At 39.1% G+C, this 53972-nt stretch carries 45 protein-coding genes, 20 tRNA genes, 3 rRNA genes, 1 pseudogene and 1 other annotated feature; of the genes and pseudogenes, 61 read left to right on the top strand and 8 right to left on the bottom strand.

Going from position 1 to position 53972, the window contains the following annotated elements; all coding sequences use genetic code 11:
• From BTR25_RS22745 to BTR25_RS22625, 25 genes and pseudogenes are all read left to right on the top strand, one after another.
• Positions 1–287, top strand: a 23S ribosomal RNA gene (locus tag BTR25_RS22745); the annotation flags it as partial.
• A 257-nt stretch (positions 288–544) separates the two neighbouring features.
• A 5S ribosomal RNA gene (rrf, locus tag BTR25_RS22740) occupies positions 545–661 on the top strand.
• 11 nt (positions 662–672) lie between these two features.
• A tRNA-Asn gene (locus tag BTR25_RS22735) sits at positions 673–747 on the top strand.
• A gap of 28 nt (positions 748–775) precedes the next feature.
• Positions 776–848 (top strand) — tRNA-Thr (locus tag BTR25_RS22730).
• Positions 849–865: 17 nt separating this feature from the next.
• Positions 866–940: transfer RNA gene (locus tag BTR25_RS22725), tRNA-Glu, on the top strand.
• A gap of 10 nt (positions 941–950) precedes the next feature.
• Positions 951–1026: transfer RNA gene (locus BTR25_RS22720), tRNA-Val, on the top strand.
• Between the two features lie 162 nt (positions 1027–1188).
• Positions 1189–1264: transfer RNA gene (locus BTR25_RS22715), tRNA-Thr, on the top strand.
• Between the two features lie 18 nt (positions 1265–1282).
• Positions 1283–1367: transfer RNA gene (locus tag BTR25_RS22710), tRNA-Tyr, on the top strand.
• Positions 1368–1414: 47 nt separating this feature from the next.
• Positions 1415–1489 (top strand) — tRNA-Gln (locus BTR25_RS22705).
• Position 1490: 1 nt separating this feature from the next.
• A tRNA-Lys gene (locus tag BTR25_RS22700) sits at positions 1491–1563 on the top strand.
• Between the two features lie 60 nt (positions 1564–1623).
• Positions 1624–1698 (top strand) — tRNA-Gly (locus BTR25_RS22695).
• A 40-nt stretch (positions 1699–1738) separates the two neighbouring features.
• A tRNA-Ala gene (locus BTR25_RS22690) sits at positions 1739–1814 on the top strand.
• Between the two features lie 152 nt (positions 1815–1966).
• Positions 1967–2863 (top strand): arginase, encoded by an 897-nt coding sequence (rocF, locus tag BTR25_RS22685; protein WP_075690283.1) that lies wholly within the window; start codon positions 1967–1969, stop codon positions 2861–2863.
• Positions 2864–3054: 191 nt separating this feature from the next.
• Positions 3055–3618, top strand: a complete 564-nt coding sequence (gene sigW / locus BTR25_RS22680; RefSeq protein WP_075690282.1) for an RNA polymerase sigma factor SigW — start codon at positions 3055–3057, stop codon at positions 3616–3618.
• A 16-nt stretch (positions 3619–3634) separates the two neighbouring features.
• The gene (locus BTR25_RS22675; protein WP_075690281.1) at positions 3635–4264 is read left to right on the top strand and encodes an anti-sigma factor family protein; all 630 of its coding nucleotides are present in this window, start codon (positions 3635–3637) and stop codon (positions 4262–4264) included.
• 205 nt (positions 4265–4469) lie between these two features.
• Entirely contained in the window at positions 4470–5297 is an 828-nt protein-coding gene (gene cdaA, locus BTR25_RS22670) for a diadenylate cyclase CdaA (protein ID WP_075690280.1), read from the top strand.
• Complete coding sequence (locus BTR25_RS22665) at positions 5290–6522, top strand: CdaR family protein (RefSeq protein WP_075690279.1); 1233 nt, start codon at positions 5290–5292, stop codon at positions 6520–6522. The genes cdaA and BTR25_RS22665 overlap by 8 nt, the downstream gene beginning before the upstream one ends.
• 37 nt (positions 6523–6559) lie before the next feature.
• Entirely contained in the window at positions 6560–7912 is a 1353-nt protein-coding gene (glmM, locus tag BTR25_RS22660) for a phosphoglucosamine mutase (RefSeq protein WP_075690278.1), read from the top strand.
• Between the two features lie 458 nt (positions 7913–8370).
• Positions 8371–10173 (top strand): glutamine--fructose-6-phosphate transaminase (isomerizing), encoded by a 1803-nt coding sequence (gene glmS / locus BTR25_RS22655; protein WP_075690277.1) that lies wholly within the window; start codon positions 8371–8373, stop codon positions 10171–10173.
• A gap of 519 nt (positions 10174–10692) precedes the next feature.
• Positions 10693–11013, top strand: a complete 321-nt coding sequence (locus BTR25_RS22650; protein ID WP_075690276.1) for a metal-sensitive transcriptional regulator — start codon at positions 10693–10695, stop codon at positions 11011–11013.
• Between the two features lie 15 nt (positions 11014–11028).
• Positions 11029–11235, top strand: a complete 207-nt coding sequence (gene copZ / locus BTR25_RS22645; protein WP_075690275.1) for a copper chaperone CopZ — start codon at positions 11029–11031, stop codon at positions 11233–11235.
• Between the two features lie 82 nt (positions 11236–11317).
• The gene (locus BTR25_RS22640) at positions 11318–13741 is read left to right on the top strand and encodes a heavy metal translocating P-type ATPase (protein ID WP_075690274.1); all 2424 of its coding nucleotides are present in this window, start codon (positions 11318–11320) and stop codon (positions 13739–13741) included.
• 22 nt (positions 13742–13763) lie between these two features.
• Complete coding sequence (locus BTR25_RS22635) at positions 13764–14594, top strand: hypothetical protein (protein ID WP_075690273.1); 831 nt, start codon at positions 13764–13766, stop codon at positions 14592–14594.
• A gap of 81 nt (positions 14595–14675) precedes the next feature.
• A pseudogene (locus BTR25_RS22630) lies at positions 14676–14900 on the top strand (glutaredoxin family protein); the annotation flags it as partial.
• A 94-nt stretch (positions 14901–14994) separates the two neighbouring features.
• Positions 14995–15240 carry a hypothetical protein gene (locus BTR25_RS22625; protein WP_139311315.1) on the top strand — a complete coding sequence of 82 codons (246 nt, stop codon included), beginning with the start codon at positions 14995–14997 and terminating at the stop codon, positions 15238–15240.
• 487 nt (positions 15241–15727) lie between these two features.
• On the opposite strand, the gene BTR25_RS22620 is transcribed toward BTR25_RS22625, so the two are convergent.
• Positions 15728–16558 carry a TetR/AcrR family transcriptional regulator gene (locus BTR25_RS22620; protein WP_075690272.1) on the bottom strand — a complete coding sequence of 277 codons (831 nt, stop codon included), beginning with the start codon at positions 16556–16558 and terminating at the stop codon, positions 15728–15730.
• A 101-nt stretch (positions 16559–16659) separates the two neighbouring features.
• Here BTR25_RS22620 and BTR25_RS22615 point away from each other — a divergent pair, with 101 nt between their 5' ends.
• The 5 genes from BTR25_RS22615 to BTR25_RS22595 all read left to right on the top strand — a co-directional run bounded on the left by BTR25_RS22615 (position 16660) and on the right by BTR25_RS22595 (position 25258).
• A complete protein-coding gene (locus tag BTR25_RS22615) occupies positions 16660–19740 on the top strand; it encodes an efflux RND transporter permease subunit (protein ID WP_075690271.1) in 3081 nt (1026 codons plus the stop codon).
• Positions 19741–19936: 196 nt separating this feature from the next.
• The gene (locus BTR25_RS22610) at positions 19937–21340 is read left to right on the top strand and encodes a PTS mannitol transporter subunit IIBC (RefSeq protein WP_075690270.1); all 1404 of its coding nucleotides are present in this window, start codon (positions 19937–19939) and stop codon (positions 21338–21340) included.
• Between the two features lie 202 nt (positions 21341–21542).
• Complete coding sequence (locus BTR25_RS22605; RefSeq protein ID WP_075690269.1) at positions 21543–23663, top strand: BglG family transcription antiterminator; 2121 nt, start codon at positions 21543–21545, stop codon at positions 23661–23663.
• Position 23664: 1 nt separating this feature from the next.
• The gene (locus BTR25_RS22600; RefSeq protein ID WP_075690268.1) at positions 23665–24102 is read left to right on the top strand and encodes a PTS mannitol transporter subunit IIA; all 438 of its coding nucleotides are present in this window, start codon (positions 23665–23667) and stop codon (positions 24100–24102) included.
• 1 nt (position 24103) lies between these two features.
• Positions 24104–25258 carry a mannitol-1-phosphate 5-dehydrogenase gene (locus BTR25_RS22595; protein WP_075690267.1) on the top strand — a complete coding sequence of 385 codons (1155 nt, stop codon included), beginning with the start codon at positions 24104–24106 and terminating at the stop codon, positions 25256–25258.
• A gap of 16 nt (positions 25259–25274) precedes the next feature.
• Here BTR25_RS22595 and BTR25_RS22590 read toward each other — a convergent pair whose 3' ends face one another.
• The gene (locus BTR25_RS22590; RefSeq protein WP_075690266.1) at positions 25275–25922 is read right to left on the bottom strand and encodes a nuclease-related domain-containing protein; all 648 of its coding nucleotides are present in this window, start codon (positions 25920–25922) and stop codon (positions 25275–25277) included.
• 426 nt (positions 25923–26348) lie between these two features.
• Complete coding sequence (locus tag BTR25_RS22585; protein WP_075690265.1) at positions 26349–26600, bottom strand: alpha/beta-type small acid-soluble spore protein; 252 nt, start codon at positions 26598–26600, stop codon at positions 26349–26351.
• Positions 26601–26705: 105 nt separating this feature from the next.
• Positions 26706–26911 (top strand) — a binding site (T-box leader).
• 55 nt (positions 26912–26966) lie between these two features.
• On the opposite strand from BTR25_RS22585, the gene argS reads away from it, so the two are divergent.
• The 5 genes from argS to BTR25_RS22560 all read left to right on the top strand — a co-directional run bounded on the left by argS (position 26967) and on the right by BTR25_RS22560 (position 31335).
• The gene (gene argS, locus BTR25_RS22580; protein WP_075690284.1) at positions 26967–28661 is read left to right on the top strand and encodes an arginine--tRNA ligase; all 1695 of its coding nucleotides are present in this window, start codon (positions 26967–26969) and stop codon (positions 28659–28661) included.
• Between the two features lie 71 nt (positions 28662–28732).
• Entirely contained in the window at positions 28733–29200 is a 468-nt protein-coding gene (locus BTR25_RS22575; protein ID WP_075690264.1) for a DinB family protein, read from the top strand.
• A 102-nt stretch (positions 29201–29302) separates the two neighbouring features.
• Entirely contained in the window at positions 29303–30484 is a 1182-nt protein-coding gene (locus tag BTR25_RS22570) for an MFS transporter (RefSeq protein WP_075690263.1), read from the top strand.
• Between the two features lie 195 nt (positions 30485–30679).
• Positions 30680–31021 carry a DMT family transporter gene (locus BTR25_RS22565; protein WP_075690262.1) on the top strand — a complete coding sequence of 114 codons (342 nt, stop codon included), beginning with the start codon at positions 30680–30682 and terminating at the stop codon, positions 31019–31021.
• Positions 31021–31335 (top strand): DMT family transporter, encoded by a 315-nt coding sequence (locus BTR25_RS22560; RefSeq protein WP_075690261.1) that lies wholly within the window; start codon positions 31021–31023, stop codon positions 31333–31335. The genes BTR25_RS22565 and BTR25_RS22560 overlap by 1 nt, the downstream gene beginning before the upstream one ends.
• A gap of 19 nt (positions 31336–31354) precedes the next feature.
• Here the strand turns inward: BTR25_RS22560 and uptA are convergent, their stop codons facing one another.
• From uptA to mgtE, 3 genes are all read right to left on the bottom strand, one after another.
• Positions 31355–31951, bottom strand: a complete 597-nt coding sequence (uptA, locus tag BTR25_RS22555; protein WP_483295283.1) for an undecaprenyl phosphate transporter UptA — start codon at positions 31949–31951, stop codon at positions 31355–31357.
• Between the two features lie 85 nt (positions 31952–32036).
• Positions 32037–33215, bottom strand: a complete 1179-nt coding sequence (locus tag BTR25_RS22550) for an FtsW/RodA/SpoVE family cell cycle protein (RefSeq protein ID WP_075690259.1) — start codon at positions 33213–33215, stop codon at positions 32037–32039.
• Between the two features lie 154 nt (positions 33216–33369).
• Positions 33370–34728, bottom strand: a complete 1359-nt coding sequence (gene mgtE / locus BTR25_RS22545; protein ID WP_075690258.1) for a magnesium transporter — start codon at positions 34726–34728, stop codon at positions 33370–33372.
• A gap of 277 nt (positions 34729–35005) precedes the next feature.
• Here mgtE and BTR25_RS22540 point away from each other — a divergent pair, with 277 nt between their 5' ends.
• From BTR25_RS22540 to BTR25_RS22505, 8 genes are all read left to right on the top strand, one after another.
• Complete coding sequence (locus BTR25_RS22540) at positions 35006–35782, top strand: hypothetical protein (protein ID WP_075690257.1); 777 nt, start codon at positions 35006–35008, stop codon at positions 35780–35782.
• A gap of 195 nt (positions 35783–35977) precedes the next feature.
• On the top strand, positions 35978–37057 hold the full coding sequence (locus BTR25_RS22535; protein ID WP_075690256.1) for a D-alanine--D-alanine ligase: 1080 nt from the start codon (positions 35978–35980) through the stop codon (positions 37055–37057).
• Positions 37058–37119: 62 nt separating this feature from the next.
• Positions 37120–38493 carry a UDP-N-acetylmuramoyl-tripeptide--D-alanyl-D-alanine ligase gene (locus BTR25_RS22530; protein ID WP_075690255.1) on the top strand — a complete coding sequence of 458 codons (1374 nt, stop codon included), beginning with the start codon at positions 37120–37122 and terminating at the stop codon, positions 38491–38493.
• A gap of 89 nt (positions 38494–38582) precedes the next feature.
• Positions 38583–39278, top strand: coding sequence for an alpha/beta hydrolase (locus tag BTR25_RS22525; protein ID WP_075690254.1), 696 nt, complete (start codon positions 38583–38585; stop codon positions 39276–39278).
• 254 nt (positions 39279–39532) lie between these two features.
• Positions 39533–41029 carry a degradosome RNA helicase CshA gene (gene cshA, locus BTR25_RS22520; protein WP_075690253.1) on the top strand — a complete coding sequence of 499 codons (1497 nt, stop codon included), beginning with the start codon at positions 39533–39535 and terminating at the stop codon, positions 41027–41029.
• A 726-nt stretch (positions 41030–41755) separates the two neighbouring features.
• On the top strand, positions 41756–42718 hold the full coding sequence (gene uvsE, locus BTR25_RS22515) for a UV DNA damage repair endonuclease UvsE (RefSeq protein WP_075690252.1): 963 nt from the start codon (positions 41756–41758) through the stop codon (positions 42716–42718).
• 60 nt (positions 42719–42778) lie between these two features.
• Positions 42779–43258: a PH domain-containing protein gene (locus tag BTR25_RS22510; protein ID WP_075690251.1), complete on the top strand. Its 480-nt coding sequence runs from the start codon at positions 42779–42781 to the stop codon at positions 43256–43258.
• On the top strand, positions 43251–44693 hold the full coding sequence (locus BTR25_RS22505) for a PH domain-containing protein (protein ID WP_075690250.1): 1443 nt from the start codon (positions 43251–43253) through the stop codon (positions 44691–44693). Before BTR25_RS22510 ends, BTR25_RS22505 begins: the two co-directional genes overlap by 8 nt.
• Before the next feature lie 26 nt (positions 44694–44719).
• Here BTR25_RS22505 and BTR25_RS22500 read toward each other — a convergent pair whose 3' ends face one another.
• A complete protein-coding gene (locus tag BTR25_RS22500; RefSeq protein ID WP_075690249.1) occupies positions 44720–45307 on the bottom strand; it encodes a rhomboid family intramembrane serine protease in 588 nt (195 codons plus the stop codon).
• Positions 45308–45404: 97 nt separating this feature from the next.
• Here BTR25_RS22500 and acpS point away from each other — a divergent pair, with 97 nt between their 5' ends.
• The 6 genes from acpS (at position 45405) to BTR25_RS22470 (ending at position 51557) form a co-directional block, all read left to right on the top strand.
• Positions 45405–45755: a holo-ACP synthase gene (gene acpS, locus BTR25_RS22495; RefSeq protein ID WP_075690248.1), complete on the top strand. Its 351-nt coding sequence runs from the start codon at positions 45405–45407 to the stop codon at positions 45753–45755.
• 207 nt (positions 45756–45962) lie between these two features.
• The gene (locus BTR25_RS22490; RefSeq protein WP_075690247.1) at positions 45963–46976 is read left to right on the top strand and encodes a LolA family protein; all 1014 of its coding nucleotides are present in this window, start codon (positions 45963–45965) and stop codon (positions 46974–46976) included.
• 121 nt (positions 46977–47097) lie between these two features.
• Complete coding sequence (gene alr, locus BTR25_RS22485; RefSeq protein WP_075690246.1) at positions 47098–48261, top strand: alanine racemase; 1164 nt, start codon at positions 47098–47100, stop codon at positions 48259–48261.
• Positions 48262–48450: 189 nt separating this feature from the next.
• Complete coding sequence (locus BTR25_RS22480; RefSeq protein ID WP_075690245.1) at positions 48451–48732, top strand: CopG family ribbon-helix-helix protein; 282 nt, start codon at positions 48451–48453, stop codon at positions 48730–48732.
• A gap of 4 nt (positions 48733–48736) precedes the next feature.
• The gene (locus BTR25_RS22475; protein ID WP_026574157.1) at positions 48737–49087 is read left to right on the top strand and encodes a type II toxin-antitoxin system PemK/MazF family toxin; all 351 of its coding nucleotides are present in this window, start codon (positions 48737–48739) and stop codon (positions 49085–49087) included.
• A 280-nt stretch (positions 49088–49367) separates the two neighbouring features.
• Positions 49368–51557 (top strand): Tex family protein, encoded by a 2190-nt coding sequence (locus BTR25_RS22470; RefSeq protein ID WP_075690244.1) that lies wholly within the window; start codon positions 49368–49370, stop codon positions 51555–51557.
• Between the two features lie 21 nt (positions 51558–51578).
• Here the strand turns inward: BTR25_RS22470 and cmpA are convergent, their stop codons facing one another.
• Positions 51579–51692 (bottom strand): cortex morphogenetic protein CmpA, encoded by a 114-nt coding sequence (gene cmpA, locus BTR25_RS27255; protein ID WP_139311313.1) that lies wholly within the window; start codon positions 51690–51692, stop codon positions 51579–51581.
• Between the two features lie 93 nt (positions 51693–51785).
• Here cmpA and BTR25_RS22465 point away from each other — a divergent pair, with 93 nt between their 5' ends.
• The 12 genes from BTR25_RS22465 to BTR25_RS22410 form a co-directional block, all read left to right on the top strand.
• Positions 51786–52256 carry a SprT family protein gene (locus BTR25_RS22465; RefSeq protein ID WP_075690243.1) on the top strand — a complete coding sequence of 157 codons (471 nt, stop codon included), beginning with the start codon at positions 51786–51788 and terminating at the stop codon, positions 52254–52256.
• Between the two features lie 123 nt (positions 52257–52379).
• A tRNA-Asn gene (locus tag BTR25_RS22460) sits at positions 52380–52454 on the top strand.
• A 7-nt stretch (positions 52455–52461) separates the two neighbouring features.
• Positions 52462–52552, top strand: a tRNA-Ser gene (locus tag BTR25_RS22455).
• Positions 52553–52563: 11 nt separating this feature from the next.
• Positions 52564–52635 (top strand) — tRNA-Glu (locus BTR25_RS22450).
• A gap of 56 nt (positions 52636–52691) precedes the next feature.
• Positions 52692–52768: transfer RNA gene (locus BTR25_RS22445), tRNA-Asp, on the top strand.
• Between the two features lie 32 nt (positions 52769–52800).
• A tRNA-Gln gene (locus BTR25_RS22440) sits at positions 52801–52875 on the top strand.
• A 19-nt stretch (positions 52876–52894) separates the two neighbouring features.
• A tRNA-Leu gene (locus tag BTR25_RS22435) sits at positions 52895–52979 on the top strand.
• A gap of 61 nt (positions 52980–53040) precedes the next feature.
• A tRNA-Leu gene (locus BTR25_RS22430) sits at positions 53041–53127 on the top strand.
• A 58-nt stretch (positions 53128–53185) separates the two neighbouring features.
• A tRNA-Arg gene (locus BTR25_RS22425) sits at positions 53186–53262 on the top strand.
• 7 nt (positions 53263–53269) lie between these two features.
• Positions 53270–53346: transfer RNA gene (locus tag BTR25_RS22420), tRNA-Pro, on the top strand.
• 16 nt (positions 53347–53362) lie between these two features.
• Positions 53363–53436, top strand: a tRNA-Gly gene (locus BTR25_RS22415).
• A 132-nt stretch (positions 53437–53568) separates the two neighbouring features.
• Positions 53569–53972: ribosomal RNA gene (locus BTR25_RS22410) — 16S ribosomal RNA — on the top strand; the annotation flags it as partial.

Genomic DNA, 53972 nt, shown 5'->3' with positions numbered 1-53972 from the left:
TATCCGTCGTGGGCGCAGGAAATTTGAGAGGAGCTGTCCTTAGTACGAGAGGACCGGGATGGACGCACCGCTGGTGTACCAGTTGTCTTGCCAAAGGCATCGCTGGGTAGCTATGTGCGGACGGGATAAGTGCTGAAAGCATCTAAGCATGAAGCCCCCCTCRAGATGAGATTTCCCATAGCGCAAGCTAGTAAGAACCCTGAAAGATGATCAGGTTGATAGGTCAGAGGTGGAAGCGCGGTGACGTGTGGAGCTGACTGATACTAATCGTTCGAGGACTTAACCAAATAGAAAAGCGTAGGCGACTGTTCAACTCTGAGAGGCGTTGGAGGGCCGGCACTACAAATCCTTCACTTTGGATTTGTAGAGACGGTCCGAAGAGTTAGAAGCCGAAGCTGGACAAAACATAGCAATATGAGTAAGGTGAACTCGGTTTAACAAAACTTCTTCTACATTATCTAGTTTTGAGGGAATGAAATTTTAAAAAATTTCCTCTTGAAAAATACAAAAAAGACATTATAATAAAATAGTGTCAACAAATCAGTCTGGTAATTAAGGCGAGAAGGTCACACCCGTTCCCATACCGAACACGGAAGTTAAGCTTCTCAGCGCCGATGGTAGTTGGGACAAGCGTCCCTGTGAGAGTAGGACGTTGCCAGGCTGTTATATTATTCCGCAGTAGCTCAGTGGTAGAGCTATCGGCTGTTAACCGATCGGTCGTAGGTTCGAGTCCTACCTGCGGAGCCATTTTTAACTTAAAAGTTAAATTAGCTATGCTTCCATAGCTCAGTAGGTAGAGCACTTCCATGGTAAGGAAGAGGTCAGCGGTTCGAGCCCGCTTGGAAGCTTACCTATATTATATATCGGCCCCTTGGTCAAGTGGTTAAGACACCTCCCTTTCACGGAGGTAACACGGGTTCGAATCCCGTAGGGGTCACCATTTATTCTGTGGAGGATTAGCTCAGCTGGGAGAGCATCTGCCTTACAAGCAGAGGGTCGGCGGTTCGAGCCCGTCATCCTCCACCATATAATTTAGTGCCGGGGTAGCTCAATTGGTAGAGCACGCCCGAATAAGCTTCCTGAATATACTTCAGCAAACCGAACGAGTTGCATCTTGAATAAGCTTTCTGAGTTCGGGTTGACGATAACATTTCTGGGGATAACAATTTATATTTATTTTAAACCTATGCCGGGGTAGCTCAATTGGTAGAGCAACTGACTTGTAATCAGTAGGTTGGGGGTTCAAGTCCTCTCGCCGGCACCATCTTTTTTTATTTAATGTGGAGGGGTAGCGAAGTGGCTAAACGCGGCGGACTGTAAATCCGCTCCCTCCGGGTTCGGCGGTTCGAATCCGTCCCCCTCCACCATGTATATTTACCGAATATCTGGACAAACTAAAAGTTGTCTATAACATTGGGCTATAGCCAAGCGGTAAGGCATCGCACTTTGACTGCGACATGCGTTGGTTCAAATCCAGCTAGCCCAGCCAAGAGCCATTAGCTCAGTTGGTAGAGCATCTGACTTTTAATCAGAGGGTCGAAGGTTCGAATCCTTCATGGCTCATCATTTTCTATAATATTGACCCACAGAATCTTTTATTCTTCGGGTCTTTGTTTATGAAATGCGGAAGTAGTTCAGTGGTAGAACACCACCTTGCCAAGGTGGGGGTCGCGGGTTCAAATCCCGTCTTCCGCTCCATTATGCTACTTGTTATATTTCAATCTTGTTATACTATAATGGGGCCTTAGCTCAGCTGGGAGAGCGCCTGCTTTGCACGCAGGAGGTCAGCGGTTCGATCCCGCTAGGCTCCACCATACACTACATAATTTATTTGCCTTAAATCATTTTCGATTTAAGGCTTTTTTTATTTTATCTCGTATATATATACAGGATTTTGTCGAGTTGAGTCATTTGTCTGAAAGCGGTTAAAATATATATATAAAGGGATTAGGGGGATGAGATAAAGATGAAGAAGCTATCGATTATTGGTATGCCGATGGATTTGGGTCAAATGAGACGTGGTGTTGATATGGGACCAAGTGCGATTCGCTATGCTGGGATTAATGAAAGGTTAAAACCATTATTTGATGAGATTCATGACTTAGGGGATATTCCGATTGGCAGACCTGAGGTAGCAGTTGATAAGGAGTCAAATTTGCGTAATTTGGACCTCGTCGCTGAAAAAAGTACCCTTCTTGCAGAAAAAGTAGATGAAGTAATACAATCTGGTTCCTTTCCGCTAGTATTAGGCGGCGACCATAGTATTGCAATAGGCACCTTAGCAGGTGTCTCAAATCATTATCAAAATCTTGGCGTCATATGGTATGATGCACATGGTGATTTGAATACAGCTGAAACCTCTCCTTCCGGGAATATACATGGTATGCCTTTAGCTGCTAGTCTTGGATTAGGACATCCTATGTTAACTGAGATTGGCGGATATACACCTAAAGTGAAACCAGAAAATATTGTTATAATTGGAGCCAGGTCGTTAGATGAAGGTGAGAAGAACTTAATTAAGGAAATCGGACTTAAGGTGTATACGATGCATGAGATTGATCGCTTAGGCATGGCTAAAGTGATGGAGGAAACGATTTCATATTTAAAGGAACGAACGGATGGTGTACATTTATCTTTAGATTTGGATGGCCTGGATCCAAATGATGCTCCTGGTGTTGGTACACCTGTAATTGGTGGAATCAGTTATCGGGAAAGTCATCTAGCAATGGAAATGCTTGAGGAAGCTCAAATTATTACTTCTGCTGAATTTGTCGAGGTTAACCCAATTTTAGATGATAAGAATAAGACTGCGACTATAGCAGTTGGCCTAATGGGTTCTTTATTTGGAGAAAAACTATTATAGTGTTGGGGTAACAGCAGCTGGATAAACGGCTGCTGTTTTTATTTCTTATTAAAACTTTAAGCTGGTTTTATAACAAATTGCCTAATTTTTGTTAATATAAAAAGTGATGATAAGTTTTTAATGTTAAAATGAAACTTTTACTATAATTTAATCGTAGGATTGTATAGCTATATTGGAGCTGAGGAAATTAAATGGAAGCGATTATCAAGAAAAGAATAAAACAGGTAATTAAAGGCGATCAGGATGCATTTGCTGATATTGTTGAAATATATAAAAACAGTATTTTTCAACTTGCTTTCAGGATGCTAGGAAATCGTCATGAGGCAGAAGATATCGCACAAGAGGCTTTTATCCGTGCATACACAAATATTAATTCTTTCAATCAAGATTTAAAATTTTCTACCTGGCTTTTTCGAATTGCAACCAACTTATGTATCGATAGAATTAGAAAGAAAAAACCTGACTACTATCTAGATGCTGAAGTCTCAGGTACAGAGGGACTAACGATGTATTCTCAACTGCCCTCTAAGACTCCATTACCCGAAAAAGAATTAGAAAGCTTGGAGCTAAAGGACACAGTTCATAAGGAAATAATGAAACTGCCTGAAAAATACCGATCTGTTATTGTTTTGAAATATATTGAAGAGCTATCTTTAAATGAAATAAGTGAGATACTCGAAATGCCCCTTGGAACAGTTAAAACAAGGATTCATCGAGGGCGAGAAGCTTTACGACAACAATTACGCTATGTTTGATAAAGAGGTGAAAACGTTGAAGTGTTCAGTAGAAATCGTTGAGTTAATGCATACGTATTTAGACGAAGAAATTGATCCAAAAAGTGAGATGGTTTTAAGAGAGCATCTTCATAGTTGTAAGGAATGTGAAGAGTTATTTAATGAATTAAAACGGACGATTGCCCTTGTTAAAGGGACAACAAGTATTCAGGCTCCTGAAAACTTTACAGCAAATGTAATGGCGCTTCTTCCGAAAGAAAAGAAAAAGGTTGGATTCCAGAGATGGATGAGAAATCACCCGCTTATTGCGGCTGCATCACTTTTCCTAGTATTGATGATTGGAAGTGTTTTTTCTACTTGGAATCAAGAAAATGATTTTTCTGTTTCAAAACAAGAAAATCTAATCGTCCAAAACAATATTGTCATCGTCCCTGAAGGAGAAGTAGTGAAGGGAGACGTTATTGTACGAAATGGCACGCTGAAAATTGAAGGAGAAGTTCAGGGGAATGTTACTGTTATTAATGGTGAACAATACACAGCTTCAGCTGGTAAGGTAACTGGGAAAATTGAAGAGGTGAACGAAGTCTTTGATTGGATTTGGTTTCATATAAAAAAGACAGCCTATGATGTTTTCAATGTTTTTGAAAAGCATGAAGAGAATAATTGAAGTCACTCTCAAAACGAGTGATTTCTTTTTTGCTGTGAAGGGCTTGAAAGCAGTTTCTTTAATGGCTTTTATTGAAGACATTTGATAAATGATATCTAAAAAGGGAACATATACTAAGTACTAATTCAATTTATGATATAATAAATAAGTTATCATCTATTAATCATTTTTATTTACTTATATGCGAAACTACGGAGGAATAACAATGCCGTTTGAAGATTTCACGTTATGGAAGTACTTAGCTAGTATTGTTGATATTCTCCTTGTATGGTATGTCATATATAAACTGATTAATCTTATAAAAGGTACAAAGGCTGTCCAATTATTAAAGGGGATCTTTGTTATCCTTTTAGTGCGGGTTATCAGTGCATTGCTCGGTCTAAATACATTAGGCTGGATTATGCAGCAGACCATAAATTGGGGATTTCTTGCGATTATTATTATCTTCCAGCCTGAGCTGAGAAGAGCACTTGAGCAATTAGGAAGAGGCCGTTTCTTTTCGAGAAGCAGCAGTCCAGATGATGAGGACCAGGAGAAAACGGTTGAAGCAATCGTAAAAGCTACTGATTATATGGCAAAGCGGAGAATAGGTGCCTTGATCTCGATTGAGCGAGAAACAGGAATGAGTGATTATATTGAAACTGGAATTGGTTTAGACGCCAAGGTTTCTTCAGAACTGCTCATCAATATCTTTATTCCAAATACACCGCTGCATGATGGTGCCGTTATTCTTCAGAAAAATAGCGTGGCGGCTGCTGCATGTTATTTACCTCTATCTGAGAGTCCTTTTATTTCAAAGGAACTCGGAACAAGACACCGTGCAGCATTGGGTATTAGTGAAGTAACGGATAGCATTACCGTAGTAGTTTCAGAAGAGACGGGAAATATATCCTTAACTAAAAATGGCGAGCTCCATCGGGACCTAACATTAAATGCCTATAAAGAGCTATTGACCGATGAGTTAGTGACAACCAACAAAGTAAAACCAGCTTCTTCAGCTCGTTGGAACTGGAGGGGAAAGAATAATGGATAAACTTATGGATAATCCGTGGTTCATCAAAATGCTTGCTTTACTATTGGCGGTACTCCTATATACATCTGTTTTAAATTCCGATGATAAAGCAACAAGCATTAATATACCAGGAGAGACTTCAACAGCAACTATAGAAGAGGTTCCAGTAAAAGCATATTATGACATCGATAATCTAGTCGTAACTGGAATTCCTGAAACAGTTGAGGTGACCATTAAAGGACCAATGCCACATGTCCAATCTGCAAAGACATTAAGAAATTTTGAAGTTTTTGTTGATTTAACAGATGCAGAAATAGGAAATAAAAAGGTGAAGTTTGAGATTAGGGACTTATCTGATAAGGTAAAGGCAACGATTAATCCTGAGTCAGTAAGTGTTTCCATTCAAGAAAAAGTAACCAAGGAATTTAAAGTAGAAGCTGAATTTAACACGAGTATGATTGAAGAAGGCTATGCTGCTGGGCAGGCTACAGTAGAACCTAATAAGGTAAAGATTACCGGAGCAAAAAATGTAGTTGACCAAATTACATACGTGAAAGCGACAATTGACAACAAAGATTCTATTAATCAAACCATAACACAAGAAGCCCAAGTTCAAGTATTGGACAAAGAGTTAAATAAACTAGCGGTTCTGATTGAACCTGAAACGGTAAAAGTCACAATCCCAATTAAGGCAACTAACAAAACGGTTCCCATCAATGTAGTAGAAAAAGGTACAACGCCTGATGGAATCATGATTGATTCGATTAATCTTGATATTAGGGAAGCGATCATTACAGGGACTGAAGAGGTTTTAAAGGAAACAGATAATGTACGAGTTGAAGTTGATTTAAGTAAAATTACGGAGAATACCACACTTGAGTTGCCTGTTATTATTCCGAATGGAATTACTAAGGTAAATCCGCAAACCGTCAAGGCAACGGTTACTATAAAGAAACAAGAAGAAGAAAAAACGGTCTCAGGTATCCCCATTAACATACGTGGGTTAGACGAACCATATGATGCTGTGGTTAATGACCCTGTAAATCGTACAATTAGTCTAGTTATTAATGGACCGAGTGGTACAGTAACGGGATTAAGCCCTGAGGACTTTAGGATTTTTATTGATTTATCTGGACTAGCAGAAGGTAGTCATGATGTAAATATTCAAGTAGAAGGGCCTCCAGATGTGACATGGAAACCCGATAAATCGTCAGCGAAAATTACAATTTCAAGAGACAACGTATAAGACACAGCAATTCACTTGATAAGGAGCGATTTTGATAATGGGAAAATATTTTGGAACAGACGGCGTCCGCGGTGTTGCAAATAGTGAACTAACACCTGAACTGGCATTTAAATTAGGGCGTTTTGGAGGCTTCGTTTTAACAAAGGATAAAGATCGGCCTAAGGTATTAATCGGCCGAGATACACGTGTCTCTGGGCATATGCTTGAAGGAGCTCTTGTGGCGGGTTTACTATCGATTGGAGCGGAGGTTATGCGCCTTGGTGTTATTTCAACTCCAGGTGTTTCTTATCTTACTAAAGCAATGGGGGCACAAGCAGGCGTTATGATCTCAGCCTCACATAATCCTGTTGCAGATAATGGAATTAAGTTCTTTGGGCCGGATGGATTCAAGCTCTCCGATGAGCAAGAGAATGAAATCGAAACGCTTATTGATCAAGAAAAAGACCAGTTACCACGTCCTGTAGGAGAATCGCTTGGACAGGTCATGGATTATTTTGAAGGCGGTCAGAAGTACCTTCAATATTTGAAGAATACAGTGGACGAAGATTTTTCTGGGATTCACATTGCATTAGATTGTGCACATGGTGCAACCTCTTCTCTTGCTACTCATTTGTTTGCTGATTTAGATGCTGATATTTCAGTTATGGGTGCGTCACCTAATGGCATTAATATTAATGCAGGAGTAGGCTCTACCCATCCTGAAGCGCTTGCGGCAATGGTAAAAGACAAAGGTGCGGATGTAGGTTTATCCTTTGATGGTGACGGTGACCGTTTGATTGCCATAGATGAAAAAGGAAATATCATTGATGGTGATCAAATCATGTACATATGTGGAAAGTACATGAAGGAACACGGCAGGCTAAAGCATAGCACTGTTGTTTCTACCGTTATGAGTAACCTTGGTTTTTATAAAGGCCTAGAAGCTCATGGAATTCATAGTGTACCAACAGCGGTGGGTGACCGTTATGTGGTGGAAGAAATGAAGAAGAGCGGGTACAATCTTGGTGGAGAACAGTCTGGCCATATTATCTTCTTAGATTATAATACGACTGGTGATGGATTATTAACAGGCTTGCAGTTAGTGAATATTATGAAGATAACACAAAAGACATTGTCTGAACTGGCTGGAGAAATGAAAAAATTTCCACAGAAACTAGTCAATGTTAGAGTGATAGATAAACATCATGTAACGGATAATGAAAAGGTCAGCGAAGTAATCGCTCAGGTTGAGGCAGAAATGAATGGGAATGGAAGAATCCTTGTCCGTCCATCAGGGACAGAGCCACTTGTCCGCGTCATGGCTGAAGCTCCTACTGAGGAACTATGTGCGGCATATGTTGACCGCATTGTTAGTGTGGTAAAAGCAGAAATGGAATTAAAAGAAGAATAGTCTATTGGTGTGCATAAGGGAACTATTTCTTTCTCTTATGCATATTTTATTATGTGTGAATTGTAAATCAGATGGAAATTTTCTACGTTTATTACACAATTGGTTGACGAATTCCAGTTCATCATGTAATATTAATTTGCTTTACTCTTCATATAGAAAGCCTGAAAGGAGGATAGAAAAAAAGTATCTAAAAGCGCCTGAACTAACCAGTGTGGGTTAGTTGACGAGGAGGAGGGTTATCGAATGTTCGGCGGATACCTCCCGGTTGAACGCACAACCGTAAGTTTCTTCTTTAAAACATTGAGGCAACTCACTGCACAAAGAGAGGAAAATGCGCATACTAACTAATGTAAGACGAAGGTATAGACAGATACCTAAATTACACCAAAACAGAGATAAGGGGGCAAGTACGCCTCCAAAGCCTTCTGGCCCCCTGATTGTAGGGAGGAAAAAGAAAAATGTGTGGAATTGTTGGATATATTGGAAATAACGACACGAAAGAAATTTTATTAAAAGGCTTAGAAAAGCTTGAATATAGAGGCTATGATTCAGCTGGTATCGCTGTGAAAAACGAGAACGGCGTTCATGTGTTTAAAGAAAAAGGCCGTATTGCAGATCTACGTGCCATTGTGGATGAGGATGTTATGGCTAACATCGGAATTGGCCATACACGCTGGGCAACTCACGGAGTACCAAGTAAGATTAATTCGCATCCGCACCAAAGTGCATCTGGCCGTTTTACACTCGTTCATAACGGTGTAATAGAGAACTATGATTTATTAAAACGCGAATATTTAGCGGATGTAAATTTCGTTAGTGAAACAGATACAGAAGTTATTGTTCAAATGATCGAGCTATTTGTTAACGAGGGCATGGAAGTGGTTGAAGCGTTCAAAAAAACACTTACACTTTTACACGGTTCTTATGCTCTTGCATTATTAGATGAACAAAATAACGAAACTATTTTGGTTGCAAAAAATAAGAGCCCATTACTTGTTGGTTTAGGCGATGACTTTAATGTAGTGGCTAGTGATGCAATGGCCATGCTTCAAGTGACTAATCAGTATGTAGAGCTTATGGATAAAGAAATCGTTCTTGTTACAAAGAATGAAGTAACAATCCAAAACTTAAAGGGTGAAACCATTCAACGTTCCCCTTATACTGCTGAATTGGATGCTAGTGACATTGAAAAGGGAACATATCCTCATTACATGTTAAAAGAGATTGATGAGCAGCCAGCTGTCATTCGCAAAATTATCCAAGCTTATCAAAATGATCAAGGCGACTTAACCATAGATCATGAAATCATTAATGCATTAAATGATTCTGATCGTGTGTACATTGTAGCTGCTGGAACTTCCTACCACGCAGGATTAGTTGGCAAGCAATTCATTGAAACCATTGCACATATCCCTGTAGAGGTTCATATTGCTAGTGAATTTGTATATAATACACCACTGTTAACAAAGAAACCGTTGTTTATCTTTATTTCTCAAAGTGGTGAAACAGCTGATAGCCGTGCCGTTTTAGTAAAGGTTAAGGAGATGGGTTACCCAACTTTAACGATTACAAATGTTCCAGGTTCAACACTTTCTCGTGAAGCTGACTTTACTTTGCTGCTTCATGCGGGTCCTGAAATTGCTGTTGCTTCCTCAAAAGCTTATACAGCTCAGCTTGCTGTTTTAGCTATTTTAGCGGAGGTTTCTGCAAAGAAGCAAAACATCGCGGTTGATTTTGACCTTGCACATGAGCTTGGAATTATCGCAAATGCGATGGATGTTCTATGCGACTCAAAAGAGATTATTGAACAGATTTCAAGAGAGTTCTTATCAGTAACTCGCAATGCCTTCTTTATTGGCCGTGGAGTCGATTATTATGTGGTCTTAGAAGGTGCATTAAAGCTAAAAGAAATCTCTTATATTCAAGCAGAAGGTTTTGCTGGCGGAGAATTAAAGCATGGTACCATTGCTTTAATTGAAGAAGGTACACCTGTAATTGCTCTTGCTACTCAAGAGAGTGTAAACCTAAGCATCCGCGGAAATGTTAAAGAAGTTGCAGCCCGTGGTGCAAACACTTGCATTATTTCAATGAACGGCTTGAATATGGATGAAGACAGCTTTGTCATTCCTGAAGTACATGAATTGTTAACACCACTTATCTCTGTCATACCAATGCAATTAATTGCTTATTACGCAGCATTACACCGCGATTGCGACGTTGATAAACCACGTAACCTTGCAAAATCGGTGACTGTTGAGTAAAGGTTTTTAGACCCGATCAGATAATGTTGAAAGACAAAAAAGTCGGGAACTGATTTTTGTAATTGTTTTTCAACCTTGAACTTGTAACAGTTAGTTAATTGTAAGACTCAATCCATTTTAGGATTGGGTCTTTTTTTTCGAATTCTTTTTGATTAAGTTTTTTTGCTCCCCGGATGTTGAATGACAAAAGTTGTGAACTGGTTTTTGTGATTTGTTGAATGACAACAAAGACGGGTAATAGCTTCAAAATTGTCAATCAACAATTATTCTCATTTTGTCTCGATCCTATTAAAAATTTTTTATCTGCATATTGAACAACGAGTGTAGCGTTGCGAATTAATTGTATGTTCATATTTATTAACTCCTTTATCTTTTGAAATTTCCTTTGAACAATGTGTAGTCTATACTATGGACCTATAACGAATACATAGATTAAATACAGTCTATTGGTGGTTTGACTTTATTCCTTGACATACTATAGGGGGGTATAGTAAAGTGTAAGTGCGGAGGTGAGGTTGGATGAATGAAAACATGAATCATGATTGTCATCTTTCTGAAGAAAGAAAGAGTCATCATTCCGAAAAAGTAAAGAAAAATTTGGTTACTCGTTTAAATCGAATTGAGGGTCAAATTCGTGGGATAAAAGGATTGATTGAAAAAGATACTTATTGTGATGATGTCATTACCCAAATTTCAGCTACACAGTCTGCTTTAAACAGTGTGGCAAAGATACTTCTAGAAGGACATTTAAAAACTTGTGTATTGGAACGGATTAATGAAGGGGATACAGAAGTATTAGATGAAGTTCTTATAACAATAGAAAGATTAATGAAAAAATAAAAGGGAGTGATAAAAATGGAAAAAGTAATATTAAAAGTGAATGGAATGTCATGTGGTCATTGTGTGAAGTCAATAGAAGGAAACGTCGGAGAATTACAAGGTGTTAATTCTGTTAAAGTTAATTTAGCTGAAGGGACAGTCGATGTAGAATTTAACTCTGCTGAAGTTTCCTTAAGCAAGATTAAAGAAACAATCGATGAACATGGCTATGAAGTTAAATAGAATAAACAGGTAACGTGCTGAAAAGCACGTTATCTTTAACAACAAAATATACCCCCTATCCGTATGAAAGAGGTGAATATCGATGAGTAATGAAATAAAAGAAACAAATTTTCAAATTACAGGAATGACCTGTGCGGCATGTGCCACAAGAATTGAAAAAGGACTCAAAAAAATGGAGGGCGTGAAAGAGGCGAATGTTAATTTAGCACTTGAAAAGTCCACCATAAAATATGATCCTGAAGTTGTATCTGAACACGATTTCCAAAAGAAAATTCAATCTTTAGGATATGATGTTGTAAAGGAAAAAGTGGAATTTGATATAACAGGAATGACCTGTGCCGCATGTGCAAATAAAATTGAAAAAAGACTAAACAAATTCAATGGCGTTAAAAAAGCGACTGTCAACTTCGCAATAGAAACAGTCCTTGTCGAGTATAATCCAGAACAGGTCTCTGTCTCTGAAATGAAAGAGGCAATCAAAAAATTAGGCTATGCCCTTGAACAAAAGAAAGAAAATGCAGGAGAACAAGTTGACCATCGTCAAAAGGAAATTGAAAAGCAACAAGGAAAGTTTCTTTTCTCTGCCATTTTATCATTCCCGTTATTGTGGGCAATGGTAAGTCACTTTGAATTTACGTCATTTATTTGGCTACCTGACATGTTAATGAACCCATGGGTACAACTAGCTCTCGCAACACCTGTTCAATTTATTGTTGGAAGGCAGTTTTATGTAGGTGCTTTTAAGGCGTTAAGAAATAAGAGTGCCAATATGGATGTACTTGTTGCTCTTGGTACATCGGCTGCTTATTTCTATAGTCTATATTTAAGTTTTAGCTCAATAGGGTCCGGCGCTCATATGGTAGAGCTTTATTATGAAACAAGTGCAGTGCTTATTACCTTAATTCTATTAGGGAAATTATTTGAAGCAAAGGCAAAAGGGCGTTCATCTGAGGCAATTAAGAAATTAATGGGATTACAGGCGAAAAACGCAACAATTGTTCGCGATGGTATCGAGATTATGATCCCTATCGAAGAAGTTTTAGAAGGAGATATTGTTTTTGTAAAGCCGGGTGAGAAAGTACCGGTTGATGGTGAAATTGTGGAAGGTCAATCAGCGGTTGATGAATCAATGTTAACGGGTGAAAGCATTCCAATTGATAAAACGACTGGAGATATGGTAATTGGTTCAACGATTAATAAAAATGGTTTCTTGAAAATTAAAGCAAAAAAGGTTGGAAAAGATACAGCTTTAGCTCAAATTATTAAGGTGGTTGAAGAAGCACAAGGTTCTAAAGCACCTATTCAGCGATTAGCTGATGTGATTTCAGGTATTTTTGTGCCGATCGTTGTAGGAATCGCAATTATGACTTTCTTTGTATGGTATTTTGTTGTAAACCCTGGCGATTTTGCGGATGCTCTTGAGAAATTTATTGCGGTACTAGTGATCGCTTGTCCTTGTGCACTTGGACTTGCGACACCAACATCGATCATGGCTGGCTCTGGTCGGGCTGCCGAATTTGGAATTTTATTTAAAGGCGGGGAACATCTAGAAACAACCCATCGATTAGATACGATTATTCTTGATAAAACAGGTACAGTTACAAACGGAAAACCATCTTTAACCGATGTTATTCTAGCAGAAGGCATGGATGAAAAGGAATTTCTAACGCAGGTTGGTACGGCTGAGAGAAACTCCGAACATCCACTTGCCGAAGCGATTGTGGAAGGTATAAAGGATAAAGGAATTGAGTTAGGGGCATGTGATACATTCGAAGCTATTCCTGGTTTCGGTATCCAATCGGTGGTGAATGGTAAACAGTTATTCATCGGCACACGCAAGCTTATGGAAAAATATAACATCGATGTACAAGATGAATTAGTAAAAATGGAGAATTTGGAGAAGCAAGGAAAAACAGCTATGTTAGTAGCTATCGACGGTCGCTATGCCGGGATTGTTGCCGTAGCTGATACAATCAAGGACACATCTAAAGAAGCTATAGCGCGTTTACACAAAATGGGCTTAGAAGTAGTAATGATTACAGGGGATAATACACAAACAGCCAAAGTCATTGCAGAGCAAGTTGGAATTAAGAAAGTCATAGCAGAAGTATTACCAGAAGGCAAAGCTGAAGAAGTGAAAAAGCTCCAACAAGCAGGTAAAAAAGTAGCAATGGTAGGAGATGGAATTAATGACGCTCCGGCACTTGCAACAGCTGATATTGGGATGGCGATTGGTACAGGTACCGATGTGGCAATGGAAGCAGCTGACATTACCCTCATCAGAGGCGATTTAACTAGTATTGCAGATGCGATTTTCATGAGTAAAAAGACGATCACAAATATTAAGCAAAATCTCTTCTGGGCACTTGCATATAACGTCATAGGAATTCCTATCGCAGCAGTAGGTTTCTTGGCACCATGGTTAGCCGGTGGAGCGATGGCATTTAGTTCTGTATCGGTTGTGCTCAACGCCCTAAGACTTCAGAGAATTAAATTAAAAGCCTAAATGTAGAAAGGAAGATGCTTATATGAAAAAAAGTATAATGGTCTGGGCTACTTCGGCTATCGTATATCTTGGAGTAGTCATTGCAGGTTACAGTGTGTATGCAAGTATGAACGCAAAAACGGATGAACAAACAAATCATACAGTTCGTGAACAGGAAGAAGAAAACATTAATAATGAGAATGGTCATAACGACCATGAGGACCATAGCACAAACACAACTAGCGAGGTTACAACAAAAGTATCCTATGCAAATGGTGAAATCACAATTGAGTTAAAAGATATAAATAATCATGTTCCGGAACTGGAAGTTTCCCATGAAAAATACATGCATTTTATTGTCGTCAGTTCAGACTTAAAAGAGTACCATCATTTACATCCAGAGAAAAAGGGCGATGGAATCTACCAACAGAAGGTAAGTTTAGTTGGTAATTCTTATAAAGCGTTCGTTGACATAAAACCAAAAGGTCTTCAATATTCAGTAATGCCTATTGAATTCCATGTTGGTGAAACGCATCATGAACTCGGTGATAACGAACTCGTTGCCGATTCGGCTTTTACAAAGACCATCAATGGTCAAACAGTTGAATTAACCACCCAATCATTTGAAGCGAATAAGGAAATCATCCTAAATTTTGATGTGAAAGGTGTTATACCTGAACCATATTTAGGAGCATTAGGTCATGTAGTCATCTTAGATGAAGATGGTGAGAAATATATCCATGTTCACCCAGTTTCGAATGATCAAACTGTATTTGAAACACAATTTGATAAACCAGGTATTTATAAGCTTTGGGCTGAATTCAAATTTGGAGGACAGGTTAATGTCTACCCATTTGTTATAGAAGTTAAATAATAAAAATGTAAAGGGTGATTGTCTTTGAAAAAAATTCAACTTGAGCTTTATACGAGACCTACCTGAACAGATTGTCAGGCAGGGAAAGAGTTTCTTTCCAAGAATAAGGTATCTTATATTGAATACGATTTAACGAAACAACCTTCTAAAGAGAAAGATTTAATCAAAATAACGGGTACAAGGATTGTTCCAACGTTTGTATTTAAAAATAAATCCTTGTTAGGTTTCATGAACAAACCAAAAGTCCTGATTGGATTTGAGCAAAATATAGATGAAATAAGAATGATATTAAACATAAATAGCTGATATTACCTGTTGCTATATTTAGTTACAGGTATAAAATTGGCTAGTTATATACCTTACCATAGTATAGTAATTATTAAAAAGAGAGGGATATAATATGGAGAATGATGTTAAAAAAATTAAGATTGCCATAAATGGAGGAATAGGTTTTGGGGCTAAATTAAATTCAAAAGCAAAAGGAAAAGACGCTGAGATTGGTTCCATGCTAATGGATAAGCTTACCCCAGAAGAATTGTACGATACGGTAGAAAAGATAATTAGTGTATATTCACAAATGGGTAAAAAACGGGCGACATTCTATAATTTTTTAAAGCGAATAGGTAGAGAACAATTAATAAGTTAACATAAATTTTTACAACTTTGAACGAAGCTTTCAATGTTTAAATAACACATAATAATTTTAAATTTCGAGGAGGTTTTATTATGTCAACAAATTCACAAAATATTGCACAAGCCGACCCGAAGCGATAGCAGTAACTCTTAATGAAGGCTATCAACAAGCATTCTTCTGGTGTGGTATGGTGGCTTTTGTAGTTGCAATATTAGCGCTACTGTTCGTTCATCAAAGTCATAAGAATCTAATGCTCCAATAAGATGTATTCGTAACTCCCATTTACTACAATGAATACGGTCAAAAATCATACTGTATATAAGGGTGCTTTAATTGAAACAGAATCTAAAGAATACGGTAAAGCGTGTGGTAGTAACCAGACGCTTTTTTCGTTATTCAAAAATGACTTTTAGTTCCCTTTTTTACTTCTTTACCACTTCTGTTAGCTAAATCTGCAACTTCGTCAAATTCAGTAAGATCAATACTTTGTCGTTCTAGCTTAAAAAACGAAATGTTTACGAAGCAAATAAGAAATCCATTTGCAATCCGGATGACTTTTTATGTTTTCGAGTAATCCCTTTACGATAGCAGGACTTAAGCTAGGGGTAACGATTTGTTCCTTTAACAGGGACAATGATTCTTTTTCAATCGGTTCCTCAATTGCCTCGATTTTTTGCTCTAATAGAGAAATAAGTTTTTCTTTCGTTATTTCTTCTTTTATTGGCTGCTCAAGCATTTGAAGTAAATCATCGGTGATAAATGGAAGAGTGGTATGCTTTGCCAGCAGATTCGTCTTTTCAACAAGTGATTGAGATAATAAATCCAAGTCTATAGGTACGTTGAAAAATAAAAATAAATGGGAATAAGTGGTCATAAAACCTTTTATGCAATAAATTAAATCATATTTTATTTCCTTGACTGCTTCCCCATACAAGCGTTCCACCATTACTAAAATGTCCTTTTCAATCAAGCTGTTATAATAATGTGTTTTTTCCACAAGTTCACTATTAACGGTTTGTGTTTGTTCCTTTATTAACACTTTGGCAAAATCAGAATGCTTTTGAAAAGACTGAAAAATAGTAAAATAAAATTGATATAAAAGCTGCTCGTCGGCGGTATTTCTGACCACGTAGTCAATATCTGCGGTAAATTGCATCATAAAATGATCAACTAGAGCTAATATTAATTCGTCTTTTGATTTAAAGGATAAGTAAAAGGCACCCTTTGAAATACCACAATGTTCTGTTATTTGTTGAATAGAAGTAGCTTCGAACCCTTGTTTTGCAAAGAGCTCTAATGCCTTCTCCATGATTAATTGTTTTTTTGCCATTTTGTATGATCGCTCCTAAGGGTCTTCTAATTGACAAATGACCGGTTAGTCAGTATTATAGGGAAATGAGCTTGATAAGTCAATAAAGGGTAGGTGTAATCGTGAAAGGTTTAGTAAACTTTGTCCTGAAAAATAAACTAGCTGTATGGCTTCTGACCATCATCATTACTGTATCTGGTATATACTCCGGTACAAGAATGAATATGGAGACAATCCCCAATATATCAATACCTTACCTAATGGTAATGGACGTATATCCAGGAGCCACTCCTGAACAAGTAATGGAAGAAGTGTCAATGCCTTTAGAGAAGGCGTTAGAAAACCTTGAGGGTGTAAAATCTGTCTATTCGAACTCATATTCTAATATGGCTAGTTTACAAGTGGAATATGAGTACGGTGAAGATATGGATGAGGCAAACCGTGCTCTCAAATCTGCGTTAGACGCAGTAAAGCTGCCGGAAGGGGCACAAGAACCGATTGTAACAGCCATTAGTATGAACATGATGCCCGTTGTGGCGCTAAGTGTAAGCAGTACTTCAGACGATATTGTTGACTTAACATCAACCGTCGAGGAAATCTTACTTCCGAAAATTGAAAAAATTGAAGGTGTTGCTTCGGCAACCATCACAGGCCAGCATATTGAAGAAGTCCAGTTAACGTATAACGAAGCAAAAATGGCGGAACTAGCTCTTGAAGAAGCTACAGTAAGGCAAATGATTCAAGCTAGCAATTTAGCTGTATCGCTAGGTCTTTATGAGTTTGAAGAAGGTGAGCAGGCTGTTAGCGTTGACGGCAAGTTCATGACGATAGAAGAACTGAAGGAAATGCTCATTCCTGTAACCCCAACAGCTGAGAATCCTACTCCATTTGTCAAATTAAGTGAGATTGCTGAAATTGAAGTGGTTGGCCGGGTCCAATCCGTTTCACGAACAAACGGTGATGATGCAATTGCTATACAAATTGTCAAAGGTCAGCAAGCAAACACGGTTGATGTCGTAAACAGTGTGAAGGACTTGATTAAAGAACAAGAGAAGAAAATTGAAGGTCTTGTTATTGATGTATCACTTGACCAAGGGAAGCCAATTGAAGAGTCAGTTGCAACCATGGTGGAAAAAGCATTATTCGGGGGTTTAATAGCGGTATTAATTATCCTTTTATTCCTGCGTGATTTTAAATCTACGATAATATCAATTATTTCTATTCCCGTTTCGATTTTCATGGCATTGCTGCTGTTAAACTGGATGGAAATCACCTTAAATATTATGACTCTCGGTGCGATCACTGTAGCGATAGGACGGGTAATCGATGACTCGATTGTAGTTGTTGAAAATATCTATCGACGTCTTCATTTAAAACAAGAGAAATTAACAGGGCGTGCCTTGATTCGCGAAGCAACCATTGAAATGTTCAAACCCATTCTTTCTTCCACTCTAGTAACTGTTGCTGTATTTGCACCACTTATTTTTGTCGGTGGCATGGTTGGTGAGTTATTCATGCCGTTTGCATTAACGATGACATTTGCACTGGGAGCTTCGTTACTTGTAGCGATCACAGTCGTACCTGCCTTATCTCACTTTTTATTTAAGAAAAAATTATACAGTGAAAAGACGGAAAGCAGTCATAAAGAGACGGGCAAACTATCAAATTGGTACAAAGGAATACTTGATTGGACACTTAACCATAAAATCATTACATCGATTATTTCCGTTGTTTTATTAGTGGGAAGTTTGGCATTAATGCCGGTGATTGGCTTTAGCTTTATGGGCAGCGAAGAAGAAAAAGTCATGTACTTAACGTACACCCCTGCTGCTGGCGAGCTTAAGGAAGAGACCTTGGAAAATGTTGGAGCTGTGGAAGAGGAACTGCTTAAACGCGATGACATCGATATTCTTCAATTATCAGTAACGGAAAGCGGCGACCAAATGGCAGCAATGATGGGTGGCGGAGGCGGCGGTGCACTAATGTACCTCATCTTCGATCCAGAATTGGAAAACTTCCCAGATGTTCGCACAGAAATTGAAGAGTATATATTTAATATTGGGCAATCGGGCGAGTGGAAGACGCAAAACTTCTCTGCTATGTCCATGTCTACTAATGAAGTAAGCTACACCTTCTACAGTGAGGATTTAGATAAACTAAATGAGTCTGTCAAAATGGTAGAAGAGGTTATGAGCAAGAACAAAAGATTAGAAGACGTTTCAACAAGTGCGGAGGATGCGTACGTTGAATATACGTTTAAGGTAGAGCAGGATGAATTACTTCAGTATGGTTTAACGGCAGGGCAAATTGTGATGATGCTAAACCCTATGAAGACTCAAGAAGTATTAACGACAATTGAAAAAGCGGGCGACACATTAGAAGTAATTGTTCAGCAAGAACAAGCTGCACAACCTAAGTCGATTGATGATATTTTAGCAATACAGGTTCCGACAGCCCTTGGTACCATGCCTCTTTCTGAGCTTGTAAAGGTTGAAAAAGGAACAACCCTAAATACACTTGCACGCAGTAAAGGTGAATACTTCGCATCTGTATCAGGAACCATCATCGACAAGGATATCTCAAAAGCAACAGCAGAAGTAGAAAAAGAAATCGATAAACTAGAATTACCTAAAGGCGTAACAGTTGGAGTTGCTGGTGTTCAGGCGGACATGACTGAAACCTTTACACAGCTTGGTATAGCGATGCTGGCTGCAATCGCCATCGTGTACTTCATTTTGGTGGTAACGTTCGGAGAGGGTCTAGCACCATTTGCGATTCTATTCTCTTTACCATTTGCAGCGATTGGTTCATTTGTTGGGTTATTAATTGCAGGTGAAACCATTTCAGTCTCCGTTATGATGGGACTGTTAATGTTAATTGGAATTGTCGTCACAAATGCAATCGTGCTCGTTGACCGGATTATTCATATGGAGCGAGAGGGTATGAGGATGCGTGAAGCAATTCTGGAAGCAGGAGCGACACGTCTTCGTCCAATCCTGATGACTGCTATTGCCACAATCGGTGCACTCATTCCTTTAGCTATTGGCCAAGGAGGCGGCGGACTAATCTCGAAAGGTCTAGGTATTACGGTAATTGGCGGGTTAACAAGCTCTACTTTATTAACACTTATTGTTGTACCAATTGTATATGAAGTATTATCAAAGCTATTCAAGAAAAACCGTAAAGAAGTAGTAGAAAATTAATAGAACATCAGCCCTGGAAGATGAGTATGTTTTCCAGGGTTTTTTCTATTGATATAAGTACTTTGTCCTATGTCAATTTTAATATTGGCAACAATCACTATGACAAATTACATTTTTGTATAAATTGATAGCTTGTTGAAAACGCTTTAATATAAAAATAGAAAGTTCAACAAATATGTTGGAGGGGGAAAAAGAGATGAACGAAACGGTTAAAGATAAATTAGATGTTAAAGTGAAGATACAAAAGTTTGGAAGTTATTTAAGTGGTATGGTGATGCCGAATATTGGTGCCTTTATTGCATGGGGATTGATTACAGCATTATTTATCCCAACAGGCTGGTGGCCAAATGAAGAACTGGCAAAACTAGTTGGACCAATGATTACTTTCTTACTTCCATTATTAATTGGTTTTACCGGCGGTAGAATGGTCTATGATATCCGCGGTGGTGTTGTTGGTGCAACAGCAACAATGGGGGTAATTGTAGGAACAGATATCCCGATGTTCTTAGGAGCCATGTTAATGGGTCCGCTTGGTGGTTATGCAATCAAGAAGTTTGACCAAGCGATTCACGGAAAAGTGAAATCTGGATTTGAAATGTTAGTAAACAATTTCTCTGCTGGTATTATCGCAGGTGTTTTAACATTAATTGGCTTTAAAGCAATTGGTCCAGTGGTTGCTGGATTAAGTAAAGTACTAGCAGCTGGTGTAGAAACAATCGTTAATGCAAACTTATTACCATTAGCAAACATCTTAATTGAACCAGCGAAAGTATTATTCCTTAACAATGCAATTAACCATGGGATCTTAAGCCCGTTAGGAATTGATCAGGCGGCAAGTACAGGAAAGTCGATTCTTTTCTTACTAGAAACAAACCCTGGACCTGGTTTAGGAATTTTACTAGCTTTCATGTTATTTGGTAAAGGAACAGCGAAACAAACAGCACCTGGTGCGGTAGTGATTCACTTCTTAGGCGGTATTCATGAGATTTACTTCCCGTACATCCTAATGAAGCCGATGTTAATCCTTGCAGCCATTGCTGGTGGTGTAAGTGGAGTGTTTACTTTTAACCTTTTCAGTGCAGGGCTTGTCGCAGCTCCATCACCTGGTAGTATTTTCGCACTTCTTGCCATGACACCGAAAGGAAATTATGTAGGAGTTTTAGCAGGTGTACTAGTAGCAGCAGCTGTATCCTTTGTAGTTGCTGCACTGATTTTAAAAACGAGTAAAACAACAGATGAGGACCTTACTGCCGCGGCAGCAAAAATGGATGAAATGAAAGGCAAGAAAAGCTCTGTTACTTCAACATTAACGGCACAAGCAGCGAAAGTGAATAAAATTGTCTTCGCTTGTGATGCAGGTATGGGCTCTAGTGCAATGGGGGCATCTATTTTAAGAAACAAGATAAAAAAAGCTGAAATAGATGTAACAGTTATTAATACAGCTATTAACAACCTGCCTGAAGATGCTGATGTAGTCATTACACACAAAGATTTAACCGATCGTGCAAAGGTGAAGCTGCCAAATGCAACACATATCTCAGTAGAAAACTTCTTAAATAGTCCTAGGTATGATGAGTTAATCAATACCTTGAAAAAGTAACGTCCAAAAAACCTAGCCCTATTGTGCTAGGTTTTTGTTTTAATTCAAATATGTCAACAACTTGAGTGACTAAATCCTGTTTTTTGTTTATTGTAATAAGGTTTTATTCGCAATAAAATTGAAATAAGGGTATTGTTATTTAATTTTGGCAACATTATAAGTTTGGAGGCCAAAATCCATTACCCTGACACGGAGTGAGAACATGTATATTTCTGCAAGAGAAAGACAAATTTTAGAAGTCTTGTTAACTGAGCGAAATGAGATTACGGTGAAAGACCTCGCAGACCAAATTGGCGTGAGCGGCAGGACCATTCATCGTGACTTGAAAAATGTAGAAGATATCCTCAAGGAATATGATTTATTGCTCCAAAAGAAAGCCGGTGTGGGTGTTCAAATTACTGGGGATAAGGATAGAATTCGTGAACTAGAACGATTTCTATACAATCTTTTTCATACTGAATATACTCCTGACGAACGACAAACCATTATTTTATGTGAGCTTTTAGAAACAGATGGACCTGTAAAGCTTCTTGGTTTGGCAAATGATTTAAATGTAACGATAGCTACAGTAAGTGCTGATTTAACCAGATTAGAAGTAAAACTTCAAACCTTTGGCTTATCACTGATTAGAAAAAGAGGGTATGGTGTTGAGATAGAAGGTGACGAGGGGTCAAAGCGCCGAGCGATGAGCAATCTTATCACTGAATATCTAGATGAATCTGAAATTCTCTCACTTGCAAGGGAAAATATCCAAAAAAGGTCTAATCAGCAAATCAATACCATATCAGATCGATTATTAGGGCTTGTGGAAAAGCAAAAGCTACTCACTGTTGAAAAAATAGTCGAAGCCACTGTGCAGGATTTGCCTTTTTCCATGGCGGATAGCGCCTATATTGGTTTAGTCGTGCACTTAGCATTAGCGGTTGAACGAATCCAAAAAGGTGAAGGTATTAAGATTAATCAAGAATACCTAAGAGACCAGCAAGCGACGAAGGAATATAAATTTGCAGAAAAGATTGTCGCGGAATTAGAGCAAGTTTTTCAAATCCAGATTCCACAAGCGGAAGTCGCATATATCACGATGCACCTAAAGGGTGCCAAACTTCGACATGATCATGAATATCTTATTGAGGACTCGAGCCTACAAATTGCCATTAAAACAAGAAACTTGATCGATTACATCGGTAAAAGAGTTGGACTTGATTTATCTGCAAATCGTTCTCTTTTTGACGGATTGGTCATGCATTTGAAGCCAGCCGTATACCGGATTAAGCAAAGTATGGGAATTAGTAATCCTTTACTAGAAAAAATTAAAAGAGATTATTCCGAGTTGTTTTCACTTGTGAAAGAAGCATGCGAGCAGGTTTTCAGTGAGTTTCACGTTCCTGATGAGGAAATAGGCTTCCTTGTGATGCATTTTGGTGCTGGCATTCTCGGAAAGAAGGAATTAGCGAATGTAAAAACGCTCGTCATTTGTTCAAGTGGACTTGGAACATCAAAACTACTTGCTACAAGATTACAAAAAGAGTTTCCTCAACTAAATGATATCCAAAATGTATCTGTTATGGAGTTTAAGAAGATGAAACTTGATGATTATCAGGTTATTATTTCTACCATTCCAATCCCAGATTATCAATTAGATTATATATTAGTTAGTCCAATGTTAAATAAAGATGAAGTAGAGAAGATTCACTCGTTTATCAACGAGCGAATGATTGTGAATGGAACAGAAGCGGCCCTTCCTATCAGAATAAATGAAAAGGTAGGACTAAAAAGTACCGCTGATCTTATAGATGAACTAACTAGTATCCACGAATATGCAGAAACGATCGCCACTCTTTTAAATGGATTTGAACTGAAGGAAGTGAAGGAGCAAGGAGTTAAAGATATTTTACTACTTGCTGGCGAAGATTTATTCAAGAAGAATAAGGTCAATAATATAGAAGCCGTTATCAAGTCGCTAACAGACAGGGAAAAGCTAGGTGGTTTAGGAATTCCAGACACCGAAATGGCACTTTTTCATGCACGATCCAACCATGTTATCAAACCGAGCTTCACGGTTTATATTCCCCAAGAGCCTATAGAGGTTAAAGGTATGGACCAAAATTGGATGTCGATGAACGTGCTGCTATTAATGCTATCACCTGAAGATATATCAGAAAAAGCGTTAGAAGTATTAAGTTATTTAAGTACATTGTTAATTGAAAGCGAAGATAATATTGCTGTTTTTCAATCAAGAAATCAGGACAGTATTCTATCATTACTAACAGCAAACTTTGATCAGTTTTTTTACAAAAAATTAATGGATATAAGGAGTGTCTAAAATGTCAAACAACATTTTAACAAGTGACAACATTTTATTAAACGCATCGGTAGGTTCAAAGGAAGAAGCAATCAGACTAACGGGAAATATCCTTGTGGACAAAGGATATGTTGATGCAAGTTATATCGAAAAGATGCTCGAGAGAGAAGAATTGACTTCAACGTATATGGGTAATTTTGTTGCCATCCCACATGGTACAGAGGACTCTAAGCAATATGTTAAAAAATCAGGTATCTCATTTATTCAAGTTCCTGGTGGTGTGGATTTTGGTGGAGGTAATATCGTAAAGCTACTAATTGGAATTGCTGGTAAAGATAATGAACACTTAGATATTTTATCTAGTATTGCTATTGTTTGTTCTGAAGAAGAAAATATTGAAAAGCTCGTTGCAGCAAAATCAGCTGACGAAATTCTAGCTATCTTTGAAGGGGTGAACTAATTTGTTAGCTGTCCACTTTGGAGCTGGGAATATAGGCCGCGGTTTTATCGGCAATCTATTATACCATTCAGGATATGAAACCTGTTTTGTAGATGTTAATGAGCAAATGGTTGATTTGCTGAATGCAAAGAGAGAATATAGAGTAGTTCTTGCTGAAGCATCACAAGAGGAAGTAATTGTAGGGAATGTTAGAGCGATTAACAGTGCAGCACACCCTGAGCAAGTGATTGCAGCAATAGCGGAAGCGGATCTTGTCACTACGGCAATTGGCCCCAATATCCTACCTTTTATAGCGGGACTAGTTGCAGATGGTTTACGAAAACGTTTGGAGCTTAACAGGAAACCACTGAATATTATTGCCTGTGAAAATATGATTGGTGGCAGTACACTCTTAAAAGAAAAAGTCTATGAAACATTAACAGATGCTGAAAAAGGAAAGTTTGATGCGCAGTTTGGTTTTCCAGACTCTGCTGTCGATCGAATTGTTCCCAACCAGGTAAATGAAGATAAGCTAATGGTCAAAGTAGAGCCGTTTTACGAATGGGTTGTTGAGGAAACAAAGCTAGTTGGGGAAAAGCCGACGATTAACGGAATCACCTATGTGTCGGAATTAGTGCCTTATATTGAGCGCAAGCTATTCACCGTTAATACAGGTCATGCTCTTGCCGCATATTTTGGCTATTATTATAAGGTTGAAACAATTAATCAAGCAATGGAAAATCATCAAATCCCTCAATTAGTAGAAGGAGCATTAAAGGAGAGCGGAGAATTCTTAGTAAAGAAATATGGCTTTAATTCTGAAGAGCACAATAAGTATATTAAAAAGATTCTTCAGCGGTTCTCAAACTCCTATATTGTTGATGAAGTAACGCGTGTAGCCCGTTCGCCAATCCGTAAACTTGGTCCAAATGACCGCCTTGTAAGCCCAGCAAGACAATATCATGAAATAGTTGGAAAAGAACCAACTTTCCTTCTTAAGGGGATCGCTGCAGCCCTTTTATATGATTACAGTAAAGATGAGGAAGCGGTACAAATTCAGGAAATGATTCAAAACCAGGGTTTAGAGACAGCTATTGGGAAGTTTACTCAGCTAGAAGAGGGTTCTGCTTTGTTTAAAGGCATTGTAAATCAATACAAACAGTTAGCGAATATTTAGTTAAAGGGCAGAATGCTTACGATGCATTCTGCTTTTTTGGCGAAAGAATGCAACCGGTCATCTTAGAAGGGTTAAGATGCCCGTTAGGATAGAAAACGAGTAGTTTTTGATGTTGGCCACTTAGATTGGAAGGTCTCATACATAATTCTTTTATAAAATGATTGAGATGGGAATGATAGATGATTTCCGGATGATTAAGGGGTGCTTGATATAAGAAGAATTCAGGATTGTTAAAGATAAGATTTCCTTTTACAGGAAAGCGGAATCCGTACAATTCTATTAGTTGACGTAATAGGATTTCACCTCTATTTAATTGGTGAAGAGGATTGCTTATGGCCTTCTTGTTATGACAAAAATAAAAATTATCGTTTTCGTAAAAATAATTTCCTTCATAATTTTTAACTTCGCATGGAACCAGATAATTTTGTGTAAGCAATAAGGAATCAATTTGAAAAGATGTATTGCTCACTTCAAGTTCCAGATCATTGAGGATCAAAAATTTATTGTCTAAACACGCTGTATATGAGTCAAACTTCACTTCCCCCTCAAAACCTTTTTTCAATTTCAAAAAACGTTTCTTTTCACTTTCGGGCAAATCCATTCTTGTGTTTACTATTCTTAGAATTTTCAACTCATCCGTTTCAGTTCGAGTTTTAAAAGGCATACCCCACTTCCTTTCTTACAGACCTAATTCTATTTTATAAAAAGTGAAGAATTAGTTTGTGATAGGTTAGTGAATTTTTACAAAAAACAATTCTGACCATTACTAATAAAACAAATATTTTAATTCCATCATTTGGAATTTACCCCTTTTTTTAGAGTCACAGAGGATAATATTAACACTGGTTTCAGTAAGTCCTATAAATTGGCTAAACGGTCTAGCGGACTAAGGAGGGAGGCAAAGGCTCTTTTTAAAGGGAAGGAGTCGCAGATAGGGAGGTATACATAGCGGTCTTAAAGCTTAGGGTGGTGTTCGGCATGCAGTACAGAGCAGCGGCAAATCGGTGTCAGAGTTCTACGGGCTCGTAATGATTACAAACTCAGAAAAGTCGAAAAAAGAGAACGACCTCCAAATCGTTCTCTATCTTCATTATTTCTTTACCATGTTTTGCTGTGCCATCTTTACGAGTTCACGGACCATGCTGCCGCCAAGCCTTCCGCCTACTTTACCTGCCTGCTCTGATGTGAGTTTGCCGTTATATCCACTTGATAAAGGAACACCCACCTCTTTAGCAGCTTCGAATTTTGCATCCTCAGGACTGCTGGCTTTAGCCACCTTAGCTTTTAATTCATCCAGTCCTCTTCTTGCCTCTGGAACAAGGATTTTATTTCTTCTAGCCATTCATAATCCCTCCTTTATGTATAGAGTTTCCTGATAGGGGAAAATAATCAACAATAACTGGATAAATCCTTATTTATCCAGTATAATAACAACTAATTAAACTAGAAAAAATCCATGAAAAAGAGAGTAGTTTTCTGTGAAGGCAAAGCGAATCAGGGGTGGTGTAAGCCTGATCTGAATCAGAAAATGAAGCGCACTTTTGAGATGCTGCCTGAAAGAAGTAGGGTACGCCGGAGAATCCTCCGTTAAAAAGCTAAGCTGGTTCTTTGAACAATTAGAGTGGTACCGCGGGTTTAACTCTCGTCTCTTCATAATAGAGGCGGGAGTTTTTTGTGTTTATATATATATAAAAGGAGGTTCTAGATGATGAACTTTAAACAGGAGCTTGCCGCAATGCTTTACGAAATATTGAATCAGGAAATCGAGGCCAAGGAACTTGAATTGCTGATTGAAAAGCCAAAAAACCAAAACCATGGTGATCTGGCGTTTCCTTGTTTCACATTAGCAAAACTGAAAAGGAAATCGCCCCAAAGCATTGCACAGGAGCTAAGTGAAAAGATCCTGTCGCCATTTTTTGAAAAAATAGAGGTAGTGGGTGCATATCTAAATGTATTCTTAAATAAACAACTTGCAGCAGAAAATGTATTAGCTGAAATCAGTAGCAAACAGGAAGCTTATGGCACGCTTAACATAGGAAATAAACAAAATATCACGATAGATATGTCATCGCCAAATATCGCTAAACCCTTTTCAATGGGCCATTTACGTTCAACCGTAATCGGTAATTCTTTAGCCCATATCTCTGAAAAATGCGGCTACCTGCCAATAAGAATAAACCATATTGGTGATTGGGGAACACAGTTCGGCAAGCTAATTACCGCCTATAAACTGTGGGGAGATGCTGGAAAAGTAAGACAAAACCCTATTAAAGAATTACTTACTCTGTATATTAGGTTTCACGATGAAGCGGAAACGAATCCGGAGTTAATTGATCAGGGGAGAAGCTGGTTTAAACGTTTGGAGGATGCTGATCAGGAAGCTTTGGAACTATGGCAATGGTTTCGAGATGAGTCATTAAAAGAGTTTTCAAGAATATATGAATTAATGAATGTTCAATTTGACTCTTTAGCAGGAGAAGCATTTTATAATGATAAAATGGGCCGAATTGTCCAGCTTCTTGAGGAACAGAACTTGCTGGTTGAATCAGACCAAGCCCAGGTGGTGGAATTATCGGAGCAGGATCTTCCGCCATGCTTAATTAAAAAATCTGATGGGGCAACGCTTTATGCAACACGAGATTTAGCAGCAGCGCTCTATCGGAAAGAGAATTATAACTTTGATTTATCACTTTATGTGGTGGGGAATGAACAAAGTTTGCATTTTAAACAATTAATAGCCGTGCTTGGAAAAATGGGCTATGAATGGGCCGAGAAAATGGTTCACATTCCATTTGGAATGATGCTAAAAGACGGCAAGAAAATGTCGACAAGAAAAGGTAAGGTTGTTTTATTAGAGGAAGTGTTAGACGAGTCGATCAGCATGGCTAGGCACAATATTAACGAGAAAAACCCTAATTTAGTTAACAAAGATGTCGTGGCAAAGCAAGTCGGAGTTGGTGCCGTTATGTTTCATGACTTGAAGAACTTCAGAATGAACGATATCGAATTTTCGTTAGAAGAGATGCTTCGTTTTGAAGGGGAAACAGGACCATATGTTCAGTACACCTATGCTAGAGCCTGCTCCATTTTGCGAAAGGCTGCTTATCAAGGTGGCATTTTACAACAAGCCTTGGACAGTTCCTGGGAAAGAGAATGGAAAGTAATTACTCTACTCATGGAATTCCCAAATACAATTAAGCGGTCGTTTGAGCAATATGACCCATCACAGGTGGCTAAATATATGATTGACCTTGGGCAAGCATTTAATAAATATTATGGTGAAGTAAAGATCCTAGAAGAAAATCCAGAGCGTGAAGCGCGTTTAGCTTTAGTCGCTGCGGTTACGACGGTTCTTAAAGAAGGACTGCGCTTATTAGGAATAGAAGCTCCAGCGGAAATGTAAGGCAGATTATTTAAATAATGGATGATTTTGGTTTAAAATAGGTGTGTTAAGTATGAAGGGAGAGAAGTGAAATGAACGAATTGTTGTTTAAACATTTTGAGGTAGCAAGAAATTACACCTTAAAAAATGTAGAAAAGTTGGAAGAGGCTGTTGTTGATGTTCAACCTGAAGGCTTTAACAATACAATCCATTGGCATATTGGACATATGCTAACGGTTACGGAACAGTTTATGTTTGGCTACCCACAAAAATCCAATCATTTACCTGCTAATTACTTAGAGTTATTTGGTAACGGCACTAAGCCGGCAGATTGGCAAGGGGAAGTACCGGCGGTAGCGGTTTTAACTGAACAATTAAAAGAGCAGTTAGAAAGAATAAAACAAATTCCAGTAGAAAGCTTTGCTGCTAAACTTAAAACACCATTTCTAGGTCAAGAAACGTTTGGCGAACTTGCTAATTTTGCTATTTTTCATGAAACCCTTCATCTAGGACAGGTTTCAGCAATGAGACGTGTTATAAATTCTACATTAGTGAAATAATATTATAAAACTCCTACTGAAGAAAGCTCGTTTTTACAACCGTAGAAACGGGCTTTCGGTTTGACTGTATCGACGCAAAAAAGAGAGGAAGTCTTTTGCTTTATGAATGCACAAGCTGCTAAAGAAAAAATCTGGACCAGGGATTTTATTTTAATCGTAATTGCTAATTTCTTCATTTTCCTTGGTTTTCAAATGACGTTGCCAACCATCCCATTATTCGTAGAAGAGTTAGGCGGCAATGATCAATTAATTGGATATGTCGTCGGAATCTTTACCTTCTCGGCCCTATTGCTCCGTCCGTATGCAGGTCATTCGCTTGAGACAAGGGGAAGAGGGTTTGTTTATATCCTTGGTCTGGCGATTTTTGTTATTGCAGTTGGATCCTTCGGGTTCCTAACTAGTATCGTCTTCTTATTTTTAATGCGGGTGATTCAAGGTGTTGGCTGGGGATTTTCTACAACCGCTTCAGGAACGATTGCTACAGATTTAATCCCTGCAAAAAGGCGCGGCGAAGGAATGGGTTATTTCGGGTTAGCCGGGAATGTCGCAATGGCACTTGGACCATCACTCGGATTGGTGTTGGCGGGTATAATCTCCTTTGAAACATTATTCTTAATTTGTGCAGGACTAGGGCTAGCAGCATTACTATTATCTTCTTTCATACATTACAAAAAGGTAGAACGAAAACAGGAGCAAAAAGCTGCATTTAAACTGGATCTTTATGAGAAAAGTGCTTTGAAGCCATCTATGTTGCTGTTCTTCTTAACCGTTACATTTGGAGGTATTGCTACCTTTTTACCGTTATATACTTTACAAAAGGGCATTCCCGGTATTCAAATGTATTTCTTGCTATTTGCACTTGCTACAATGGCATCCCGGGCTTTTGCTGGCCAGTTATACGATAAAAGGGGACATCAGGCTGTATTTATCCCAGGATCGGTGTTAATATTTTCAGCAATGATTTTATTAGCTTGGCTACCAAACAGTTTCATCCTATATATAGCTGCTTTTCTTTATGGGCTTGGGTTTGGAACGGTACAGCCTGGCCTGCAGGCTTGGGCAATTGAGAAATCACCGATCAATCGTAGAGGCATGGCAAATGCGACCTTCTTTTCGTTTTTTGATTTAGGAGTAGGTATTGGTGCAATCGGGTTTGGTCAAATTGCACATCTGTTTGGGTATTCCACCATTTACTTTATTTCAGCAATATCGGTATTTCTCTCAATGGTCTTCTATTTCTTTATTTTATATCAGGAACGGCTTAAATTGGCACAGCATGGGTAGGTAAACAGGTGGAAAAGCTATTTATAAAGTGAAGCTTCCATCAGTGGGGGTTTTCTTCAACCCCCACTGATGGTTAGTTGAACTTATCGGGCATTTACGGGCAGTTACCCCCACATAGAATTTGTTGTTTTCACTCATAACCTTGATGTGGGGATATTACTGCCCGTTAATGTGGGATAAAAGGAGAAAAAACGATTGAATTCAAATTGGATAAAGGTTCTTATTGCAGCCATTTTTGAGGTTTGCTGGGTAGTTGGTTTAAAACATGCTAGCGATGTTTTGTCATGGTCTGGTACGATAGTCGCAATAATAGTTAGTTTTTATTTATTAATCGCGGCAGGCAGAGGACTTCCAGTAGGAACAGTATATGCAGTTTTTGTTGGCTTGGGCACCGCCGGAACAGTTCTTGTTGAAATCCTCATCTTTGGCGAAACATTTAAGATAGGGAAAATACTTTTTATCATGTTGCTGTTAATTGGTGTGATCGGCTTAAAATTGGTGACACCAGACACCAATGAGGAAGGAGTTGATTCCTGATGGCATGGGCCTCGTTAATTGCTGCAGGAGCATGTGAGATGTTTGCAGTCACGATGATGAATAAGTTGAACAAAGATCGTAACTGGCAAGCGTTCTTCTTATTAGTGATCGGTTTTGCAGGGAGCTTTTTATTTCTAGCCTATGCAATGAAAACCTTGCCGATGGGCATAGCCTACGCCATCTGGACAGGAATCGGAGCATCAGGCGGAGCAATCATGGGAATCCTGCTCTATGGTGAATCAAATGATTGGAAGAGAATATTTTTTATCGGCTTAGTCTTAGCCGCAGCAGTCGGCTTAAAACTAGTCTCTTAAAAGAAAAACAACCACTAAATTACGTGGTTGTTTTCTTTGTTTTCTTAACTAAGAAGTAAATGACCCCTAAAAGAACGGCACCGATGATAAGGGGGAACGTGTATTGCTCCGCATAGTCCTTAATCCCTGCCCAATTTTCTCCCAGCATATGTCCTAGATAGAGGAAAAGAATCGTCCAAGGGATAACCGCTGCAACGGTATAAAGGGTAAATTTGAGGGCAGACATTTTTGCGACCCCAGCAGGAATGCTGATTGCATGCCGAACAACTGGTATGAAACGGGCAAAGAAAATCACTCCTCCGCCGTACTTCCTAAACCAAAGTTCAGAAAGATCAATTTGTTTTTTATTAATAAACACATACTTGCCATATTTCTCCAAAAATGGACGACCTCCGTAATAGCCAGCCCAATATAAGAATAACTGAGCAAGGGTCCCGCCCACCGTTCCAGCAATAACCGCACCTGGATAACCTAGGATCCCCTGTGAAATCATATAACCGCCATAACCTAAAACAATTTCACTTGGAATCACCTCAATCATTAACCCTAAAGCAATCCCGAAATAGCCTAATTGAGAAAGAAAGTCCAAAACAGAAAAAATAAACTCCTTCATAATTCACCTTCACTTAATAATTTTGTAGCTATGCTAATTGGAGCGAAGCACCTGGAGCGGAAAACAACAAAGCTTATCACTTAGAAACTTAAGCACTAAGCGATCTATCAGATGAGAACATATAGTTACGATGATGATAACGAATACTGTAGACAATACCCATTGCAAACATATTACCCATTAATGAACTGCCTCCATAACTAATAAAGGGTAAAGGGATCCCCGTAATGGGAAGCACTTGAATTGTCATCCCAACATTTTGAAAGACATGGAAGGTGACCATGCTGATGATACCAGTACAAATATATGTATTAAAGGGATCATTTGTATCGAGTGCTGTTTTTATTAAATGGTAGATTAATAGAAAGAATAACCCAATAACAATACTGCCGCCAACAAAGCCGTATTCTTCACCAATAACACTAAAGATAAAATCAGTATGACCTTCTGGCACATAAACCTCACCATTACCCAGCCCTTTACCAGTCAACATCCCAGAACCAATCGCACTCAGTGATTTCATAAGATGGTAGCCGGCATTGCTTTGGTGATTCACGGGGTCTAGCCATGAATAAATACGATTAAATTGATAGGTATCCACATGCTTTTCCAGCAATTCAGGTTTCGTGATGACGAGATAGAGAATACTGCCAGCAAGTGATGCACCTAATAAAAATACAGGGAAAATGATTTTCCAGGTAATCCCTGAAACTAGAATAAACCCTACTAAAATAGAAATTAGCACTAAGGACGTTCCTAAATCTGGCTGCATCATTATTAACCCCAGTGGAACCGCAGTGACCACTCCCAATTTTAATAACAGCCAGAAGTCAGTCTTTACGGTCTTATCTAAATAAGTTTCTTGATGCTTTGTTGCAACAAGGCTTAAGGTAATGATTAAAAAGGTTTTTACAAATTCGGAAGGCTGAATACTTCCAAGGTTAGGGATGATATACCAGCTTTTTGCTCCGTTTCGAATAGGAGCAATGGTCTCAGGTGCTAAGATAATACCGATTAAAAGCAGAAGGCCTAGCCCATACAAATACCAAGCTAGTTTTCTCAATTGATAGCTGTCAAAGAAAATAGTGATAGAAATAATTACTGAACCTACAATATACCAGAAAATTTGCATTTTCAAGAAATTGCCGTCATATTGACCTGAAGATTGTGCGCTGTAGATACTAATACAGCTAACCAAGAAAAGCATAAATAAAATTAAAGTAAGGGTCCAATCAAATCGATCGGCATTTTTGGTTAGTTTGTCCATTAGGTCACACCCATTTTTCTGTTTATAAGTTTATGCTAACAAAGTTGGATATATGTAACAATACCGTTAAAGACAAATCTTTACAATAAATATTGACGTTCTTTAAAGTGAATTTGTTTCAGATTTAATAAAAATAACACGGCTCTTAGCCGTGTTATAGGAGGTAGTGTAGGAAGGCAGTGGCAATACCGAAATAAATAAGTAAGGATAGAATGTCATTAATGGTTGTAATAAGCGGTCCGGATGCGACTGCAGGATCGATTTTCAATCGGAATAAAATCAATGGTATGATGGTCCCTGCAAGGGTCCCGATAATAAGCGTGAAAAATAGTGAAATACCAACAACTGCGCCAAGAATAAAGTTATCTTGCCATATATACGCGATAATGGAGATTAAAATGGCACATGTTACGCCTATCGTAACGCCTACGCCTAACTCACGGAAAACTAGCCGAGTCACTACACCTCTATCGATATCATTTGATATCAACCCCCTAACAACTACTGCGAGCGACTGTGTACCGGTGTTTCCTGTCATTCCTGCGATCATCGGCATAAAGAAGGCAATCGCCACAACCTTGTCTAGAGTATCTTCAAAGCCGCTAATAATACTTCCGGATATAAGACCAATAAATAATAACAAAATAAGCCAGGGCAGCCTTCTAGCTGCAGCAACAAGCGTTTTTGTCTCGAAGTCAATCGACTTTCCTGTCGCAGATAATTTTTCAATATCCTCATTGGCTTCCTTAATCACGACATCTATGATATCATCAATCGTTACAATTCCAACGAGAACGTTCGCTTCATCCACTACTGGTATAGCAAGGAAATCATAACGTTCTGTCATCCGGGCAACCACTTCTTGATCTGTTTTGACTTCTACTGAAATAACTCTTTCGTACATAATGTTATTTATTTTTTCATTAGGATCTGCTAATAGTAAATCCCTGTAGGACACAACTCCAACAAGTCTGTGAGCTTCATCCACAACATACAGATAATTGATCGTTTCAGCAAATTCCGCAAAGGTTTTTAGTTTATCTACTGCTTCTCTAATCGAATAATAATTTCGAATCCAAACAAAACGATTCGTCATAATCCGGCCTGCTGTTTCAGGCGGATAATTCATGATGTCAGTAACTGCTTTAGACTCTTCTGACTTCATTCCAGATAAGAGGGAGTCTTTTTGTTCATCTGAAAGTTCATCTAATAGCAGCGCTAAGTCATCGTTATCCATTAGATCAAGTACTTTACTTGATTTCTCAATGCCGAGTTTACTTAACACTTCAAGTTGCTCTTCTTTTTCCAGTTCCTCCATTAAATACGCCAGTCGATCAATCGTTAAAAATAAGAGGAAGCGAACTTTGTGTTTCTCGGGTAAATCCTCGTAAATTTTTGCGACATCATAAGGCTGTAGTTCTTCGAGAATGGCAAAAAAGTCTGTCTTTTTATTTTCCTTTAATGTTTTTATAATATGAAGGGAGATTTCATCTTGAGTCATGTTCTTAATCATCTTACACGCTCCTTTCCGCTGGTGCGCTCTACTTATTATACAAATATGTAATGATTGATAAAATTGACTATATTATGTGGACCAAATTTATCAGATAGATCACCTTAGTTTGTGTCAATAATATAAAAAAAAGCCTGTAAAAAGAGTTCGATACTACTTCATATTTGTAAAACAAATGAAATAAGCTATACACCCATTAAGTGGTAAAATGAGTGTAAATCGTTTTTTAAAATAACGTATGAGAATATGATTTTCCCTTGATCGGAGGAGTTTGTCTTTGAAAAAGCATCATCAAGACATACGGGATCTAATATATGTCCATTTAAATCAATCAGACCAGTATGTATTGTCCTATGGTATTGAGTTTTCTGAATTTGCTGCTGCTTTTTCAGGTTCTTTAAATCACTTACTTTTATTAAAACATAAATTTGATGATGCAGATTTTAATATGCATACATTGCTTGAGTTTTGTCCAGAGGAAAGAATTCCTAAGCTAACGAATGAGGATGTTTTTGCTTATGGTGATTTTTGCTGGATTGATTTTATCGAAGAGGATGTACTAAATGAACTCACTGGACAGGAAATGGCAGAATTATTGTATTTGGGGCACCAGAAGCAGCATCTAAAAGTTCCCTTCTATAATAAATTAGGAAACCGTTTTGTCTACCTAGCTGATGAGGATGGTTATTTCAATAAAACTTATTATCGAAGCATTAAAGACTTCTTCCATGTATTAAGCGAAGCGGTATCAGGGAAATTAGGGACATTAAAACTCGAGAAATCAATTCTCGGAATAAGAAGAAAACGAGAATATCCATCCATTAATAAAGATATTCTGCTGAGCTTAACACCATTTATGAAAGAGGGTATTTGTATCTCTTTGCGAGATATTGACCTCCAGCGAAACCGACTTGAAATCCCGATCTGGGTAATTGGTGATTTTGCTTCAATGGATGATATGATGGAAGAATACCAAAAGTTATCAAGGGAAGCTTGTCATGCTAAAATGATTTTTGATAAAAAAACAAAGGAATGGAAGCTTGCTGTTATTTAATCTCTCCATTTGAATGGAGAGATTTTTTAATGGTGCTTTTCTCCTGATGGAAGTGCACTTAATAGTATTTAGACAAGCTGTATGTTTCATAAAATAGTAATTAGGAAACAGTATACTTGATAAAATTAAGCAAAACGCCACTTTTTACGATAAAATGTTAAAGTAAAATTTGATTGAGAATATGGAGGTACGATGATGAAAACGAAAATTGGTTTATTATACGGAGGTAAATCCGCTGAACATAAGGTTTCATTACAAACAGCACTTGCTGTCATAAAGGCGCTTAATCTTGAAAAATTTGAGATTCATCCGATTTACATAAATTTAGAAGGACAATGGATTAAAGGGCCGCAGCTTACAGGATCGGTAGAAACGGTAGCAGCATTGGAATTTTCAAACGAAAATCAATTATCACCTTTATCGCTGGCACCCACTCTTTTCCACGCAGAGCAAAAGGTAAATGAATCACTAGATGTTATTTTTCCGCTTTTACATGGACCAAATGGTGAGGATGGAACCGTTCAAGGATTATTAGAACTATTAAATCTTCCTTACGTAGGTAACGGAGTGCTGGCATCTGCTGCTGGGATGGATAAGGTAATGATGAAAAATGTTTTTGCGCAAGCAGGATTAGATCAAGTGAACTATGTAGCTTTCATAAAAAGTGAGTGGAAAAAAGCTGGTGATGCGGTTTATAAGAGAGTGGAAGAGGAGCTCGGCTATCCTTGTTTTGTAAAGCCAGCTAATCTTGGTTCGAGTGTTGGGATAAGTAAATGTACCAATCGTGAAGAGCTAGCGGCTGCATTTGCGGAAGCATTCCAATTTGACCGTAAAGTAATCATTGAAGAAGGGGTCACTGCGCGTGAAATAGAGGTAGGTATCCTTGGTAATGATGAACCTGAATGCTCTGTTGCAGGAGAAATTGTTCCAAAAAAGGACTTTTATGATTATAAGGCGAAATATGAAGATGGAGATACGGCTTTAATTATTCCGGCAGATGTTACTGAGGATGAATATCAGCAAATTAAAGAGATGGCAATAAAGGCATTTAAAGCCTTGGACTGCTCAGGACTTGTCCGTGCTGACTTCTTTTTAACAAAGGATGGAAGAGCACTTATAAATGAAGTAAATACAATGCCAGGTTTCACTCCTTTTAGTATGTTCCCATTACTTTGGAAACACACTGGGGTAGAGTATCCTGAATTAATTGAACGTCTCGTAGCGCTTGCGAAAGAGAGACATTCTGAAAAACAAAACATAAAATACACATTCTAAATGACGGTGACACGGTGGACTGCCGTGTCGTTTTTTAGATAGTTCCTTAAAGGAGGAAGATGATGATTAAGCGTTCATTAAATCAAATTGCTGCAATGCTTGGCCTTAATAGTGAGCAGCCCTCATTTGCAGATACAATGATTATGGGTGTGGCGATTGATTCTAGAAAGATAGAACCAGGCAATTTATTTGTACCATTCAAGGGAGAGAATTCAGATGGTCACCAATATGTGGAGGATTGCTTTCAAAAGGGGGCAGCTGCGGCTCTTTGGCAAAGTGATGTTCCCAATCCACCTGCCCACTTGCCAATCATCATTGTTGACGATTGCTTAACGGCTTTACAAGAGCTGGCAAGGAAGTATCGAAATGAATTATCGGTAAAAGTCGTGGGGATTACGGGGAGCAATGGTAAAACAACAACAAAAGATATGACAGCCGCACTTCTATCAACTACCTACAAGGTCCAAAAAACAGAAGGTAATTATAATAATCATATTGGACTGCCGTTAACAGTATTAGGGTTATCAGAAGATACGGAAATCGCTGTTTTAGAAATGGGTATGAGTGGGAGAGGAGAAATAGAGTTTCTCACGAAGCTCGCCTGCCCTGATGCTGTAGTGATTACCAATATTGGAGAATCACATCTTCTAGACTTAGGGTCTAGGGAGGGAATTGCAGAAGCTAAGCTTGAAATTTTACAAGGGCTTAAAAATAATGGCTTAGCGGTGCTTCATGGTGACGAGCCGCTATTAATGGAAAGAATTCATGAATATAAAGGGAATGTTCGACTCAAAACGTTCGGGAGAAATCATACTAACGATCTATATCCAATCGATATTAAGCAATTAGAAACTGGAAATAGTTTCAAAATAAATGGGTCCGACCATTGTTTTGAACTGCCTGTTTTAGGAACTCACAATATTCTAAATGCCCTTGCTGCTATACTGATTGCGAAGTACTTTTCTGTTCCTTATGAAAAAGTAAATGAAGGATTAGAAAATATTAAACTGACCAATATGAGAATGGAATTAGTGGAGGGGCGACACGGAGAGAAGATTATTAACGACGCCTATAATGCCAGTCCGACTTCCATGATGGCAGCGGTTGAATTAATCTCAAATCTTCAAGGCTATACCCGAAAAATTTTGGTGCTTGGGGATATGCTTGAACTAGGGCCTCAGGAGGAGCAATACCATTTGCAAATCGGGGAAGGTTTAAATCCGGAGAAAATTAATTTACTGTTCACTTTCGGACCGTTAGGAGAGCATATTGCCAGAGGTGCACATGCCTCTCTCGGAAAGAACAACGTATATTCCTATACCGATAAGCAGGAACTTATATGTGAATTGGAGCAGCACGTAAATGATAAAACACTGGTTCTTGTTAAAGCGTCTAGAGGGATGAAATTAGAGGAAGTCGTTCAGTCCTTACAATAAACCACATCTCGGCCATGCTTAAAATACTGTATGCTAATTAGTGTTATTGGCACACTAACTATAATACTTATCATGGCAGGTGAGAAAATATGATTGGCTGCTTATGTATTCATGGCTTTACGGGTGCACCATCCGAAGTAGAGCCCCTTGCAGAGTATTTAACAAATCAAACAGAATGGCTCATCGTTACTCCAACGCTTCCTGGTCATGGAGAAATCCTCACTTTAAAAGGTGTTCAATATCAACAATGGATTAACCATGCTGAGGAAGAACTGCAGAAGCTTATTAAAGTTTGTGACAAGGTTTATGTAATTGGTTTTTCCATGGGCGGCATGATCGCTAGTTTTCTTGCCGCCAAGTATCCAGTGGACAAGCTGGTGCTGTTAAGTGCAGCTGCTTATTACCTTAATCCGAAACAAATGGCCAGTGAGATTAAGACAATGCTTGTTGACACCTTCAAAGGAAAATTGAACAAAAATGTATTATTTCAACGTTATAAAAGAAAAATAAAAGTGACTCCCCTTACAGCTACACTGCAATTTAGGAGGCTGGTTTCTTATATCAAACCGCTGCTCCCCCAGGTTGAGGTTCCGACTTTGATTGCTCAAGGAGAGTGCGATGGGGTGGTGCCGCCCAAAAGTGCTGAATACTTGTACCGAACCATTAACGCCAAGACGAAAAAAATCACCTATATCAAGGATTCTAATCATCATATATGTCACTGTGGGGAAAAAGACGCCCTATTTTCTCAAGTGTTTGACTTCTTGATGGAGCGAGAAGGCTAAGAGTGAAAAAGTGCCTTTATTGCAAATTAATACTAATAATGTTATAATTATCAGCAACGTGTCTTAAGAACGATGAATAAAGGGCATACTCCTTTGGAGGAATGTCTTTTTTTGGTAAAATATAGATGTTACCTAGTTGCGGCATTTTGATGCGTTAGCCGCCCCGGTGCAAGGGCGCTTCCGCTTATACGAGAGTCGGTAGAGAATATTCAGCGCACAAATTATTTTCATATAGATGAAGGAGAATGAAAACATTGACAAAGTTTGAAGAATTAGGCCTAAGCCAGGCCACTTTAAAAGCTGTCCTACAAATGGGATTTGAGGAAGCAACACCAATTCAGGCAGAAACGATTCCATTGAGCTTAGAAAATAAGGATTTGATCGGTCAAGCTCAAACAGGAACAGGGAAAACAGCTGCATTTGGTATCCCTTTGGTAGAAAAAGTTGACGTGAGCAGAGATGCGATTCAAGGGATTATCATCGCGCCAACACGAGAACTAGCGATTCAAGTATCGGAAGAGCTTTATAAAATTGGATCAGGCAAAAGAGTTCGTGTGCTTCCAATTTATGGTGGACAGGATATTAGCCGTCAAATCCGTTCTTTGAAGAAAGCACCACATATTATTGTTGGAACTCCGGGACGTGTATTAGACCATATAAATAGAAAAACAATGCGCCTTGATACGGTTACCACCGTTATCTTAGATGAGGCGGATGAAATGTTAAATATGGGATTCATTGAAGACATTGAATCGATTCTTGCTTCGACACCTGCGGAACGTCAAACATTACTTTTCTCAGCAACGATGCCAGGTCCTATTCAGAGAATGGCTGAGAAGTTCATGAAGGATCCTCAAATTGTCCGGGTTAAGACAAAAGAATTGACAATGCCGTCAATCGAACAATATTACCTAGAGGTTCAAGAAAAGAGCAAATTCGATGTTCTAACAAGGTTGTTTGACATTCAATCACCAGAATTAGCCATTGTTTTTGGACGTACAAAACGACGTGTCGATGAATTATCAGAAGCATTAAACCTAAGAGGATATACTGCTGAAGGAATTCATGGGGACCTTAGTCAAGCAAAACGTCTACAGGTTTTACGTAAATTTAAAGAGGGTAATATTGATGTACTTGTAGCAACAGATGTTGCGGCCAGAGGACTAGATATTTCCGGCGTAACTCATGTTTATAACTTTGATATCCCTCAAGATCCAGAAAGCTATGTACACCGTATTGGCCGTACAGGTCGTGCTGGTAAAACGGGTATGGCACTTACGTTCATTACACCACGTGAAAAGTCTTACTTAGCGGTTGTGGAAAGAACAACGAAGCGTAAGATGGAAAAAATGAAGGCACCAACACTTGATGAAGCGTTAGAAGGACAACAACGTGCGGTAGTGGATAAAATTGTTCAGACGATTGATTCAAATAATCTGCATTATTATAAAGCAGCTGCTGATGAATTGCTTGAAGCGAATGACGCACAAACGGTTGTAGCTGCAGTGTTGAAAATGTTAACCAAAGAACCTGACACTACACCAATCAAGCTATCGGATGAATCACCACTACCACAAAAGCGTGAGAGAAAATCTTATGATCGCAGCGGCAGCGGCGGTGGCGGCGGTGACCGTAGAAGAAGAGACGACAACAGAGGAGATTCTCGTGGTCGAAAAAAGGCACCAGCCAAGCCAAGAACAGGTGAAAAGCGCTCAGCTGCTGGTAAACCTAGAAGCTTTAACCGCTCATAATCTTTAGCCCATATAAGGCAGAATAAAATCATTATAAAAGAAGCATGGACTCATCAACTGAGGTCATGCTTCTTTTTTGTTTAGACGAAGTGTTCTTTCGGGTGAAAGGCTGAATTGGCAGGTAGAAGGTGAATTTTGGCAGATAGAAGGGTGGATTTGGCAGATAGACTCACCGAAACGGCAGATAGGAAGTGAAGCCCACCTTTTTTAAGGAAAAGAATGTGCTTTAAACTCCAATAAAAGGAAAATTAGTAACCTGAGCCAGGCCAAAGCCTTGCTTTTTCCTGCTCTGTCGGGTGGAATGGTTGTTTTGACAGATAGAAGGTGAATTTTGGCAGATAGAAGGGTGGAATAGGCAGATAGACCGACCAAAAAGGCAGATAGAGGATGAGACACCCCTCTTTGAAGGAAAAGAATGATCCTCAAATGTAAAAGTAAGGAAAATTATGCGACAAGAGCCAGGCTAAAGCCTTGCTTTTTCCTGCTCTGAAGGGTGGAAAGGTTGAGTTGGAAGATAGAAAGTGGATTTAGGCAGATAGAAGGGTGAATTTGGCAGATAGAGCTACAAAAATGGCAGATAGACCCACGAAAAAGGCAGATAGAAAGTGATGTCACCCTGTTAGAGGACAAAGAGCGACCTTTAAAATTCCATGCCAGGATCAAGCCTGTTTTTTTAAGGTGAGATAAAGGGAATAATAAGCAAAACATTATTAGGAGTGGGCCATCATGATTGTAAGGCTTGGATATGTGGCTATGAGCGTTGAACTCCAGAACGCATCGCCATCGCAAACAATGACCTTTGCTCAGTTTAATCGGATAAAAGACCGTGAAGCAGCGATTCGTAAGTTAGAAAGAATTGCTGAATCGAATTTGGAAAACTGTTTGCGTCTGCTAAAGCATAATGCTGCGAACGATATTCGTTTTTTTAGGTTTAGCTCACGCCTGATCCCGTTAGCAAACCACGAAGAATTACTGGATTGGAATTTTTTACGGCCATTAAGCGAGCCTCTAAAGCAGCTGGCAAATTTTATAAAGCAGCACCCCATGAGACTTGATTTCCATCCTGACCATTTTGTCGTTCTAAATACTCCAGATAAAGATATCTTAAAAAATGCTCTCAAAACCTTGATCATGCATGAAGGACTTCTTAAAGGAATGGAAATTGATACAGAACACCGTTGTGTCCTGCATGTGGGCGGCGGTTATGAAGATAAAGAAATGGCGCTTGAACAGTTTATACATAATTGGGCTTATATCCCGCCTTCTATTCAGAAAATGATTATGCTTGAAAATGATGATACAACCTTTACCGTGAAGGAAACGTTATATCTCTGCGAAAAACTCGGAATTCCAATGATCTTTGATTACCATCACCATTTAGCGAATCATGAGGGCGAAGAGTGGCATCAAGACTGGGAAAGAATTGTTACAACATGGAAGACATCACCCTTACCAGTTAAAATGCATATATCGAGCCCGCGTTCGGAAAAGGAGTTCCGGGCCCATGCTGATTATATTGACGTAAATATGTTTTTGAAATTCCTATCTGAGGTAAAGGGGTCCGTCTCAGAATTACACTGTATGATTGAAGCAAAGCAAAAAGATGCTGCTCTTTTCCGGCTCATGGAAGATTTAAAAGGGCGTAAGGGAATACAGGTGATTGACCCATCCAGCTTTTTTATTGAATAGTGTCACAGCCCCTGCACCCGTGTATACTTAGAGGTAAACCGAGGGAAGAGGAGGGAACGTATGGAATCCGGGCCGAAAAAACAAATCTCTACAAAGGCATTAAAGGTATGGAGAATTTCAGGAATGATAAAGTCAGGTGTGTTCTGGGTACTTGCAGCTTTCGCTCTGTTTATTATTCGTATTTTTAATGGTTCTTTGTGGATACCAATATTGCTCGTTGTAATTGGAATTACTTTAACCTATTTACTATCATTTTTACTTCCGTCACTAAGATGGAAACGGTGGCGCTATGAGGTGAAGGAGGAGGAAATCGAACTTCAACGGGGAATTTTTATTAAGACAAGGACATTAATTCCGATGATCCGAGTCCAACATGTTGACACAGTACAAGGTCCACTGCTTAGAAAATACCTGCTGGCTTCTGTTATTGTTAATACAGCAGCTACATCACACGAAATTCCAGCATTAGAGGAAAGTGAAGCGGAAGAATTACGTCACTTTATCTCAAGTTTAGCAAGGGTGGCAGATGAGGATGTTTGAACCAAAAAGGCTGCACCCAATTGCAATGTTGGTCAATGTCAGTAAGAAACTAAAGGAATTTATCTTTACCTTCATTGCTTTATTAGTCATAGGGAACAAAGATTCCGGCGGAAAACTGTTCCTTATAGGGGCTTCTGCAATAGTGGTGATCATTATTATGATTACAAGCATTTTATCATGGCTTAGATATACATATAGACTAGAGCAGGATGAGCTTCGAATTGAGTATGGGATATTTGTCCGTAAGAATCGGTACATACCTATTGAAAGAATTCAAAGCATTGACCTTTCAGAGGGTCTCTTTCAACGAATGTTTGGTTTAGTCCAGCTTAAGGTTGAAACAGCTGGCGGAAGCGGTGGTGCAGAAGCTGAAGTAGTCCTATCTGCTATCACGAAGGAAGAAGCACGCCAAATTCAGGATTTTGTTTCAGCGGCAAAGAGCACAGGTGGATCTGGTACAGAGCCGAAGCAGATTAGCCAAGGGCAGCTTATTTATAAAATTACTACAGGCCAACTAATGTTACTATCACTTACTTCTGGAGGCGTAGGAGTGGTTATTTCTGCGTTACTGGCCTTTTTATCACAGTTAGATGATTTCATTCCATACGAGCGCCTATTTCGAGGGGTTGAAAACTGGGCTGTGAGTAATATTATTTTGATTGTGATGATTGTGTTCATAGTCTTTCTTCTGGCATGGATTATTGCCCTTTTTGGAACGATGTTAAAATATGCAAATTTCACTGTAATCAAAACAGAACGTGATTTGGTTATATCCCAAGGGCTGCTTGAAAGGCGGCAGGTGACGATTCCACTAAAAAGAATCCAGGCAATTCGAATAAATGAAAATATCATCCGGGAACTTCTTGGATACGGTAGTGTAGTCGTTGAAAGTGCGGGAGGTTCTGCCAGGAATGAGGAAGGCGCAAAAGTTAACCTTTTGCCCATTATACGGACAAAGAAAATTGCTTCCATGCTAGAGCCATTTTTAGCGGACTATCATTTGAATACCCATTTCACTCCTCCGCCAAAACAAGCGTTAATCCGTTATTTCATTCGCAGTTGGTACCTATCGATTCCTATTGTGATTGCTGCGTTGATTTTTTTGAAAATATGGGGCCTTTTATCGTTGATCCTTCTTGCATTCTCGACCTTTTGGGCATATTTGAAATATAAAGATGCGGGCTGGAATCTTGATGGAAATCAGCTCTGCCTGCGTTCCCGAGGAATTATTCGAACAACGGTATTTATGAAGAAAAATAAAATTCAGAGCCTTGAGATCATGGAAAGTTTTTTTCAGCGGAAAAAGAAGTTAGCCACAGTTGAAGCCTTCGTAAAGTCTGGCTTCGGCAGCGCGGGTGGTCAGGTAATGGACCTGGAGACTAGCGATACAGAGCGTATATATAACTGGTATTCAAGAAGTAAAAATGGGGATTGAACCGTTTTAGGGTTCAATCCCAGTTTCTATTCTTTTCTATAAGGTATTGCCCCTAGTATAAACCCGCCAACTAATCCAAAGATGTGTGCGGTAATGTTTATATTGGGCTGGATAAAGGTCATGATTAAACTCAATGCACAGATAATCAGGATAATTTGAGAGTTTTGCTGTGAGAGAGTATTTCTTCTAAAAGCAAGGATGCTAATATAAAAGCCGAATAAGCCAAAGATGCTACCGCTTGAACCTACGTGAGTATAGGTTAGTGGTTCAATAATTAGTGTTGCTATATTGGCGATAAGCCCAGAAGCGAGATAGATGAAAAGAAACTTTCCACTTCCAAGCAGCCTCTCTAATGCAGGTCCGAACAGAATAAGGGAAAAGCTATTAAATAGAACATGAGTGAAATCGCTATGCAGAAAGATGGGGGTAAGAAGTCTCCATACTTCACCTTCCATAATATAGAGATTTACACCTGAGAAGTTAGCGAAAATCCAGTAATTTGGAAAGAAAGGTAATACGGTAAAAAGATACAAAACTAAATGGATGGCTATAATACTAGAGATGATTGGGTAATAGCGGATAAATTCTCGAAAATTTTCCGTTCTCGTAAACATATAAACCTCCTAAGTATATTACTTATTATAATAGACTGAAATTCCGACTTGTACAAACAAACTATGCTAGTTAGAAGCAATCTAGAAGGAGAATACCATGATAAAAGGGATTGGGATTGATATTATTGAACTATCTAGAATACAGGAGATCATGACAAGGCAACCAAAACTGGTTAGCCGTATTTTAACTGAATCGGAAAAACGAATCTTCGACACCTTGAATGAACGAAGAAAGGTAGAGTTTTTAGCTGGAAGGTTTGCCGTAAAAGAGGCATTTTCAAAGGCTATGGGAACGGGTATAGGCAAAGAATTATCCTTTCTTGATATTGAAATAAGCAGTACCTCTTTAGGAAAGCCTATTATTATCAGACCGCAAACAAATGCACATGTATCGATTTCTCACAGCAGAGACTATGCTGTTGCACAGGTTATTATTGAAGAGTTTTAAAAAACGTTAAACAGCTTGGTTGCTTTTCTTTCAACTTCTTTATCATATTCCAAGAGGTTGTCTCATATATTCATAGGGAAATAGGAGAGACAAGGTCAGCTTGGTCACATAGGAAACAAATTTCCTGTTTGTTTTTTATCCAATACCTGATCCCTGCCTTTCTCTTCTTTAGTTCATATGAAAATGAGACAAGAAGGGGTTGAAGGAATGAGGAAGAAGTTAATGCTGCTAGTTTCGGGGTTACTGGTTATCTTTATATTAGCGGCCTGTGGCTCTAAGTCACAAGAAGATGTAGTGAAGGAATTAAATAGTAAACTGGGTGACATATCGGCCTATAAAGCAGATGCTAAGATGACACTGAAAATGGGCGCAGATTCACAGGTATATAATGTGGAAATTTGGCATAAAGATCCAAGTTTTTATCGTGTGAATTTAAAAAATGCTGAAAAAGATCAAAGCCAAATGATTTTAAGAAACGAAGAGGGTGTGTTTGTATTAACTCCTGCTCTCAAAAAAAGCTTTAAATTCCAAAGTGATTGGCCGGAAAATAGCAGTCAGGCCTATTTATACGAATCATTAATTAGAGACATTATTGAAGATAAGGATGCTAAATTTACTTCAACAAAAGACCATTATGTATTTGAAACGAAAACCCGCTATCAAAACAATAGCATGCTACCTACTCAAGAGATTCAGCTAAACAAGAGTGATTTATCACCTGCTGTTGTTAAAGTAATGGATCCTGACCGAAATGCACTGGTAACGGTTGAATTCTCGAATGTTAAATTTAATGCCAGCTTTGATAAAAGCGACTTTGATATGCAAAAAAATATGACTCGAGCAGAGCTTGGGTTACCTGCGATGGCGGATGGAATGGATTCAGCCTTTACGGTGAAATACCCAACTGCTGAGATTGAAGGTACAAAGTTAATTGAGGAAAAAGAAGTGAAAATTGAAGATGGCAAGCGGTTTGTCCTCACCTATGGAGGCGAAAAATCATTTACACTCGTCCAAGAAAAAGTAACCGTTAAAGAAGCCTCTACTTCTCCAACATATGTTGACGGAGACCTGGTTGACTTAGGTGTAACAATTGGTGCTTTGTCAGACGGTTCTATCACCTGGTCACAGGATGGTGTTGACTACATGATAGCATCCAACAACCTAACACAAAAGGAACTCATCGAACTAGCAAGATCTGTCCAAGGTGATGTAGAAAAATAAGCTAAAATCCCAGGCCCTTTCTTAAAGGGTCTGTTTATTTGTTTTCATTTGACAGAGGATGAAAGTAGTTTGATAATCAAAAGTATATATATTTGATTATGGAAAATAGGAAGTGGAAAAAATGGATGAGCAGGGCTTTTTCTTTCGAGATACATGGGCCGAAGTGGATTTAGACTGTATTTCAGAAAATGTTGCCTCCGTTAAAAGGATTTTGCCAGCTGAAGTCAATATCTTTGCGGTCGTAAAGGCAAATGCCTATGGTCATGGCGATATACAAGTGGCGGAAACGGCTCTAAATGCAGGAGCCTCCTACTTGGCGGTAGCCTTTATGGATGAGGCAATTGCCTTAAGGAATAAAGGGATCACTGCTCCTATTTTAGTTCTAGGAGCTACTCGACCTGAAGATGCACCAATTGCAGTAAAGCATGGAATAACTATTACCGTATTCCAAGAAGAATGGCTTAAAGAGGCTGTAAAATCTTTAGCGGATGATCATAGACTTTTAATCCATTTAAAGCTAGATACGGGAATGGGAAGAATAGGCGTACGCGGTAAAAGGGAATTACTAGCAATGGAACAGTTAATTTCAGAAGATAATCGATTGATTCTGGAAGGTATATTCACCCACTTTGCTACTGCGGATGAATTAGACCAAACCTACTTCTTAAAACAAGTAGAAGAATTTCACAGATTGTTAAGTGTTATGAAAGACCGACCTAAATATATCCACTCAAGTAATAGTGCTGCAGCCTTAAGGTTTCCAAATGCCCATTTTAATGGAGTGAGACTAGGGATTGCGATGTACGGACTAACTCCTTCTAAAGAAATGGAGAATGAAATCCCTTTTGACTTAAAGGAAGCCTTTGCCCTTAAATCAAAACTTGTCCAAGTAAAAAGGTTAGCTAGAGGCGACAAAGTAAGTTATGGGGCGACATACGAAGCAGAAGACGAGGTATGGGTAGGTACGATCCCAATTGGCTATGCCGATGGATGGATCCGCAGACTTCAAGGACAAGTTGTTCTTATTGATGGGAAAAGGGCACCGATCGTAGGTAGAATCTGTATGGATCAGTGTATGATTCAACTTCCATATGAACTTCCTGTCGGGACAACTGTTACCCTAATCGGCAGGCAGGATGACCAATTTATCTCGGTAAATGAAATTGCCGAGAAGCTTGAAACAATCAACTATGAGGTACCTTGCATTATATCAAACCGTGTTCCCCGTCTTTATAAAAAAGGTGAGCAAATTGTCGTATTAAAAAACTACCTGTTAAATAAATAAAATGGCGTAAACAAAGAAATTCAAACATATTTATGGTAATGCAGAAATTTTTGTGCATAAAAGGAACTCCATTTGGCTTATAATACAGAAGAATTACAATTGGTCTATGAATTTTGGGCATTAAGTGGTATTATTGTATATGGTAAAGAGAAAAAATTTGGTGTGTAGTGATGGTGGAGGTGTATGTTTGTGTCTGAATCTGGCGCAACCACGGAAATCTTAGTGAAATTACCGCAACATCTATTAACCGAGTTAGACGGTTTTGTAAAGCTCGAAAACGTTAATCGCAGTGAATTTATTTATCAAGCAACCAAAATGTATTTGCGCGAACGAAAAAAGAGACAAATTCGCGAATCCATGAGACGTGGATACATGGAAATGGCCAAAATCAATTTAACAATTGCATCGGAAGCATTTCAAGCAGAATTTGAGGCAGAACACACAGTTGAACGTCTTGTAAGCGGAGGCTAATCCTTTGATTGTCAAGCGTGGTGACGTATATTTCGCAGACCTATCCCCAGTTGTTGGTTCAGAACAAGGCGGCGTCCGCCCTGTACTTGTCATCCAAAACGATATCGGGAATCGGTTTAGTCCCACAGTTATTGTTGCAGCGATTACAGCTCAAATTCAAAAAGCGAAGCTTCCCACTCATGTAGAAATTGATGCGAAGCGCTACGGTTTTGAACGAGATTCAGTCATTCTTTTAGAACAAATTCGTACAATTGATAAACAGCGATTAACCGATAAAATTACCCATCTCGATGACGAAATGATGGAAAAAGTGGACGATGCATTAAGGGTTAGTATCGGTCTCATTGAATTTTAGCAATAAGCACGCTCTTTTAAAGAGCGTTTTTTTATACATATCACTAACCTCATCTGTGTTCTGCATTAGCAAGCTGCCTAAGCTTGCTCTTTTTTTGCTAATAGGGAAATATAAAAGTACTGCCGAATTTTATACTTTAATTTCCTATTACACATAAGTGCAACTACGCCTAATGAACCGCCTAACGGCTCGCCAATCGGCGAGTTTTCTTTATAGCGTAAACGCAAAGGTGTTTGATATGAAACCTTACCCTTAATTTGATACAATATGATAAAAAAGTATGGGAGGATCAATTGTAGTGAATGATACAATCGTGAAAGATGAACAGCTTCTTGGAAAAATTGCTTCAGAACTAACCATTTCACATAAACAAGTAAAGAGTGTAATCTCGTTAATGAATGAAGGTAATACTGTTCCCTTCATCGCCCGCTACCGGAAAGAAATGACTGGCGCACTGGATGAGGTGCAAATTCGGAATATCCAGGAACGCTGGCAGTACATACAAAACCTTGAACAAAGGAAAGAAGAGGTTCTCCGGATTATCTCCGAGCAAGGGAAATTAACCGATGAACTAGCTCGTAAAATTACAAAGGCTGAAAAACTACAAGAGGTTGAGGATTTATATCGACCTTATAAACAAAAAAGACGTACAAAGGCTACAGTTGCAAAAGAAAAGGGATTAGAACCACTAGCAGAATGGATCTTAACCTTCCCACAGAGTTCTGTTGAAGACAAGGCAAAGGAATTCCTTTCGGAAGAAAAAGAAGTTCTTACAGTTGAAGAGGCGATCGCCGGTGCAAAAGACATCATAGCAGAACTTGTATCTGATGATGCAGAAAGTCGTAAGTGGATTCGTAATGAAACCTTTAAGTCTGGTACGGTTGAATCAACTGTGAAAGAACTAGAAAAGGATGAAAAAAAAATCTACGAAATGTACTACGAATATGCGGAGCCCGTTAATAAGATTGTTCCTCATCGGATCCTGGCGTTAAACCGTGGTGAGAAGGAAGACATTCTAAAAGCATCAATTAAGATTAATGTTGAAAGAATTTCAGCCTATCTTTCTAGGAAATGGATTCATAAACAGCACTCTCCTGCCGCAGCTATCGTTCAGGAAGCGATAGAAGATAGCTATAAGAGACTCGTTCAACCATCAATTGAACGGGAAATTCGCAGTGAATTAACAGATAAAGCGGAAGAGCGAGCAATACATATATTCTCTGAAAATCTGCGCAATTTACTTTTGCAGCCACCGTTAAAAGGTAAGGTCGTAATTGGTGTAGACCCTGCTTACCGGACGGGCTGTAAACTAGCAGTCGTAGATGAAACGGGTAAAGTATTAAAGATTGATGTGATCTACCCTCACCCGCCAGTTAATAAGGCAAAAGAAGCAAAGGATAAATTTATTAACATTCTTCGTGAGTATAAGGTAGAAATGGCGGCAATCGGTAATGGAACGGCGTCTAGAGAAACAGAACAGTTCGTTGCTGAAATACTGAAGGAAATGAAGGAAGAGATTTTTTACCTGATTGTTAATGAAGCGGGAGCGAGCGTTTATTCGGCCTCTGATATAGCGCGCGAAGAGTTCCCTGATTTTCAGGTAGAAGAAAGAAGTGCTGTCTCAATAGCCCGCCGCTTACAAGACCCACTTGCTGAGTTAGTAAAAATTGACCCGAAATCAGTAGGTGTCGGCCAGTATCAGCATGATGTAACTCAAAAAAGACTATCGGAGTCATTACACTTTGTAGTTGAGACAGCTGTTAACCGCGTTGGAGTTAATGTGAACACAGCATCGGCCTCATTACTCCAATATGTAGCGGGGCTGTCAAAGACAGCTGCACATAATATTGTCAAAAAGCGAGAGGAAGAAGGGAAATTCACTAGTAGAGTCCAGTTGAAAAAGGTACCTCGCCTTGGAGCAAAAACATATGAACAAGCAATAGGTTTCCTTCGTGTGTTAGATGGTAAACAACCGCTTGATCGAACAGGAATCCACCCAGAAAACTATGATGAAGTGAAAAGGTTATTAACAAACCTTGGCTTCACTACAGATGATCTTGGCTCAGTAGAATTAAAAGAAGCTTTAAGTGCACTTGACCTAAAAACTGTTGCTGCTGACTTATCAATTGGTGAACTCACCTTAAAAGATATTATTGAGGCTTTAGTGAGACCTGAAAGAGACCCTCGGGACGACTTGCCGCGTCCACTATTAAAAAAGGACGTCCTTAAGTTAGAAGATTTAAAAGCTGGAATGGAGCTGCAAGGAACGGTAAGGAATGTTGTCGATTTCGGAGCTTTTGTCGATATTGGTGTAAAGCAGGATGGACTTGTGCATATTTCTAAATTAAGCAACCGTTTTGTTAAACATCCATTAGACATTGTTGCTGTCGGTGATGTGGTTACCGTTTGGGTTGACTCTGTTGACATGAACAAAGGGCGTGTGGCATTAACCATGCTGCCGCCTGCATAATAAGAGAGAAACACTGCTTTGTTAGGAGCAGTGTTTTTTTCTGTAAAAAAACCAGCACTGATTTAACAGCTTTATTTGGTAGCGGTCCTTCTCGTAAAAAGCTCTTTTCATTTGGTTTTGAAACCAAGTCGGCATAGTCAAACCTCCCGAAAAGTGGATCATTAAAGGTATATACAATATATGCTATAATAGGTTGTCACGTTCGCTTTAAAAGGTTGGGAGGAAAAAATGGAGGAAAAAGAACTACAAAAATTAGTCGAGAAAATCTCTATTGATTATTTTGGAAAACTATTTAGGCATAAAGCATCATTTAATGGGAGACTGAGATCCACAGGAGGCAGGTATCTATTAGGAACCCATAACATTGAGATTAATAAGAAGTACCTTGACCAACTGGGGATGGATGAATTAATTGGAATCATAAAACATGAACTTTGTCATTATCATCTTCATTTAGAAGGAAGAGGGTATCAACACCGAGACCAAGATTTTAAGGTGCTCTTAAAACAAGTGGGTGCCCCAAGGTTTTGCAGGCAGCTTCTTGATAAGCCTAAAAATAGAACATTAAAGAAATTGTTAATATATCAATGTGATAAATGCCAGCTCCAGTACAAGAGAAAAAGAAAGATAGATACAAGCCGGTATGTTTGCGGGAAGTGCAGAGGAAAGCTGAAGAAAGCAAAAGAGATTCTGTTATAAAACCTGGAAGTAATTTGAAGCGGAATTTCTCCGAAAAGGATGTTGACTTTACTGGACAACCTCATTATAATGTAAAGAGTCGACAAGGTAATTACCTAGTTGATCACGAATATTATCCATTGTTCCGCAGTAGCTCAGTGGTAGAGCTATCGGCTGTTAACCGATCGGTCGTAGGTTCGAGTCCTACCTGCGGAGCCATTTTTATGGGGAAGTACTCAAGTGGCTGAAGAGGCGCCCCTGCTAAGGGTGTAGGTCGGGTAACCGGCGCGAGGGTTCAAATCCCTCCTTCTCCGCCATAAAATATATCGGCCCCTTGGTCAAGTGGTTAAGACACCTCCCTTTCACGGAGGTAACACGGGTTCGAATCCCGTAGGGGTCATCAGGAATGGAGAGTGAGCTAAAAAGCTCATTTTCTGTTTCTTATCTATTAAATTTGGTCCGGTAGTTCAGTTGGTTAGAATGCCTGCCTGTCACGCAGGAGGTCGCGGGTTCGAGTCCCGTCCGGACCGCCATTATTTAAATAGTTGAATAGAACTAACACCAATGGGCTATAGCCAAGCGGTAAGGCATCGCACTTTGACTGCGACATGCGTTGGTTCGAATCCAGCTAGCCCAGCCATTTAAATAAATATCAATATGCGGGTGTGGCGGAATTGGCAGACGCACCAGACTTAGGATCTGGCGCCGCAAGGCGTGGGGGTTCGACTCCCTTCACCCGCACCAAGTATTTCCTCTTGTGAAAACATTGATAATCTGGTATGATTAATGATGTTGCTTAATCAATGCGGTCGTGGCGGAATGGCAGACGCGCTAGGTTGAGGGCCTAGTGGGGGTTAACCCCGTGGAGGTTCAAGTCCTCTCGGCCGCACCAAAAAAACATTGACAACTAACTTGGACTTTGTTATGATGTTAAAGCTGACTTGAAAGATGCGCCCGTAGCTCAATTGGATAGAGCGTCTGACTACGGATCAGAAGGTTATGGGTTCGACTCCTTTCGGGCGCGCCATTAATTACGGGAAGTAGCTCAGCTTGGTAGAGCACTTGGTTTGGGACCAAGGGGTCGCAGGTTCGAATCCTGTCTTCCCGACCACTTCTAAATAAAATATGCGGGTGTAGTTTACTGGTAAAACCTCAGCCTTCCAAGCTGATGTAGTGGGTTCGATTCCCATCACCCGCTCCAAAATACCAAACATGAAGTAAATCATGTAGTAATTTTGTTCTTTGAAAACTAAACAAACAAAAATGTCAACAAACAATATTTTTCATTTCTTGATTGAAATGAAGCCAACGTAACAAATGAGCTATATCAACTTTCATGGAGAGTTTGATCCTGGCTCAGGACGAACGCTGGCGGCGTGCCTAATACATGCAAGTCGAGCGAATCTTGAGGTGCTTGCACCTCTTGGTTAGCGGCGGATGGGTGAGTAACACGTGGGCAACCTGCCTGTAAGACTGGGATAACATCGGGAAACCGATGCTAATACCGGATAATCCTTTTCCTCTCATGAGGGAAAGCTGAAAGTCGGCTTCTCGCTGACACTTACAGATGGGCCCGCGGCGCATTAGCTAGTTGGTGAGGTAACGGCTCACCAAGGCGACGATGCGTAGCCGACCTGAGAGGGTGATCGGCCACACTGGGACTGAGACACGGCCCAGACTCCTACGGGAGGCAGCAGTAGGGAATCTTCCGCAATGGACGAAAGTCTGACGGAGCAA

The sequence above is a fragment of the Bacillus sp. MRMR6 genome, from assembly GCF_001940785.1.
Classification (GTDB): Bacteria; Bacillota; Bacilli; order Bacillales; family Cytobacillaceae; genus Neobacillus.
Note: the sequence above shows the minus strand (reverse complement) of the source record. Positions and strands in the feature narration are given on the sequence as shown.

Excerpts from the sequence above, each read along its gene's own strand:
- rocF (WP_075690283.1), top strand. The coding sequence starts at position 1,967 with ATGAAGAAGCTATCGATTATTGGTATGCCGATGGATTTGGGTCAAATG.
- sigW (WP_075690282.1), top strand. The coding sequence starts at position 3,055 with ATGGAAGCGATTATCAAGAAAAGAATAAAACAGGTAATTAAAGGCGAT.
- cdaA (WP_075690280.1), top strand. The coding sequence starts at position 4,470 with ATGCCGTTTGAAGATTTCACGTTATGGAAGTACTTAGCTAGTATTGTT.
- BTR25_RS22665 (WP_075690279.1), top strand. The coding sequence starts at position 5,290 with ATGGATAAACTTATGGATAATCCGTGGTTCATCAAAATGCTTGCTTTA.
- glmM (WP_075690278.1), top strand. The coding sequence starts at position 6,560 with ATGGGAAAATATTTTGGAACAGACGGCGTCCGCGGTGTTGCAAATAGT.
- glmS (WP_075690277.1), top strand. The coding sequence starts at position 8,371 with ATGTGTGGAATTGTTGGATATATTGGAAATAACGACACGAAAGAAATT.
- BTR25_RS22650 (WP_075690276.1), top strand. The coding sequence starts at position 10,693 with ATGAATGAAAACATGAATCATGATTGTCATCTTTCTGAAGAAAGAAAG.
- copZ (WP_075690275.1), top strand. The coding sequence starts at position 11,029 with ATGGAAAAAGTAATATTAAAAGTGAATGGAATGTCATGTGGTCATTGT.
- BTR25_RS22640 (WP_075690274.1), top strand. The coding sequence starts at position 11,318 with ATGAGTAATGAAATAAAAGAAACAAATTTTCAAATTACAGGAATGACC.
- BTR25_RS22635 (WP_075690273.1), top strand. The coding sequence starts at position 13,764 with ATGAAAAAAAGTATAATGGTCTGGGCTACTTCGGCTATCGTATATCTT.
- BTR25_RS22625 (WP_139311315.1), top strand. The coding sequence starts at position 14,995 with ATGGAGAATGATGTTAAAAAAATTAAGATTGCCATAAATGGAGGAATA.
- BTR25_RS22620 (WP_075690272.1), bottom strand. The coding sequence starts at position 16,558 with ATGGCAAAAAAACAATTAATCATGGAGAAGGCATTAGAGCTCTTTGCA.
- BTR25_RS22610 (WP_075690270.1), top strand. The coding sequence starts at position 19,937 with ATGAACGAAACGGTTAAAGATAAATTAGATGTTAAAGTGAAGATACAA.
- BTR25_RS22605 (WP_075690269.1), top strand. The coding sequence starts at position 21,543 with ATGTATATTTCTGCAAGAGAAAGACAAATTTTAGAAGTCTTGTTAACT.
- BTR25_RS22600 (WP_075690268.1), top strand. The coding sequence starts at position 23,665 with ATGTCAAACAACATTTTAACAAGTGACAACATTTTATTAAACGCATCG.
- BTR25_RS22590 (WP_075690266.1), bottom strand. The coding sequence starts at position 25,922 with ATGCCTTTTAAAACTCGAACTGAAACGGATGAGTTGAAAATTCTAAGA.
- BTR25_RS22585 (WP_075690265.1), bottom strand. The coding sequence starts at position 26,600 with ATGGCTAGAAGAAATAAAATCCTTGTTCCAGAGGCAAGAAGAGGACTG.
- argS (WP_075690284.1), top strand. The coding sequence starts at position 26,967 with ATGAACTTTAAACAGGAGCTTGCCGCAATGCTTTACGAAATATTGAAT.
- BTR25_RS22575 (WP_075690264.1), top strand. The coding sequence starts at position 28,733 with ATGAACGAATTGTTGTTTAAACATTTTGAGGTAGCAAGAAATTACACC.
- BTR25_RS22570 (WP_075690263.1), top strand. The coding sequence starts at position 29,303 with ATGAATGCACAAGCTGCTAAAGAAAAAATCTGGACCAGGGATTTTATT.
- BTR25_RS22560 (WP_075690261.1), top strand. The coding sequence starts at position 31,021 with ATGGCATGGGCCTCGTTAATTGCTGCAGGAGCATGTGAGATGTTTGCA.
- BTR25_RS22550 (WP_075690259.1), bottom strand. The coding sequence starts at position 33,215 with ATGGACAAACTAACCAAAAATGCCGATCGATTTGATTGGACCCTTACT.
- mgtE (WP_075690258.1), bottom strand. The coding sequence starts at position 34,728 with ATGATTAAGAACATGACTCAAGATGAAATCTCCCTTCATATTATAAAA.
- BTR25_RS22535 (WP_075690256.1), top strand. The coding sequence starts at position 35,978 with ATGAAAACGAAAATTGGTTTATTATACGGAGGTAAATCCGCTGAACAT.
- BTR25_RS22530 (WP_075690255.1), top strand. The coding sequence starts at position 37,120 with ATGATTAAGCGTTCATTAAATCAAATTGCTGCAATGCTTGGCCTTAAT.
- BTR25_RS22525 (WP_075690254.1), top strand. The coding sequence starts at position 38,583 with ATGATTGGCTGCTTATGTATTCATGGCTTTACGGGTGCACCATCCGAA.
- uvsE (WP_075690252.1), top strand. The coding sequence starts at position 41,756 with ATGATTGTAAGGCTTGGATATGTGGCTATGAGCGTTGAACTCCAGAAC.
- BTR25_RS22510 (WP_075690251.1), top strand. The coding sequence starts at position 42,779 with ATGGAATCCGGGCCGAAAAAACAAATCTCTACAAAGGCATTAAAGGTA.
- BTR25_RS22505 (WP_075690250.1), top strand. The coding sequence starts at position 43,251 with ATGTTTGAACCAAAAAGGCTGCACCCAATTGCAATGTTGGTCAATGTC.
- BTR25_RS22500 (WP_075690249.1), bottom strand. The coding sequence starts at position 45,307 with ATGTTTACGAGAACGGAAAATTTTCGAGAATTTATCCGCTATTACCCA.
- acpS (WP_075690248.1), top strand. The coding sequence starts at position 45,405 with ATGATAAAAGGGATTGGGATTGATATTATTGAACTATCTAGAATACAG.
- BTR25_RS22490 (WP_075690247.1), top strand. The coding sequence starts at position 45,963 with ATGAGGAAGAAGTTAATGCTGCTAGTTTCGGGGTTACTGGTTATCTTT.
- alr (WP_075690246.1), top strand. The coding sequence starts at position 47,098 with ATGGATGAGCAGGGCTTTTTCTTTCGAGATACATGGGCCGAAGTGGAT.
- BTR25_RS22470 (WP_075690244.1), top strand. The coding sequence starts at position 49,368 with ATGGGAGGATCAATTGTAGTGAATGATACAATCGTGAAAGATGAACAG.
- cmpA (WP_139311313.1), bottom strand. The coding sequence starts at position 51,692 with ATGCCGACTTGGTTTCAAAACCAAATGAAAAGAGCTTTTTACGAGAAG.
- BTR25_RS22465 (WP_075690243.1), top strand. The coding sequence starts at position 51,786 with ATGGAGGAAAAAGAACTACAAAAATTAGTCGAGAAAATCTCTATTGAT.